We start from the raw sequence: 49,210 nt of genomic DNA on the forward strand, positions 1-49,210 counted from the left end.
CCTGTTTCCGCTCGCCGCCGTGGCGGTCATCGCAGTCGGCCGGCGCGGTTCGCGCGTGGTGGTTCCGGCGGAATAAGCCCGCCTGCGGCCGTCTCACTCCAGGCCCGACGACGAGAACCAGACGTCGTCGAAGATCGCGACGGCGCTGTCGTCGGGCAGGCCGTCCCGATTGAGCCGAAGCGAGCGGATTGCGCGCGCGGTCTCGCGCGTCGGCAAAAGCGCGGCGCCGCCGGCATCGGCGGCGCCGGCGCAAGGGATGAACCAAGAGCGCATGAAGGCTTCGCAGGCGAAGCCGGCCCCGGTGCGGGTGACCAGCACGGCGAGGCCGACGGCATCGGTGGGCCGCCAGGGAAAGACCAGCCGCCCGCCGGGTTTCAGCGCGTCGAGCCAGGAGAGCGGTGGCGCGGCCACCCCGGCATTGACGTAGACGACGTCGGAGGCGGGCAGGTCGAGCAGCGTCGCATCGCCGTGCACGACCTTGACATTGGCATAGGGCGCGAGGTTGCGGGCCGCACGCACGGCGAGGCTCGGCTCGATCTCGCAGGCCGTCACCGCACCGCCGGGCGATACGAGAAGCGACAGCAGCGCGCTGTAGTAGCCGGTCCCGGCGCCGATGTGGCAGACGGCCTCGCCGGGCCGCGGCGCGACCCTCGCCATCCACATGGCATGGAGCAGGGGCTCGCCGTTGTTTATGCCTTTTTCGGGGTCGAGGGCCACCAGCATGTTGCGGTAGAGGTAGGCCGGGTCCGCGCTCGGGGTCATCACTGTGGCGCTGCCGGCGATGATCGGCCAGGGACCTCGTCCCAGGAATGTTTCGCGCGGGACGGTGGCAAAGGCCGTCTCTATGCGCGGATCCTGGGCGCCGGCCTGCCTGGCAAGCAGAGCGGCGTAGAAACGGCGGGCTTCGGCAACATCGGTCATCTCTTCAACATAAGGTATCCGACAGGATTTTGCCGGCCTCGAACCAGCGCGCGGCGGGATTTTTTGCCGGTCAGATGCCTGCGAAGGTATCGTAGAGCAGCTTGACGTTGAGAACGACGATGAGCGCCGCGACCACCCAGGTAATCACGCCAACGCCTCGCGGAATGGCCAGCGTGCCCATCTTCCTGCGGTCGGACACGAACTGCACCAGCGGGATGACCGCGAAGGGCAGTTGCATGGACAGGATCACCTGCGACAGGATCAGAAGCTCGGCCGTGCCCTTCTCTCCGTATAGCCAGGTGACGGCCACCACCGGCACGATCGCGATGCCGCGGGTGATGAGGCGGCGCGCCCATTGCGGGATGCGCAGGTGGAGAAAACCCTCCATGACGATCTGGCCGGCCAGCGTGGCGGTGACCGTCGAATTGAGGCCCGACGCCAGCAGCGCCACCGCGAACAGCACCGAGGCGATGCTCAGGCCGAGCAGCGGCGACAGCAGCTTGTAGGCCTGATCGATCTCGGCGACGTCCTGATGGCCGGTGCCGTGGAAGGCGACGGCCGCGACGATGAGGATGGCGGCGTTGACGAACAGCGCCAGCATCAGCGCGATGGTGGAGTCCGCCGTCGCCCATTTGATGGCGTCGCGGCGGCCTTCTTCGGTGCGTTCATAGGCGCGGGTCTGCACGATGGAGGAGTGGAGGTAGAGGTTGTGCGGCATCACCGTCGCGCCGATGATGCCCATGGCGATATAGAGCATCGCCGGATTGGTCACGATCTCGGGCGAGGGGATCAGCAGGCCGCCGAAGATCGCGCTGACCGAAGGCTGGGCGGCGACGATCTGGACGGCGAAGCAGCCGAAGATGACGATCAGCAGCGCGCCGACGAAGGCTTCGAGGAAGCGGAAGCCCTTGTTCATCAGATAGAGCAGCAGGAAGGCGTCGAGCGCGGTGATGATGGCGCCGGCGATGAGCGGGATGCCGAAGAGCAGGTTCAGCGCGATGGCGGTGCCGATGACCTCCGCCAGGTCACAGGCGATGATGGCGAATTCGCAGGCGATCCACAGAAGGAAGGCGACCGGGCGCGGATAATAGGCGCGGCAGGCCTGTGCGAGGTCACGGCCTGTGGCGATGCCGAGGCGGGCCGACAGCGCCTGCAGGAGGATCGCCATCAGGTTGGACAGCATGATGACGAAAAGCAGCGTGTAGCCGAACTGCGCGCCGCCGGCGAGGTCGGTCGCCCAGTTGCCGGGGTCCATGTAGCCGACCGACACCATGTAGCCCGGCCCGACGAAAGCGAAGAAGCGGCGCAGCCAGGTGGCGCCCGCCGGCACCGTCACCGACGCGTGGACCTCCGGCAGGCTCGGCCTGTCGTCGCCGGTGCGCTCGAGGAAGTGCCAGTCGGCCCTTCCCGGCAAGGTCGCTTCGGCGTCGGAGGGAGGAGGAGTCATACGGAGTCTCTTTCGATCATCTGACCTTATTTACGCTCGGGCTTATAATTATGCAATATGCTATAATCTATTGCGCGTGCTTTTTTCACCGCCGTATTCCGGCGGCTCGCCATGTCGACGGTTCCGCAGACACCGACAGGGTCAGATAAACGGTCGAAAGAATCGAAGCCTGTGCTATGAAGGCCCGGCAGGGCGACTACCGGGAAGGGAAGGCATTGGCGGCGAAGAAGGCGATCCCGCGCGACGAGCGGCTTCCCGACGCGGACGTACACTCGCAAGGCTTCCGCCTGACGCGCGAGGCGCGCCGGTCCGCGCTGGCGGAGGATTATGTCGAGCTGATCGCCGACCTGATCGAGGACGGCAACGAAGCCCGTCAGGTCGACATCGCCGCGCGTCTCGGTGTCGCCCAGCCGACAGTCGCCAAGATGCTGGCAAGGCTGACAGCGGAAGGGCTTGTGTCGCGAAAGCCCTATCGCGGCGTGTTCCTGACGCCGGCCGGACTGAAGATGGCGCAGGAAAGCCGCGAGCGTCACCAGACGGTGGAGGCGTTCCTGCGCTCGCTCGGCATCTCGGCCGAGACCGCGCGCATCGACGCCGAGGGTATCGAGCACCATGTCAGCGCCGAAACGCTCGCCGCCTTCCGGCGCGCGATGGCGCAGGGCGGCTGACAATCTGATTCCGCAGGCTGATTCCGCAGGCATTGATCCTGGACGGAACGGCGCGCGCGTCGGCGCGTTGATGGTGGTCCGCGCATCGGCTCGGACGGCCATCGATGGAGGACGACATGGGCGTTGAAAAGGCACCGACCGCGAAGGGCAAGCAGGCAGCGAGCGGATTGCGCAAGGCGGCCGCGAACGACGAGAAGAAGACCGAGCGCGAGATGGGCCACGATCTGGCGAAGGGCGCCAAGCGCTTCGAGGAGCGCGCCAGAAGTTCGGACGGAAAGAGCGCCGGCGCCAAGCAGAAATGAAGATCCGGAAGGGCTGATCGCTCCGGCGCGGCATCAATTGCGTGGACTCGCGCCTACGGCCGCGTTGCGCGTGATGCCCCGATCGCGCCGTGCGCGGAAAAATCCCTGTGACTCGACCGAACCCTTGCGGTAATTATCGGTTGAAGGGCACCGTTCGCGACGAGGAACCGACATGCTTTGGAGAGGCCGCAGGCAAAGTGACAATATTGACGACGAGCGCGGCAATTCCGGAGGCGGCTTCGGCATGCCCGGCGGCGGACTCGGCGGGCCGGGAGGAGGATTTCGCATCCCGATCGGCGGTCGTGCCGGCGGCGGCGGGCTTTCCACCATCGTCATCCTGGTGGTGCTGTTCTTCGCGCTCAAGGCATGCGGCATCGATCCGCTGCAGGTGTTGAGCCAGCTCGATGGCGGCGATGTCATCGGCCAGGGCAGCGGCCAGATGACCGACGACAGCGGGCAGGGAACAGGCGCGCCCGCCAATGACGAGATGAAGCAGTTCGTGGCCACCGTGCTCGCCGAGACCGAGGACGTGTGGTCCGGCATCTTCCAGGCGAACGGCATGACCTACAAGGAGCCGACCCTTCTCCTGTTCTCCGGTGGCGTCCGTTCGGCCTGCGGCTTCACCAGCTCGGCGGCGGGGCCGTTCTATTGCCCCAACGACCAGAAGGTCTATCTCGACACCGATTTCTTCAAGCAGCTTTCACAGCAGTTCGGCGCTTCGGGCGATTTCGCCGAGGCCTATGTGATCGCGCACGAGGTCGGCCATCACGTCCAGAACCTCACGGGCATCCTGCCGAAATTCAACCAGATGCGGCAGTCGATGGGCGAGGCCGACGCCAACCACATGTCGATGCAGGTCGAGTTGCAAGCGGACTGCTTCGCCGGGGTGTGGGGCCACTACACCGCGCAGAAGGGCATTCTCGAACAGGGCGACCTGGAGGAAGCGCTCAACGCCGCCCAGCAGATCGGCGACGACACGCTGCAGAAGAAGATGCAGGGCTATGTGGTGCCGGAGAGCTTCAACCACGGCACCTCGGCCCAGCGCGTCAAATGGTTCAAGCGGGGCTTCGATTCGGGCAAGCTTTCCGACTGCGATACCTTCAACAACCCGATCTGACCCACCCCAGACAGCGCCGGCGAAGGTTAACGCCGGCGCTAAAATTGCGCGGTGCGCATTCAGCGATCCGGCAAGGAACTGGTGTTAACGTGCCGCTGCAATCAGGGGTGGCACATGCACGACTGGCTTCATCGCTTCGCCGGCGACCGCGGCGGTAACTTCGCGCTCATGTCGGCCGTGCTCGCCACGCCGCTGCTGCTCGGCGTCGGCATGGCGCTGGACTATTCCACCATCACGCGAACCCGGTCCGACCTGCAGAACAGCCTCGACGCCGCGGTGCTGTCCATCGCGCGGGAAGGCAAGAACATCTCCGACGAGCGGGCCAACGAGATAGCGCGGCGCTTCCTGCGGGAAAACAGCGGCTTCGACGTGACCAACGTGAAAGTCGCCCACGACGGCACGGCCTTCAGCGTCGGTGGAACGACGAACGCGCCGATCGCCTTCGGCGGGCTGTTCGGCTATGCCGGCTGGCCGGTCGCGGCGGTATCTTCGGCCGACATCGCCTATGCCTCTTATGAAGTCGGGCTGGTGCTCGATACCACAGGCTCCATGGCCGGCGGCAAGCTGGCGGCGATGAAGGACGCCGTGAACGGACTGATCGACGACATGTCGAGCCAGGTCGACAATCCCGACAAGCTGAAGTTCGCGCTGGTTCCGTTCTCTTCCTTCGTCAATGTCGGACCCGGCTATGGCCCGTCCTTCGACGGCAACGGCAAGCAGATCGACGGCACCGGCGCGGCGTGGCTCGATCTCAAGGGCGCGAGCCCGCTCAAGCAATCCGAACTCAGTACCGGTGCAAGCCGTTTCCAGCTCAATGCCAATCTGGGGCAGACCTGGTCCGGTTGCGTGGAAACGCGCGAGCAGGCCGGCAGGGACTACGACATCAGCGATGCGCCGGCCGATCCGGCAAAACCGGAAACGCTGTTCGTGCCCGCCTTCGCGGTCGACGAGCCGGACAGCGGCGGGTTCCTCAACAGCTACATCAGATCCGAAGCTACGCCGAACGACCCGTCGACCGCGCAGAAGATCAAGCGCTGGAACAAATACGGCGTGCGGACCGATCCGGCTGGCAATCCGCTCAATGGAGGCCTGCTGGATGTCGTATGGGCGCTGCTGAACGGATTGCTGTTCGGCGGTCAGACGACCATCCCGATTTCCACCCATGCGATCAACGGATATGGCCAGACAGGTCCCGGCTTCGGCTGCGTTTCGCAGCCGCTGACGACGCTTTCCAACGATTATCCGGCGCTGAAGGCCAAGGTGAACGGTCTGAGGGCCGCAGGCAACACCAACATCATGGAGGGCGTCGCCTGGGGAATGCGGGTGCTTTCGCCCGGCGAGCCGTTCAGCCAGGGCGGCGACCCCAGGACCACGCCCAACCTGGAGAAGATCCTGATCGTGCTGACCGACGGCTCCAACGTGCTTGGCAATACCGGCAATTCGCTCGGCTCGACCTATTCCAGCCTTGGGTATCTCGTCGACGGCCGTCTCGGCATCACCGCAGGCGGCTCCAGTTCGACGGGATCGCGGATGAACGAGCGGACGCTGGCGGCCTGCACGGCGGCGAAGGAGCAGGGGATGGAAGTCTATACCATCCGGCTCGAGGAGCCCAATGTGGCGACAGGCAGCCTGCTGAAGGATTGCGCCAGCACGCCTGAGAATTACTTCGACGTGCCGTCCCGCAGCCAGCTCAGCGCCGCTTTCGGCAAGATCAGGGAGCAGATCGCTCGCGTGCGTATCTCCTCGTAGCGGCAGGCCGCTCCGGCCGGCCCGCACGCTGTACCGGTCCGCAGCGATACGGCTGGAACGATACGCTGGCCGCTGATGTCAGGAGGGCGGCAGCAGCGCGTTGTTGAAGCGCCTGCGCCGGCCTATAACCGTCGCCCGCCGCGCCGGACGGACCGGCGCGGATTCGCGAATGGTGACTGCAATGATTGACGAGGCAAAGGCCCGGCGCGGATTGGCGCTGGTCTTCACGACGCTGCTGCTCGACGTCATCGGCTTCGGCATCATCATGCCGGTGTTGCCGGCCTATCTGCACCAACTGACCGGCGTCAGCATCTCCGAGGCGGCGATCGAGGGCGGCTGGCTGTTCTTCGTCTATGCCGCCATGCAGTTCTTCTTCGCGCCGCTGATCGGCAATCTGTCGGACCGTTTCGGGCGGCGGCCGATCCTGCTCGCCTCGGTGCTGACCTTCGCCATCGACAATCTGATCTGCGCCGTCGCATGGTCCTATCCGATGCTGTTCATCGGGCGGGTGCTGGCGGGCATTTCGGGCGCCAGCTATTCGACGTCGTCCGCCTTCATCGCCGACGTCTCGACCGACGAGAACCGCGCGAGGAATTTCGGCCTGCTCGGCATCGCCTTCGGCATCGGCTTCGTCATCGGGCCGGTGCTGGGCGGCCTGCTCGGCACGTTCGGGCCGCGCGTGCCGTTCTTCTTCGCGGCGGGCCTGGCCTTTGTGAACTTCCTGGTCGGGCTGTTCCTGCTGCCCGAAACGCTGGAGCCCCGGCACCGGCGAAAGTTCGAACTGAAACGCGCCAATCCGCTCGGCGCCCTCAAGCAGATGCGCAACTACCCCGGCATCGGCTGGATCGGGCTCGTATTTTTCCTGATGACGCTTGGCCATATGATGTATCCGGCGGTGTGGTCGTTCGTCTCCACCTATCGCTACGGGTGGAGCGAGACGCAGATCGGCCTGTCGCTGGGCGCCTTCGGCCTGTGCGGCGCCGTCATCATGGCGACCGTGCTGCCGCGCGTCATCCCGAGGCTCGGCGAATGGCGCACGGCGACGATCGGGCTTTCCTTCACCGCCGTCAGCGCCTTCGGCTACGCCTTCGCCTGGCAGGGCTGGATGGTCTATGCGGTGATCGTCGCGGGCTGTCTCGAAGCCCTGGCCGACCCGCCGCTGCGGAGCCTGGCTGCGGCCAAGGTGCCGCCCTCGGCGCAGGGCGAACTGCAGGGCGCCATGACGTCGATCTTCTCCATCACGACGATCATCACGCCGATCCTCTACACGGCGATCTTTTCGTGGTTCACCGGCCCGTCGGCCCCGGTGGCGTTCGCCGGCGCGCCCTATGTGGTGGGCGGCGTCTTCCTGGCGCTGGCGCTGCTGGTGTTCGTGACGAAGGTCGCCAGGCCGACGCCGAAGGAGGTGGAGAGGATGCACGCGGCGGAAGGCGCGGGCGCAGGCCACTGAGAAGGGCTGCCGGGGCGCCGCCACATTCCGGCCACGGATTGGTCACGAAATAACCCGGATGGCGGCAGGTTCAGGACTCATTGCGCCTGTCTGGTGCCACGGTGGGTCGGGGGCCAACCGGAAAGGGACCACCCATGCGCACCGTACTCCTACTGGCGGCGAGCCTGAGCCTCATCGGCACGCTTGCGGCCAATGCGCAGACCTCATCCACGCAGCCGGCGCAGGCCCCGGCCGCGACGCCTGAAACCGCGCCCGCCGCGCCGGAGACCGCTCCCAAGATCCAGCGCTTCAACGTCGTCGACGTCAGCGAGCTGCCGCAGGACACGCAAAAGCAGGTCGAGCAGGTGATGGCGCAGTCCAACGACGATTCGCTCAAGCAGTTGCGCAGCACGATCGACGCCACCCCCGAAGCGAAGGCGGCGCTCGACGCCAAGGGCGCGACGTCCGAGCAGGTGGTGGCGACGGCGATGGGCACCGACGGCACGCTGACGCTGATCACCAAGAAAAAGAGCTGAGGCGCGCCGGGGACCTGCCCGGCGCTCCCCGCCGCGCGAGCGTTACCGTTCGGCCAGCGCGGGCTCGCCCTTCCTTTCCCGGATCAGGTTGACGAAACGCCGGAAGAGATAGTGCGAATCCTGCGGGCCGGGCGAGGCTTCGGGGTGGTGCTGCACCGAGAACACCGGCCTGCCGGTCAACGCGATGCCGCAATTGGAGCCGTCGAACAGCGAAACGTGAGTCTCTTCAACGCCTTCCGGCAAAGAGTCGGAGTCGACCGCGAAGCCGTGGTTCATCGACACGATCTCGACCTTGCCGGTGGTGTGGTCCTTGACCGGATGATTGGCGCCGTGGTGGCCTTGGTGCATCTTCCGGGTCTTGCCGCCGACGGCCAGCGCCAGCATCTGGTGGCCGAGGCAGATGCCGAAGACGGGGATGTCCGTCTTCAGAAGCTCCTGGATGACGGGCACGGCGTATTCGCCGGTGGCGGCGGGGTCGCCCGGGCCGTTCGAGAGGAAGATGCCGTCCGGCTTCATGGCGAGGATTTCGTCAGCGCCGGTCTTGGCCGGCACGACCGTGACCTTGGCGCCGAGTCCTGACAGCAGGCGCAGGATGTTGCGCTTCACGCCATAGTCGACGGCGACGACGTGCAGGGAGGGCGCATCCTGTATGCCGTAACCTTCGTTCCAGGCCCAGGGCGTCTCGGCCCACACCGAGGACTGGCCCGAGGTGACCTCTTTGGCGAGGTCCAGCCCGACCAGGCCCGACCAGGCTCTTGCCTGCCGTTTCAGGTCCTCGACGTCGAACCTGCCGTCCGGCGCATGGGCGATCACGGCGTTCGGCATGCCCTTTTCGCGGATCAGGGCGGTCAGCGCCCGCGTGTCGATGCCGCACAGCGCGACGATGCCGCGCCGTTTCAGCCACTGGTCGAGATGATCGCTGGCGCGGTAGTTGGAGGGGTCGGTGACATCGGCCTTGAAAACCGCGCCGACGGCGCCGGCGCGGGCTGCCGGGGTCAGGTCCTCGACGTCCTCGCCATTGGCGCCGACATTGCCGATATGCGGAAAGGTGAAGGTGACGATCTGGCCGGCGTAGGAGGGGTCGGTGAGGATTTCCTCGTAGCCGGTGAGCGCGGTGTTGAAACACACCTCGGCGACTGCCGAGCCGGTGGCGCCAAGTCCGCGTCCCTCGATCACCGTGCCGTCGGCGAGAACGAGCAGGGCAGTGGGCTTTTCGGTGGTCCAGGGCGTGGTGGCTGCCATCGGGGCTCTCCATCGGGGCGCGGCCCGGCAGCCGCGCGCAGCAAAGGACGCGGCGGCCGTCGCCGCGCGTCGTCGGTGTAACCAGTGTGGTTGCAGGGCCTGCACATAGGGGAAGGCGGGCGAGGGGTCAATTGCCGCGGGGGATTGTCTCCATATGCGTGGAGCGTTCCGTGGTCGGTGGGCGACGTTTCGGATTCGACCGGACCGCTTCGGCGGCATCCACTCTCGCCTATGCGCAATTCAGTGATTATCGATAGATTGGATCCGCAAACGGAGAGGGACGAATGCCGGCAACGATCGAACGCAGCGCTCTGGCGGTCATGGCAATATCGGCGGCACTGGTGGGGCTCGCCGCGGCGCTGCATTTTCTCGGTGCGGGGCCGATCCCCAATTTTGCCGCCTGCGCGCTGGCGCTGGCGGCCATCGCGCATCTGATCGGCGAGGCGACGGACGAATTGGGAAACTATCTCGGTCCCGCAGCGACGGGCATCGTCCAGTCGGCCGTAGGCAACCTGCCTGAACTGTTCATCGCCATCTTCGCGCTTCAGTCGGGCCTGGTGGCGGTGGTCCAGGCTTCGCTGATCGGCTCGATCCTCGGCAATGCGCTTCTCGTGCTCGGCCTCGCCTTCGTCATGGGAGGGGCGAAGCACGGCGTCCTGAAATTCGAGGGCCAGGCGCCGCGGATGATGGCGGTGCTGCTCCTGCTGGCGGTCTGCGCCCTGGTGCTGCCGACGCTGGCTCAGGAGATGCATCTTCCGGCCGGCGCGCATGAGCAGGCGCTGGCGGTGGTGTGCGCGATCGTGCTCCTGATCGTTTTTGCTGCGCAGACTCGCGCCATGCTCGCCCAAGGCCAAAGAACGGTGCCGGCCGAGGCGCGCAAGCGTGCGCATGCATGGCCGCTTGGCTTGGCCGCCGGCGTGCTGGCCATCTGCGGGGTCGCGGCGGCGCTGGTGTCGGACTGGTTCGTCGAAACCCTCGAGCCGGCGATCGAGGTGCTCGGCATCAGCCAGGTTTTCGCGGGTCTCGTCGTGGTCGCCATCGCCGGCAATGCGGTCGAGAACGTCGTCGGCATCCGGCTGGCGATCGAGGGCAAGGCCGATTTCGCGGTCAGCGTCGTGCTCAATGGCGCGCTTCAGGTCGCCGTGGCCCTGATTCCCATCCTGATCCTCGTCAGCTTCGTGCTCGGCGGCACGCCTTTCACGCTGGCGATCCCGCCGATCCTCGCCGTTTCGCTGTTCCTGTCGGTGCTCGTGGTCACTGTCGTGACGGTCGACGGGCGCGCCGACATCGTCGATGGGGCGGCGCTCATCGGGCTCTATGTCATCATCGCCACCATTTTCTGGTGGGGCTGACGGATGGTGTCCGGCCGACCCCCCAGGAGAGGATGTCGGCCGGGTTCGCCCTACTGCCTGATGTCCGGCTCGACCAGCTTGGCAAGGTTGCGCAGCGATTCCTGCCAGCCGAGATAACAGGCCTCGACGGGGATCAGGTCGGGGATGCCGGCCTGCTCGATGTTGATTTCGGTGCCGACGGAGACTTTCTTCAGCGTCACCGTCACCTGCATCTCGCCGGGCAGGTTGGCGTCGTCGAACGTGTCGGTGTAGCGCACCCGTTCGCCGGGAACGAGGTCGAGATATTCGCCGCCGAAGGAGTGGCTGTCTCCGGTGGTGAAGTTGCGGAAGGACATCTTGAACGTTCCGCCTACCTTGGCCTCGAACGAGTGCACCGTGCAGGTAAAGCCGTTCGGCGGCAGCCATTTGGCAAGGGCGTCGGCCTCGACGAAGGCGCGATAGAGCTTGTCGGGCGTGGTGGTCAGGACGCGGTGAAGGCGGACGGTTCCGGGCATGTCGTTCTCCTTATGGGTCAGTCTATGCACTGAGGACGGACGATGTCGCGGCGATCCTACAATCTCTCTTGAGATTGATGAAGAAATCCCATTTATCAGGGCCTGACCAGGAGAATGGCGATGCGCGACAGGCTGATGGAAGACGTGAAGGCGGCGATGAAGGCCGGCGACAGACCGCGCCTGTCGACGCTGCGCCTGATCCAGGCGGCGATCAAGGACCGCGACATCGCCAACCGCGGCGCCGGCAAGGACGCCGCCTCGGACGACGAGATCCTGCAACTGCTGGCCAAGATGGTGAAGCAGCGCGAGGAATCGGCGAAGGCCTTCGAGGACGGCGGGCGGGCCGAACTCGCGGCCACCGAGCGCGCCGAGATCGCGGTGATCCGCGACTTCATGCCGAAGCAGATGGATCAGGCCGAGACGGAAGCCGCCATCAGGGCGGTCGTGGCCGAGACAGGGGCCGCCGGCATCAAGGACATGGGCAAGGTGATGGCCGCGCTGCGCGAGCACTATGCAGGGCAGATGGATTTCGGCAAGGCGAGCGGCACCGTTAAGGCGCTGCTGTCCTAGAGATTTCCGGCGCACTTGCGGACGCAAGACCGCTACGCACTTTCGGGCAACACGCTTCAGACGTTTTCCGGAGCCTGTTCGCCGGGCTCTGGGCGGGGCGAGGCCTGCTGCTCGCGCCGGCCATAGGGGATTTTCAGCCAGGCCCGCTCATGCAGGTAATAGAGCACGGACTTGGTGACGATCTCGGTCGTTCCGATGGCGGCGGCCAGCTTGAAGCTGCCGGTGATGATCAGGGAAATGATCATCGTGTCGATCGAACCCGTCGCCCGCCAGGACAGCGCCTTGAGGAAACTGCGCGAGTGGGTGTCCAAATCCGTCGCTCCATGCTCAACCCTTTTCTGTTATCGCAGGCGGGCTGGCCGGCAAAGGAAGATTTTTTCCGCGGCACGGAACCGGCGGAATGGTTTTCTCCTGGTGAGGCGGATCTTTGAATGTCGGGAGGACGAGCTCTGGCTATCCTGTCTAATTGTAGTTACGCCGCCGCCGACGGCAGCGGCGGCCGTGATCCGCTGCGCCGTTCGGCGGTCTTCGACAGCACAGCGGCCACGACCGCCACCGCCATGGCAGCCACGCCGACCAGCGGCAGGGTGCGGTAGGGCAGGCCGGCGTTCAGCATGGTCGCGCCGACGAAGGCGGCGATGGCGATGCCGACGTTGAAACCGGACGGGATCAGCGAGGAGGCGAGGTTCGGGGCGTCGGCCGTCCAGCGCAGGATGCGGGTCTGGACGGCGGTGCCGATCGAGAAGTTGAGGGCGCCCCACACCATGACGACGAGCAGCATCGGCACAGGGTAGGGCGCCACGACATACATGGCCGCCATGACGACGGCCTGCATGGCGAGCATGGCGATCAGCGCCGTCATCAGCCGGTGGCCGGCGACCTTGCCGCCGATGAAGACGCCGAGCGTCGCGCCGACGCCGCTCGCCAGCAGGACCCAGGGCACGGTTTCGGCGGACAGGCCGGTGACGGTTTGCAGCAGCGGTGTGATGTAGGTGTAGGGCACGAACTGCGCGAGCATCAGCATCAGCATGACGATGAGCGAGGTCCACACCTGCTGGCGGCCGAGCACGCCGATCTCGCGCCCGAGGCTGGCCGGCCTGGCGGCGGCGACCTTCGTCGCGGGAATGAGGAGCGCAATGGCGAACGCCGCGACGACGCCGAGCGCCGTCATCGCCCAGAAGGTGGCGCGCCAGCCCCAGAGATTGCCGATCGCCGTGCCGGCCGGCACGCCGACGATGCCGGAGACGGTCAGGCCCGCCAGCACCAGCGCCACCGCCATGCCGCGCCGTTCGTCGCTTACCAGCCCCGTCGCCACCACCATGGCGACGCCGAAATAGGTGCCGTGCGCGACCGCCACCGCGATGCGCAGCGCCAGCATCGACGTGAAGCCGGGGGCCAGCGCGCAGGCCACCTGGCCGAGCGTGAAGACGGCGACCAAGCCGAGCAGCAGGGTGCGGCGCGGGACGCGCGGCGTGGCAAGCGTCAGCAACGGCCCGCCGATGGCGATGCCCAGCGCATAGCCGGAGACGAGCGTGCCGGCGCTCGGGATGGAGACGCCGAGACCCTTGGCAACCTCCGGCAGTACGCCCGCGATGACGAATTCCGTCGTGCCGAAGGCGAAGGCGGCCAGGAAGAGGGCGATCAGCGGCAACGGCATGGGATTGGTCCCCGATGTGAGGAGCGCTGAAAGACCATGGATGCGCGATAACCGCAATCGAGAAAATCTGCGTCGTGGTTCAAGCCTGGTGACATTGCCAGCCGGGCTGTGCCGGACGAATGATCTGCAAAGAAAGCTACGTCTGGGTGAGGGTCTTGTAACTTCATTTGTTATGTAATAAACGAAGTTACATGAAGCGAGACAGCCGCCTTTCTTCCGTCCTGCATGCGCTGCTGCACATGGCCGCGCACGGCAGACCGATGACGTCAGATGCGCTTGCCCAGTGCATGCGCACCAATCCGGTGGTGGTGCGGCGGACCATGGCGGGCCTGCGCGACGCCGGGTTCGTGAGGTCGGAAAAGGGCCATAGCGGCGGCTGGTCGATCGCCTGCGATCTCGACGCCGTCACGCTGCGCGACATCCACATGGCGCTCGGCGAGCCGGCGGTGTTCGCCATCGGCAACCGCAACGAGACGCCGCAATGTCTTGTCGAGCAGTCGGTCAACGCCGTGCTCGACGGCGCGTTCGCCGAAGCCGAGGACCTCCTGATGCGCCGCTTCGGTGCTGTCTCGCTGGCCGTGCTGGCCGCGGACTTCAAACGGCGCTTCGCAGGGCATGGCGACCACGAACAGTGAGGAACACAACCAATGGATTTCGATGCCATCGTCATCGGCGGCAGCTATGCCGGCATGTCTGCCGCCCTGCAACTCGTCCGCGCGCGGCGGCGGGTCATGGTCATCGACGCCGGCCGGCGGCGTAACCGCTTCGCCGAACATTCGCACGGCTTCCTGACGCAGGACGGCGCCGACCCGGCCGCCATCGCGGGCACGGCGCGCGCCCAGCTTCAAGCCTATCCCACTCTGTCATGGCATGACGGAGAGGCGCGACGTGCCGAGGTGCGGGACGCCGGCTTTCGCGTCATGACAGCGGACGGCGGACGGCATGAAGCGAAAAGGCTGGTGCTGGCGCACGGCGTCACCGATACGCTGCCGGAGGTGGAAGGCTTGCGGGAGCGTTGGGGGAGGAGCGTGTTCCACTGTCCCTACTGCCACGGCTACGAACTGGGCGGCGGGCCGATCGGCGTGGTCGCGGTGGGCGAGATCTCGCTCCATCATGGCCTCATGCTGCCCGACTGGGGACCGACCATTTTCTTCGTCAACGGCAGTTTCGATCCGACCGCCGAACAGCTCGCGCAACTGGCGGCGCGCGGGACGGCCGTCGAGCGCACGCCCATCGCCCGGATCGGCGGCAAGGCCGATGTCGAGCTCGCCGACGGGCGCGTGGTGCCGCTCGCCGGCATCTTCACGGCCAGCCGGACCTGCCCCGCCGGCGGGCTGGCGGATGATCTCGGCTGCGCGATGGAGGAGGGGCCGGTCGGCGTCTTCATCAGCACCAACGCGATGAAGGAAACGACGGTGCCCGGTGTCTTCGCCTGTGGCGACGCCGCGCGCGCGGCCGGCTCGGTCGCTCTTTCGGTCGGCGACGGAGCGATGGCGGGCGCGGCGACGCATGCCTCCTTGATGTTTCGCAGTTAAGCGCAAAGGAACGGACGCGTCCCTGCCCGCCGCCGCTGATTGCAGCCGGTCAGCTTGCCTGCAGGCGGGTGCCGCGCAGCAGGCCGCGCTCTTCGAGAACCGGATAGGCCATCGAGGTCAGCAGCGAATTGATCTGCTTGAGGTCGCGGATGGTGTCGAGGTGGATCGAGCTCGTCTCGATCGATTGCGGCGTGCCGTCGCGCAGGCGCAGGAAGTGGCTCTGGCTGGTCTCGCGCTCGCGCTCGCGCAGACGGTCCTTTTCCAGCACGAGCTGGCGCGCCGTCTCGGCGTCGCGCGAGATCAGCACGTTGAAGGCCATGCGCGCATTGGCCATGACCGTGTCGTGGAAGGCGGTCAGCTCGCGCCAGCCCTCGGGCGTGAATTCCAGGCCGAGATCGAACTTCTTGCGCACATGCGCCAGCATGTTGCGCACGATGATGTCGCCGACCTGCTCGAGCTTGACGCAGGCGCCCAGCAGTTCCTGGCAGCGCAGCGCCTCGCTCTCGCTCAACTGGTTGCGGGTGAGCTTGGCGAGATAGATCTTGATCGCGGCGTGCTTGGCGTCGACGCGGTCGTCAAGCGAGGCGAGTGCGCGGATCTTGTCGGCGTCGGCGTCCTGGTAGAGCTCGATGATGCGCTTGAGCATGATCTCGACCGTCTCGCACACGCGCACCACTTCGCGCGTGGCGTTGGCGAGCGCCTGCGAAGGCGTATCGAGGGCGGCGTCGTTGAGCGCCGACAATTCCACCACCTGCAGGTCGTCCCCGGCTTCCGGCTTGGCGCCGAGCGCCACGATCTTTTCGGACGCGCGATAGACGAGCCCGGCCAGCGGCAGGCCAGCAATCAGGATGATGACGTTGAACAGGATGTGGGCGTTGACGATCTGGTCGGAGGCGGTGGCGCCCAGGAAGGCGACCTGCGGCTTCATCGTCATGAACAGGAGAAGCATGACCAGCGAGCCGAGGCCGCGCATCAGGAGGTTGCCGACCGGCACGATGCGCACGCCGGGCTCGGCGCCGCGCGTCAGCATCGGTGCGATGACGGAGGAGCCGAGGTTGACGCCCAGCACCAGAACCACGCCGAGCTCCGGCGTGATCAGGCCGCGCCCGGCCAGCGTCGCCATCAGGAGCACTGCGGCGATGGAGGACTGGAACAGCCAGGTGATCAGCGCGGCGAGCAGGAAGGCGGTGAGCGGGTCGCCCGAGAAATAATTGATGATGACCGGCATCAACTGGCTGTCGCGCAGCGGCTCGGAAGCCTGGCCGATCATCTCCAGCGACAGGATCAGGAGGCCGATGCCGACCAGGATGCGGCCGATCTGGCGCCAGTCGCGGCGCTCGGTCGCCATGAACATGAAGGTGCCGGCGATCAGGCAGAGCGGCACCAGCAGGGTCAGGTCGAAGGTGAGCAGCTTGGTGACGATGGCCGAGCCGATCTCGGCGCCGCGCACGGCGAGCTGCCCTGCCGCGCCCGAAACGATGCCGGCGCCGGCGAAGGAGCCGACCAGAAGGGTCACGGCCGTCGAGCTTTGCAGGGCGATCGCCAGGCCTGTGCCGGCCAGCACCGCCATGATCGGGTTGCGCATGGTGGCGCGCAGCCTGTGGCGCAGCACATCGCCATAGGCGCGCTCGACGCCCGTCTTGACCATGCGCGTGGCGAACAGCATCAGCGCGACCGCGCCGGCGAGGTGGAGAAGGACGACCGAGCCGCTCATGCCGACAGCCGCGCGCGGACGTCGCCAAGGCGCGTCGGCGCGTTCCCGAGTGTCGGTGAAGGGGTGCGAATCACATCCAGTCCTTTGATTTCATCTTAGCCGGTTAATTTTTCCGGCCAAGTCAAACGCAGGGCAATAGTCCTTTTCGTTTCGCTTGGCAAGTACGTCAGGCCATGGATAAGCTGCGGTAATAATTGCATAATTTCGACAATCGAAACGGAATCGCATTTTATGCGCCCAGCCTTTTCACCATCGCCAGAAAAAACGCATTTGCGATCAGTTCGTTGCACGGCGGGCGACAGGAGGCTCCCGTCCAGGCCGATGACGCGGTCGCAATGCCATTTCTCAGGGCGCAGGCCTAAATGGCAGAATTCATTACAAAAACGTAATGCGGTCGTTCAGTTTCGGTTCATTCTCCCGGCGCTACTTCTCATGCCATCGACAACAAGGAGTACCGCACATGAAACGTCTCGTTCTTTCGGCTGTCGCCGCTTCCATGCTGGCCGCGTCGGCCCTGTCCGGCCAGGCCGCGCCGATCAACGCTCCGGTCGCGCCGCAGTCGTCCGTGGTTCACGTCGACTGGAAGAAACCGACCCATCGCGACGTCAAGAAGCGGGTCATCGTCAAGAAGAAGGTCGTCAGGCGTTCGCACTGGAGAAACGGCCAGAGGTACGGCGACTGGCGCAAGCATCAGCGTGTCGACTGGCGCCGTCACCACCTGCGCCGCCCCGGCTCGGGCCAGGAGTGGATCCGCGTCGGCAACGATTACCTGCTGGTCTCGATGATGTCGGGTGTCATCGCCGGCATCATCGCCTCGCAGTAAGCTCCAAGTCACCGATCATAGGGAAGGCGGCCTGCGGGCCGCCTTTTCGCATGATCAGCCGGTTTTCTTGTTCTTCAAGGTCTCCTGCATGAAATGGCGCAGCACCGCGTTGATGCGGGTCTGATAGCCTTTGCCTGTTGCCTTGAAGAAGTCCAGCACGTCCGCATCGAGGCGGATCGAGACGGGATTCTTGGGGACGGGACAAACAATGGTCGCCTTCGACCAGTCTATGTCCATGAAATCGGCCCAGTCGGGATCGTCGCGCATCTGCGCTTCGATTTCCGCGTCGGTCATGGCATCGACGCGCGCCCAGTCCGACTTGCTTTCGCCGGACGCAACCATTCGGCGAATTTCGTCAGCCGAATACCTGACTATATTCTTTTCGCTCATACCTTCGTGCCGGCCTTGCGGAAATGATTCGGCAGACGCCACCACGAGCCGTGTAGATAACCGCAATCACTCGTAGCGTGGCGCTACAGATCGCAAGAGTCCGGACTTCTCCATTTCTATCGGAACGCTCTTCCAGATGCGGTCTCAGCAAAGCCTCGGCAGCACTACGAAAGTCGATTCCGCGTTCGTTCAAAGTGCGAAGGCGCTTTGCCTCATCCCATTCAAATTCATCGAACTCGATTCTTTCCACGGGTTGCATGATGCATTCCTAGTTTGCCGACGTTTGATAGGGCAAGCCATTGTCGAACTCCGTGGTAGAGATGGAATTTGCAGCCTGTATATACATCTGTATTTTGCGGGTTGCAACCCCGTGAAAATCGAGCGCTCGCTGTAATAGGAGTCGTCTCGGCAGAGCGTCGCGACTATATCTGGCTCAAACGAGCCTTCCTCCATGCGCTTTTCGCCCACCTTCCTCGACGAGATCCGCGACCGGGTGCCGATTTCCTCGGTGATCGGCCAGCGCGTGTCGTGGGACCGCAGGAAGACCAATGCCTCCAAGGGCGACTACTGGGCGTGCTGCCCGTTTCATGGCGAGAAGAGCCCGTCGTTCCATTGCGAGGATCGCAAGGGTCGCTACCATTGCTTCGGCTGCGGCGTGTCGGGCGATCATTTCCGCTTCCTCACCGAACTCGACGGGTTGAGCTTTCCCGAGGCCGTCGAGCGCATCGCCGACATGGCGGGCGTCGCCATGCCGGCGCGGGACGAGCAGGCGGAGGCCAGGGAGAAGCAGCGCGCCAGCCTGACCGACGTGATGGAGATGGCAGCGAGCTTCTTCCAGGAGCGGCTGCAGGGCGCCGACGGGGCGAAGGCGCGCGCCTATCTGCGCGACCGCGGGCTGACGCCGGCCACGCAGCAGTCGTTCCGGCTGGGCTATGCGCCCGACAGCCGCAATGCGCTGAAGGAATATCTGGCCTCAAAGGGCGTCGCGAAAGAGCAGATGGAAGCCTGCGGGCTGACCGTGTTCGAGGACGTGCCGGTCTCCTACGACCGCTTCCGCGACCGCATCATGTTCCCGATCCCGGATTCGCGGGGGCGCATCATCGCCTTCGGCGGGCGGGCGATGTCGCCGGACGTGGCGGCGAAGTACCTCAATTCGCCCGAGACCGAGCTCTTCCACAAGGGCAACGTGCTCTACAATTTCGCCCGCGCCCGCAAGGCCGTGGGGAAGGAGGGCGCCGTCATTGCCGTCGAAGGCTATATGGACGTCATCGCGCTGGCGCAGGCCGGTTTCGAGAACGCCGTGGCGCCGCTCGGCACCGCGCTGACCGAGAACCAGATGGAACTGCTGTGGCGCATGGCGGGCGAGCCGGTGCTGTGCTTCGACGGCGACCAGGCCGGCCTGAAAGCGGCCTGGCGTGCGGCCGATCTGGTGCTGCCGGCGATCCAGCCCGGCCGCACGGCGCGTTTCGCGCTGCTGCCGGAAGGCAAGGACCCGGACGACCTGGTGCGCGCCGATGGTCCCGATGCGTTCCGCGCGGTGCTCGCCGAGGCGCGACCGCTGGCGGAACTCCTGTGGATGCGCGAGACCGCCGGCGGCGTCTACGACACACCCGAGCGGCGCGCCGAGCTGGAGCGGCGGCTGCGCGAGATCACCAGCCGCATCCGTGACGAGAGCGTGCGCTTCCACTACCAGCAGGACATGCGCGAGCGGGCGCAATCCTTCTTCGGCGCGCAGCGCGGCGGCGGACGGGAGCGCGGCGGATCGGGGCAGGGCGGCGCGGGGCGGCAGGGCGGACAATGGTCGCGTGCGGGCGCTGCACACCGCAGCGCCATCACCGAAAGCCTCGGGCGCTCGGCGCTGGTCAAGCGCGCGGGAGAGGTCATGTCGGTGAAAGAGGCCACGATCATCGTGGCGCTCGTCAACCATCCCGCCTTGATCGACGACTACTTCGAGCATGTCGAATTCCTCGATCTCGCCAACAGCGATCTCAGGAAAGTGCACGGCGCCCTGCTCGACGTGCTTGCCCATGATCCTACCGTCGACCGCAACGCGATCGTCGAGACGATCGATCGCAACGGCTGCCACGACGTCTGGGAACGGGCCGTGGCGCTGGTCAGGCGGGCGCGCCAATGGCCGGCGCTGGAAGGGGCGGCGATCGAGGACGTGCGCGACGCTTTCCAGCAGACGCTGCACTTGCACCGCACCCAGCGCATCTTACATAGGGAGCTGAAACAGGCCGAGGCCGCTCTCGCCACGGACCCGACGGACGAAAACCTCCGCCATCTCGTCGAAATTCAGGCGCAATTCCGCGACGCGCAGGCGACCGAGGCGCTGATCGAGGGGTTCGGCATATCTTCCGGGCGAGCGGGACGAAGCTGAGATGAAGCCGCGCAGGACCGATTCGGCTAATTGATTCGCTTTTTTGGCGCGAATCAGGTCTTAGGCGCTTGACCTTATGGGTGAATGACGGAATCAGGACGATTCGAGAAGCATTATACCCGCATCGGATACAGGCCCGGGCGCCGATATCCGGCGCAAGCACTGGACGGGAAGGGGCCCCCGCCACAGATATCAGGGTTAATCTGGACTTAACGCAGATGCGGATACTGGCTTTTTAGGAACGCGCTTGAAGCGAACGAACCTGATTTGCCGGCGGTGAAAGCAAAGCGGCCCTTCGATGCGGCCGCGTGGAGACGATAAAGAATGGCGACAAAGGAAAAGGAAGAGGCCGAGACGGAGCGCGAAGGCACGACCGACGGCCCGCTGCTGGACCTTTCCGACGATGCTGTCAAGAAGATGATCAAGGCCGCCAAGAAGCGCGGCTACGTGACCATGGACGAGCTCAACTCAGTGCTGCCTTCGGAGGAGGTGACCTCCGAGCAGATCGAGGACACGATGGCGATGCTGTCCGACATGGGCATCAACGTCGTCGAGGACGACGAGCAGGGCGAGGACGGCGAGAAGGAAGAGAGCGGCGACAACGAGGAAGACGCCAACGAGATCGCCGAGCAGACCGGCACCGCCGTCGCCACCGTCGCCAAGAAGGAACCGACCGACCGCACCGACGACCCGGTGCGCATGTATCTGCGCGAGATGGGCTCGGTCGAACTGCTGTCGCGCGAGGGCGAGATCGCCATCGCCAAGCGCATCGAGGCCGGCCGCGAGACGATGATCGCGGGCCTGTGCGAGAGCCCGCTGACCTTCCAGGCCATCATCATCTGGCGCGACGAGCTCAACGAAGCCAAGATCCTGCTGCGCGAGATCATCGATCTCGAGGCGACCTATGCCGGCCCCGAGGCCAAGCAGGCGCCGGTCGTCGAGCGCACCGAGGAAGCCGAGAAGCCGAAGGAGGAGCCGCGCCAGGGGCGCCGCGCCCGTTCCGACGACGAGGACGACATCACCAATGTCGGCGGTGAAAGCCGCACCGAGGAAGACGACGACGACGAGGACGAGGCCAACCTGTCGCTGGCGGCGATGGAGGCCGAGCTCCGCCCGCAGGTGATGGAGACGCTGGACGTCATCGCCGACACCTACAAGAAGCTGAGGAAGCTGCAGGACCAGCAGGTCGAGAACCGGCTGGCCGCTGCCGGCACGCTGTCGCCCAGCCAGGACCGGCGTCTCAAGGAACTGAAGGACCAGCTGATCACGGCGGTGAAGTCGCTGTCGCTCAACCAGGCGCGCATCGAGGCGCTGGTCGAGCAGCTCTACGACATCAACAAGCGCCTGGTGCAGAACGAGGGCAAGCTGCTCAGGCTCGCCGAAAGCTACGGCGTGCGCCGCGAGGAGTTCCTAAAGGAATATCAGGGCACCGAGCTCGACCCGAACTGGATGAAATCGATCGCGAACCTCACCAGCCGCGGCTGGAAGGAATTCTACCAGAACGAGAAGGACACGATCCGCGAGCTGCGCGGCGAGATCCAGAACCTCGCCACCGAGACGGCGATCTCGATCCTGGAGTTCCGCAAGATCGTCATCCAGGTGCAGAAGGGCGAGCGCGAGGCTGCGATCGCCAAGAAGGAGATGGTGGAGGCGAACCTGCGGCTCGTCATCTCGATCGCCAAGAAGTACACCAACCGCGGCCTGCAGTTCCTCGACCTGATCCAGGAAGGCAATATCGGCCTGATGAAGGCGGTGGACAAATTCGAGTACCGGCGCGGCTACAAGTTCTCGACCTACGCGACGTGGTGGATCCGGCAGGCGATCACCCGTTCGATCGCCGACCAGGCGCGCACCATCCGCATTCCGGTGCACATGATCGAGACGATCAACAAGATCGTCAGGACCTCGCGCCAGATGCTGCACGAGATCGGCCGCGAGCCGACGCCGGAGGAACTGGCCGAAAAGCTCGCCATGCCGCTGGAAAAGGTGCGCAAGGTGCTCAAGATCGCCAAGGAGCCGATCTCGCTCGAAACGCCGGTCGGCGACGAGGAGGATTCGCATCTCGGCGATTTCATCGAGGACAAGAACGCGCTGCTGCCGATCGACGCCGCCATCCAGGCGAATCTGCGCGAGACGACGACCCGCGTGCTCGCTTCGCTGACGCCGCGCGAGGAGCGCGTGCTGCGCATGCGCTTCGGCATCGGCATGAACACCGACCACACGCTGGAGGAAGTCGGCCAGCAGTTCTCGGTGACGCGCGAACGCATCCGCCAGATCGAGGCCAAGGCGCTGCGCAAGCTCAAGCATCCGAGCCGCAGCCGCAAGCTCAGGAGCTTCCTGGACAGCTAGCGATCAGGAGCATCCGCTTGCCAGCGTGAATCGAAAAGCCCGGCCAACCCATTGGCCGGGCTTTTGTTTTCGGCCTTGTCTCGGCGTCTTATTTCGCGCCAGCGGGGAAGGCGGGAAGCTTGGCGATGTCGTCAGCGTCGTGCTGGACCACCAGCGTGGCCTTCAGCGTCTTGGCGATTCTTTCCAGCCGGTCCATCGACGCCAGCGATTCGGCGCGATCGGTATTGAAGGGCGGGACGCCGTGGTTCTCGAACTGCCGTTCGAAGTGAACCGTGTCGCCGCTCAGCAGGACCGGCCCCGTCGCGGCAAGCCGGACGAGCAGGGAGTGGCTATCGGCGGTGTGTCCCGGCGTCGCCAGCATCACCACGGAACCGTCGCCGAAGACATCCTTGTCGCCGCTTACGGGTTCGAGGGCGCCGCCGCCGGTCAGCCACGGCGCGACCAGCGCGCTCTCCACGCCGAAGGGCGGCGGATCGGCCCTGAGACCGTCGAGGTCGCCCTTTCCGATCAGCATGCGCGCCTGCGAAAAATCCGCCGCCTGGCCGAGATGGTCGAAATGGTTGTGGCTGATTCCCACGATGGAAATATCGGCCGGTTTGACGCCGATCTCGCCGAGCTGGTCGACGACCGTTCTTGCCAGCGTCGGCGCCATTGCCGCGTCGGTGTCCTGTGGGGCGCCGAGCAGGGAGGCGGGCAGCCCCGTGTCCCAGAGCATATAGGCCTTGTCATGGCGGATCAGGTAGCAACTGTCGGTCAGCATCCGGGACATGCCGGCGTAGTCGAACGTGTCCGAGAAGGTGCTCAGGTCCTTGACCTTGATCGAGCCGCAGTCGAGCCGCCACAGTTCCATGTCAGCGGCATGGGTGATCGTGGTGGTCGTCGTCAGCGCCGCCGCGATCGCGAATATCCTGAAATTCATCATTGGTCTCCGTTGGCTGGCGTCTGTGCGACGCTCCGCGGCAGGATGATCGGCAAAGCGGAGAGGATGCGCCGGAAAGGGCATATGGATGTGCCCGAAACGCTCGATCCGGTGTTTGCCCGCGGGCAATCAGGCGTTAAATTCTGGATATGCTGACCGATGGACACGCCACCAATCGCGGCCTTGCAAGGCTGCTGCTCGAGCGCCTGAGGCCGCTGGCGAGCCGCATGGACGCCCTGGAGCCCTCGCAGGTGCGGATGCGCGGGCCGCGACTGTTCGGCTATTGCTGCGTCATGCGTGAGCGGTTGACGCGCATCTCGACGCAAAAGCCGCGTATCGGCATCGTGCTGAGCGGAGAGAAGGAGTTCTGGCTGGGAGATGCCGGTCAGCATTTCTCGGCAGGCGACGTCTTTGCCCTGCCTGCCGGCGTCGAATTCGACGTCGTCAACATTCCTTCGGATACGAACGGCCTCTACGAATCCGTCCTGGTCGAAATCGATCACATCCCGGCCGCCCTTCGGGAGCATGCGGTTCGCGTCCGCCAGCCGCGCGGTTTCGACCTGCGCATTCCGCTCACCGCCGAACTGGTGGATGCATTGAGCCATGCCGCGATCCTGCTCGGCGCGTCGGACCATGCGACGGCGCTTGCCGAGCATCGGCTGACGGAAGTGCTGATGCTGCTTGCCAGAGTGCCGGCCGCAGCCTACCTGTTCTCGCGACCGCTGGGTGAGCGCATCGCCTGGCTGGTGATGGCGGACCCGATGAAGCGGTGGACCGCCGAAAGTCTCGGGCGCGAATTGGGGCTGGCGGGATCGACGCTGCGCAGGAAGCTCACCGAGCAGGGGATATCGCTGCGCGATACGCTGGCGGCGGCGCGCATGGCGGTCGCGCACCGCCTGCTGCAGGAGGGGACCGGCAGCATCACCGAGGCCGCGGCGGCGGCCGGATACGCGTCGCGTTCGCATTTCGCGCGTCGCTTCAGGCAGGTTTACGGCACGCCGCCCGCCGCCGTGCGCCCGCTGAACAGCGCTTCCACCTGACTGTTTCGGGTTCGGTAGGCCCAATCGTTCTATTTTAATTGCGACATTGATTGAATAAAAGCGACATTCCGGGTTGTGCCTGCCGGCCCTGTCGCTATGCTTCCGCTCGTTCACAATCAAATCCGTCAGCCACTCTCCGCGCCGCTGTTGCGCGGGGCTGACCATTTCATCGGAGAGGAGAAACCGAACCAGATGGACCATAGAACCGACGCGTTGAACTACGACCAGACCGGCAAGATCAGTCTCGACCATGTCTATAACGAACCGGATCCCAAGGCCTATTTCTCCACCTTGAGAAAACTCGGCTACCGGGTGCCGGAGGAAGCGAAGCCGGTGTTCCAGCGGTTGCTGAGCGCCAAACGGGAAGCGACGGGCGAGGACAAGGCGAAGCTGGTGGATGTCGGCTGCTCCTACGGTGTCAACGCCGCGCTTCTCAAGCATGGCATGTCGCTTGAGGACCTCTACCGTCTTTACGGCAGCGACGCTCCCGATGACCATGGCATGATGCTGACGCGAGACCAGGGTCTGTTCACCGGCGCCGTCGATGACGCGCTTTCGGTTGTCGGCGTGGACGCCGCCGAGCGCGCCATCGCCTATGCGGTCGATGCCGGCGTGCTGGACGCGGGCGTGGCGACCAACCTGGAAAAGCGCCAGCCGACTTCCACCGACGTCGAGGCGGTGGAGAATGCCGACATGATCATCTCAACGGGATGTGTCGGCTATGTCACCCGGACCTCGCTGGAGCGGCTGGTGGAGACCAGCCTGGAGAACAATGTCTGGATGGCGAATTTCGTGCTGCGCATGTTCGACTATGAACCTGTCGAACAGATGATGGCGGAGCGTGGCTACGTGACCGAGAAACTCGCCGGCGCCGTCTTCCCGCAACGCCGCTTCGCCTCCGAACAGGAGCGCCAGAGGGTGCTGGACAATGTCAGCGATCGCGGGCTTTCGCCGGACGGCCTGGAATCCACGGGCTGGTATTTCGCCGAACTGCACGTCTCGCGCCCGGCGAACGACGGCACGCGGCTTCCGCTCGAAACGCTGTTGGCGGCCTGATCGGCGGAAGGTGCGGTCGCAGATCTGCGCCGAATGCTGCTGCATTGAATCGATAAGTCCGGCTAAAGGATTGGCCGGGCTTTATTTTGGATGGTTGGACGTCAAGCGGCGCGTTCGTGCTCCCGGACATGTTCGCGACCTTCAGTCCGGTTCGTTCTCGGCGTTCGTGACCTCGGCGCGGGGGTCGCGGGAATCGGCCTTGCCGGTGCGCTGCGCTTCGGCTTCCGTGTCGTCGCGGCGGGCGCGCTCGGCGGCCACCAGTGCCACCGGGACGGTGATATTGGCGACGACGCCGGCCGCGGTGTCGCCGAGCAGCAATTCCTTGCCCGATCGCTGCGCCACCCCCATGACGACGAGCGCCGCGCCCCTGGCGGCCTCCCGGCATATGCTGTCGGCGGCGCCGCGACGCGTGCGCATGTCGGTGCGCACCGGCACGCCGTAGCGTTCGCCAAGGTCGGAGATGTCCTTCAGCGTCGCCTCCTCGTGCCGGTGGGAGAGTGAGGCGTTGCCGGCCTTGCCGGCAAGCGACACGTAGAGCGCGCGCACCGAGGCGCCGTTGGCGCGGGCGATGGCGAAGGCGACGTCGGCTGCGCGGCGCGACACCTCGGTGCCGTTGACCGGGACGAGGATGGTCGAGCGATCGTCGATCGAGGGGATGTTTCTGCCCTTGCCGCGCGGCTTGAAGACGAGGCAGAGCGGGCCGTCGAAGCCGCTGGTCAGCTCGTTGAGCTTCTGTGAATAGGCACCTTTGGGTGTCAGGGCATGGTCGATGCCCACCAGCATCAGATCATAACCCTTGCGCGCTTCATCGGCGATGGTTTCCGGCGTCGCTTCCTTCTCCTTCGGGGCGCTCAGCTGCATCTTGTCGACCGAGAGCTTCTCGCGCTCGCGCGTGGCGGCGGCGCTGATCCCGGCGCCTTCCTTGACGGCGTCGAGGGCTTCCCTGGCGACCGTCTCGATGTCGTTGCGAGCGGTGGTCAGCGGCAGAACTGTCGTCGGCATGCCCTTCGCGCCGCCGAGCAGGCCCGTGAGATAGGCCGTGTAGCGGCCGATGGGGCTTTTGTCCGCCACCAGCAGCAGGCGCTGCAGCTTGGCCACGAAGCCGCGCTCGTCGAGTGCCTCGCGTTCGAGCCTCTCCTTTTCCTTCTCTCCGAGCGGAATGCGGCCGAGCGCCCAGCGCAGCATCGGCGGCATGATCAGCGTCGTCACCACCGCCATTGTCACGATCATGGTGAAGAGGTTCGGGGACAGGATGTTCATCGACAGGCCGATGGTGGCGACGATGACCTCGGTGGAGCCGCGCGCGTTCATGGCGCTGCCGACCGCCATGGCTTCTTTCCAGGAAAGGCGCGCCATGCGGCTGCCAGCGAAGGCGCCGGAGAACTTGCCGACGCTGGCGACGATGACGAGAGCGACGGTCAGCAACGCCAGTTGCGGGCTGGCGAGCACCGTCAGGTCGGCCTCAAGGCCGGCGATGCCGAAGAAGATCGGCATGAAAAGGGCGGTAATCACGCCGCGCAACTGGCTTTCGATACGATCCGACAGGATCGGGGATTCGCCCACCAATATGCCGGCGACGAAGGCGCCGAGCACCGTATGCACGCCCAGCATGTCGGTGATCAGCGCCATGACGCACATGACGACCAGGATGACGGTGATGACGGCGTATTCGCTCAGCAGCGTGTCGTTGGCCCAGCGGATCAGGAAAAAGACGATGCGCCGGCCCAGCGTCAGGCTGAACGCCATGAACAGCAGCACGCCGCCTATGGTTCCGATCAGCGACAGCGGCTCCAGCCGCCCCTTGGTGGCAATGCCGAAGGTCATGGCGATGATGACCCAGCCGATCGTGTCCTCGATGATCGCGGAGGCGACGATCACCTGGCCGAGGTCGCGGCGCATGAAGTTCATCTCGCGCACGATGATGGCGACGATCTTGACCGACGAGATCGACAGCGCCGTTCCGAGGAACAGCCCCACCACCAGGCGCTGGTCGGGCTCCGGCAGCAGCGATTGCGGCAGGACCTGCGCCAGGGCGAAACCGCAGGCGAACGGCACCAGGATGCCCGTCGTGGAGATCGAGACGCAGGCGGCGCCCACCCGGCGCACCAGCCTCAAGTCGGTTTCCATGCCCGTCAGCAGCAGCAGCATGAGGATGCCCACCTGGCCGACCGCCTTGATCATGCTCATCTGGGTTGGATCGCTTGGAAAGATGAGGTGCTGGGCGGACGGCCACAGCCAGCCGAAGAAGGAGGGGCCGAGCAGGATGCCGCCGATGAGCTGACCCATCACGGCGGGTTGGCCAAACCGTTCGAGGATCTCGCCGAAGCCGCGCCCGACGACCAGCAGGAGCAGGATCTGGGCGACGAACATGGCTTCGCTGGCGCCTGAGCCGATCTTGGCGCCTTCCGCGCCCCAGGCGCTCGCCGATGCGAGCGCCAGCGCTGTGCCGAGAAGAACGATAAGCCCACGGACGGGCAGCGTGCCATGATTGTTCGTCTGCATGACCCCTCAATACGCCGAACGGCTTGCCGCATAAACGCATGAAGGGTCGGGAATGTTGCCTCCATGCACAAGTGAAAATTATTCGGCGGAGGCGCGTGTGCCGACAATCGGACGCGCGGTCTTTACGCCGACGAGCCGGCGGGTATGCTGGCGGGCATGGCGGCTGGAGGATTGGCATTGTCGATCGAATTCCTCATCACCACTCTGGTCATCGTCGCATCGCCCGGAACCGGCGCCCTGTTCACCATCGGGGCAGGGCTGTCGCGCGGCGGCCGCGCCAGCCTCGTGGCCGCCTTCGCCTGCACGCTCGGCATCGTGCCGCATCTTCTGGCCGCGCTGACGGGCCTCGCGGCGCTGCTGCACGCCAGCGCGCTGGCCTTCGAGATCGTGAAATACGCCGGCGTCGCCTATCTGCTCTATATGGCGTGGGGGACGCTGCGCGAGCACGGCGCGCTGAAGGTCGAGACGAAGCCGGACGCCCGCAGCGTGCTTCAGGTGGTGCGCGACGGCGTTCTGGTGAACCTTCTCAATCCGAAGCTTTCCATCTTCTTCGTGGCCTTCCTGCCGCAGTTCATCGCGCGCGACGAACCGCATGTCGTGGCGCGCATGCTGGAACTGTCGGGCGTGTTCATGCTGGCCACCTTCGTCATCTTCTCCGTCTATGGCCTGTGTGCTGCGCTGATGCGCGACCGGGTGATCGGCAGCCGGCGCGTCATGACATGGATGCGCCGTTCCTTCGCCGCCTGCTTCGTGGCGCTCGGCGCGCGTTTGGCGCTGCAACAACAATAGGATCGGACCGCTGGCCGGCTTTCAGACACGGTTTTTCATTTCGACCACCGGGGCGCGGCTCTACGAGTTCACGGACGAGGCGCGGCGGTTCGTGCGCGAGGCCGGCGTCGAGACCGGATTGCTGACGGCGTTCGTGCGCCACACGTCCTGCTCCCTGCTCATCCAGGAGAACGCCGACCCGGACGTGCGGCGCGATCTCGACGCCTTTTTCGAGCGGCTGGTGCCGCCCGCCGACGATCCGGCGATGGCCTATCTGGTGCATCGCGACGAGGGGCCGGACGACATGCCGGCGCATATCAAGGCTGCGTTGACGGCGGTTTGCCTGTCGGTGCCGGTCGGCGGAGGAAGTTTGCTGCTCGGAACCTGGCAGGGCCTTTATCTGTTCGAGCATCGCAGCCGGCCGCACCGGCGCGAGATCGTGCTTCACCTGAACTGAGACCCGGCGGACCGGGACCGCTGCGGCAGCCTTCGTTATCTCGCTCGATACATCGTAAGATATATCTTGACATGGTGACGGGTCGATCGTAATTAAGATATATCGTAAGACATATCTAAGGAGTTTCGAATGTTTGGACACAGGCACAAATTCAGGGGCGAGCACCCCTTCATGCACATGGCCGGCCGCTTCGGCGGGCGGGGCGGTTTCGGTCCGTTCGGCGGACACGGCATGCGCGGCGGCGGCGGCCGCGGCGGACCGGGCGACATGCTGCGGGCCGGCCGGATGCTGGGCGACGGCGACCTCAAGCTGATCACGCTCGCGCTGCTTTCGCAGACGCCGCGCCACGGCTACGACATCATCAAGGCGCTCGAGGACATTTCGAGCGGCTTTTACGTGCCGAGCCCGGGCGTCGTCTATCCGACGCTGACCTTCCTGGAGGAGGCCGGCTATGCGGTTTCGGAAATGGACGGCACCAAGAAGGTGTTCTCCATCACCGATGCCGGGCGCGCGCATCTGGAGGAGAACCAGCCGCTGGTCGACCGCGTTCTGGAGCATCTCGAGCGCTTCGGCGCCAAGATGGCCAAGGCGCGGGAATGGTTCGGCTGGGACGATGACGAGGACAGGCGCGGCGCCGGGCGCCGTGGCCACAGTCCGCAGTTCCGCGCCGTGCGCAAGCGGCTGAAGGCCGCGCTCGCCGACATCGCCGAAGGCTCGGACGAGAAGCAGGCCGAAGCCGTCAGTATACTCGACGGTGCGGCGGAAGCCCTGGAGGCGCTGGCGCGGCGCTGATCCCGTCGACAAGGGAATAGGAGAGTAGGGCAGTACGGCAATAGGGGGATGGTGGACAGCAGCCGGACGATCGGCGATTGTTTCCTACTGCCCTACTGCCCTACTGCCCTACTGCCCTACTGCCCTACTCCCCTGTTGTCGCCTTCCCGGTTGCGCAAAGCGTGCCCAAAGGCCATCCTGTTCGCGAGGAGAAGAACCGATGTCCTTTTTGAAACGTCTTTTCGGCGGCGGCGGCTCCGAAGAAGGTACGGCCGAGGCGCAAACCGCCAAACAGGTCGAGCACAACGGCTTCACGATCAGCGCGACGCCCTTCAAGGCCGAAGGCCAGTACCAGACCTGCGGCGTCGTCTCCAAGGAGGTCGGCGGCGTGGTGAAGGAACACAAATTCATCCGCGCCGACCGCTTCGCCGGACTGGACGACGCGGTCGACATCTCGATCCGGAAGGGCATCCAACTGGTCGAGGAACAGGGCGAGAAGCTGTTCGGCTGAGACGTATTGGGCGGCGGGACATTCACGCGATCCCGGAATGACGTCATAGCGTTGTTCGCGTGCTCGGCTCAGCCTCTCGCGACCGGCGTCAGCGTCATCCGGACGACGCCGGAGCGGCGCACGATGGTCAGTTCCGTTTCCGTGTCGATGCGTCCGGCGTCCAAAGCCCTCACGAGGTCGTCCACGCCGGCGATGGCGCGGCCGTCAACCGCAGCGACGATGTCGCCCTGCTTCAGGCCCGCTTTCGCTGCAGGCCCGTTTTCCTCGACCGAGCGCAAACGCACCGCCGTGGTGCTGGCAAGCTGCGCCATCAGCGCCGCGCGGCGAGGCAGGGCCACCGTGTCGGCCGAGACGCCGATATAGGCGCGGCGCACGCGGCCGAAGCGGATGATCTCGGAAATGACGAAATTGGCGGTGTTGGAGGCGACGGCGAAGGCGATGCCCTGCGCGCCGCGGATGACGGCCGTGTTCACGCCCACCGCCTCGCCCGCCGTCGAGACCAGCGGGCCGCCGGAATTGCCGGGGTTGAGGGCGGCATCGGTCTGGATCACGTCGTCGATCAGGCGGCCTGTCGAGGCGCGCATGGAACGGCCGAGCGCCGAGACGACGCCCGCCGTCACCGTCCATTCGAAGCCGAGCGGATTGCCGATGGCGATGGCGATCTGGCCGCGCCGAAGCCGTCCGGAATCGCCGAGCGGGGCGATGTCGGCGAAATGCCCGTCGGCGCGCACCAGAGCGATGTCGGTATCGGGATCGCTGCCGAGGACGCGGCCTTCTGCGACCGCTCCGTCCGGCGTGGTGACGCGCACCCTGCGCGCATCGCCGACGACGTGGAAATTGGTCACGATCAGCCCGTCCGGCGCAATGACGAAGCCGGAACCGTGGCCGCCCGTCTCGCGCCTGTCCGGCACGGCCGCGCGCTCGATGCGGCAGACGGCTGGGCCGATGCGATCGACCGCGTCGGCGACGCTCGCGGAATAGGCGTCGAGCAGGGCGGAATCGTCCGGGTGAGGCAAGGGGGCCGGCAGGGCCATGACGGGATCCGTGCGAAAGTGAATTGCGATGCCTATATGTGCGCAACGCCTCTTCCGGTCGCGACCTCGCCAGATGGTCAGTGCCCAGCTAGCCTTCAGGCGAGTAGGATCGACGGGACGATGCGGCAATATCGGGGGCAGTGGGCCTGACGGCTCAAAACCCCGATGCGGGCAGCGATGCCCAGGAGAACCAGGATGAACGACTTCAATCCCGCCGCCTTTTCCAACGCCGTCGCCGACGTCGCCGAACAGGTCGCGGCGGTCACCGCCAGTTTCGCCACCCATCACGGCCGCACGGCAAGCGCCTTCCACTGGCGCGACGGCCTGTTCGTCGCCGCCGAGGAAACCGTCGAGCCTGACGAACAGGTCGAACTGACGCTCGGCTCGGGCGAAACCGTGCAGGTCGAGCTTGCCGGCCGCGATCCGTCCACCGGGATCGCGCTGTTCAGGCCGGCTACCACGCCGCATCTTCCGTTGCTGCAGAAAGCGGGCGCGGTGCGGCCCGGCAATCTTGTGGTCGCGGCGGGGCGGGACGGCGACAACGAACTGGCGGTGCTCGGCACCGTCGGCGAGGTCGGTCCCGCATGGCGGTCGCTGCGCGGCGGCGCGATCGACCGGCGCATCAACCTTGCCGTGGCGGCCGGCGGCCGGTTCGAGGGCGGGCCGGTGACCGATCTCGGCGGCGCGCTGGTCGGCATGCTCGTGTTCGGGCCGCGCGGGCGCGCGCTGGTCATTCCCTTCGAGACGATCGAGCGCACGGTGGCTGTCCTTCTTGAAAAGGGCCATGTGTCGCGCGGCTATCTCGGCGCCGGCCTGCATCCCGTGCGCGACGGCGAGGTGCGCGGCGCGATGGTGATGAGCCTGGACGATGCCGGGCCTGCAAAATCGGCGGGCCTGGCGCTCGGCGACATCGTCACCGCCTGGAACGGCGAGGCCGTGCGCGGCCCGCGCGAGCTGATCCGCAGGCTGGGGCCAGACAGCGCCGGCACGACCGTCACGCTCTCCGTCGTCCGCGGCGGCGAGGCGCGCGACGTCACCATCACCATCGGCGAAAAACCATTGAGCTGAGAGGACCCATGCTGGCGAGAAACGAACTCGGACACAGGCTGGCGATCCTGATCGTCCTGGAGGATGCGCGGCGGGCGGACCGGCTTGCGGTGTCGCTGTCGGGATCGGAAGACCTCATTCCCATGCTCGCGGGTGAATTGCACACGGACGACGCGGTGGACGTCGCCATCGTCGATGAGGCGGCGGTCGGGCATGTTTCGCTGGAAGGCACGCCGCGGGTGCTGCTTTCCAGCGGGCCAGTGGAGCAGCGGGAGCGCTTTGCCGCCATCCTGCCTGCCGGCGCGGAGCCCGCGCTCATCGCGGCAGCCGCCCGGCTCGCGGCGGCCGGCTATCATATCGTCGCGGGCGCTGCGGCGCGCCGCCAGGACATATCGGTGCCGGCCGATGGCGAGCGCGAACAGGATGGAGCCTATTCCGGCCAGCCGCCCCTTCATCTGTCGCCGCGGGAGGCGGAGGTGCTGGCGCTGCTCGCCGAAGGCGCGCCGAACAAGGTGATCGCCCGGCGTCTCGACATCTCGGTGCACACGGCGAAGTTCCACGTCGCCGCGATCCTCACCAAGCTGGGCGCCGCCAACCGCACCGACGCCATCGCCACGGCCATGCGGCAGGGGCTGGTGCTCGTCTAGCTCGAGCGCGCGGCGACGCAGCGTCAAGCGGCCAGGCCGCGCTTGCGCCTTGCATGGCCCGTTCATGGCGGGCAAGGATGCCTCATCGCAAACGGAGGCTCCGCATGTCGCTCAAGGGAAAGACGCTCTTCATCTCCGGCGGGTCGCGCGGCATCGGGCTGGCGATCGCGCTGCGCGCGGCGCGTGACGGGGCCAATGTGACGATCGCTGCCAAGACCGCCGAGCCGCATCCGAAATTGCCGGGCACCATCTACACGGCCGCCGAGGAAATCGAGGCGGCGGGCGGCAAGGCCCTGCCGCTGGTGTGCGACATCCGCGACGAGGCGCAGGTGGCCGAAGCGGTGGCCAGGACCGCCTCGGCCTTCGGCGGCATCGACATCTGCGTCAACAATGCGTCCGCCATCCAGCTCACCGGCACGCTGGAAACGGACATGAAGCGCTATGACCTGATGAACCAGGTCAATGCGCGCGGCACCTTCCTCGTCTCGAAATTATGCATTGAGCATCTGAAGTTGGCGCAAAACCCTCACATCCTGAATCTGGCGCCGCCGCTCGACATGAAGGCCAAGTGGTTCAAGAATCACGTCGCCTACACGATGGCCAAGTTCGGCATGTCGCTGTGCACGCTTGGCATGAGCGCCGAATTCGAGAAGGACGGCATCGCCGTCAATTCGCTGTGGCCGCTGACGACGATCGACACGGCGGCCGTCCGCAACCTACTCGGCGGCGCGACGGTGGCTGCGATGAGCCGCTCGCCCGAGATCATGGCGGATGCGGCCTACGCGATCTTCAATCGCCCGTCGCGCGAGGCAACCGGCAATTTCTATATCGACGAGGAGGTGCTGCGCGCCGAGGGCGTGTCCGACTTCTCCAGATACGCATCGGATGCGGGAGGACCGCTGGCCGGCGATTTCTTCGTTCCCGATGATGCGTTCGAGCGCACGGATACAAAGGTGACGCGAGCGTTCTAGGCTGCATCGTCGGGGTCCTCAAAGAACAAGGCTCCCCGGCGTAAGCCGGAGAGCCTTGCGTCCCGCTGGAGTCGGGACGGGGCAGGGAACCCCGCCCACGAATCTGGGGAGGAAGACGCCGCGATTCAATAAGCTCGCGGCGTCTCGCCGCTATTGCGCGCTGGCCACCGGCGCCACCAGGGGCGTGATGCGCCTTACCGCCACACGCCGGTTCTCGCGGTTGGCGTCTTCGGTATCGATCTTCAGATACTCCTCGCCGTAACCTTGCGTGGTCAGGTTCTCGGCGGGGATGTTGAAAACGCTGGTCAGGGCCTCCGCAACCGACTGGGCGCGCTCGTCGGACAGGACGAGGTTGGACTCGTCCGACCCGACGGCATCGGTATGGCCTTCGATCAGGAAAGTCTCGGCCGGGTTGTCCTTGAGGATCCTGTTGATGGCGTCGCCAAGGGCTTCCAACTTGTCGACCTGGTTCTCGCCGATCTCCGCCGAGCCGGTGTCGAAGGTGATCGTGTCGAGATCGACACGGCGCACCTTGTCGCGGATGCGGGCCGAATGGACCACCTCGTCGACCGAGTAGATACGTTCGACCGGCTCGACCGGCGGCGCGTCGAGGTAGGTGTAATAGTCGTCCGGTTCGGCCGACTGGGCATCCAGGATGTACTGGTTGGCCGGAATGTCGAGCACCAGCGGCGGAAGGTCCGCGCCGGCATCGACATAGCCGCGCCGGATGTTGCCGTAGTCGTCCTCGGGTACGTAGTAGAGAACGATCTCGCGGTTGTCCGGCATGATGCGCGAGCGCCGCACGATGTCGCCGTCCGCGTTGCGGATGGTGACGACGCGGGCACCGTCATCCTTGACGATGGTGTAGCGGGAGAAGCCGTCCGGCAATTCCTCGACGTAGGAATCGCGGGCATGGCGTTCCAGCCGCCGGTTGGTGCCGCGGTTGTCGACATAGATGTTGTCGCCGTATTTGACGATGACCCTGTTGTCGATCTCCTTGACGACGGTGCCGTCGTCGCGGTCGTGGCGATCCTCGCGGCGCTTGCGCCATTCGTCGCGCCAGCGGTCGCGGTCGATCCGCTTGCCCTGAACGGCTTCCACCGACTCGATGCGGTCATGGCGCCGAATCCTGTCCTGCGCGGCGGAATCCGACTGCGGCAGCGGTCCTGGCTTGCCCTCGGGAGGCTGGTTGCGGGGGCGCTCGCCCCGCTCGTTCTTGCCGCCGCGCTCATGCCTGTTGCCGGCGCGCTTGCCGCTGTCGGTCAAGGGAGCCGCGTTGTCAGGCAGAGGCTGGGCGTTGGGCGTGCCCTTGGGCAGAACCTGAGGCCTGGTGTCTGCCGGCAGTTCGGGTTTGGCGGGCTTGCCGTTGGCCTGATTTCCGGCGGCCGGCTTTTCTCCGGCGGCCTTGCCCTGACCAGGCTGAGGCGGCTGCGGCCTGGCGCCGTCGTCGGGTTGCGCCTGTCCTCCGGGTTGCTCCTGTTGGCCGGGCTGCGCCTGTTGGCCGGGCTGGCCTTCCTGCCGCTGTCCTTTTTCGGGCCGTTCGCCGCGCTTCTTCTTGTCCAGATAATCGCGCAGCTTCTCCTGCTTCGATTCCGGCTGCGAGGCCTGGCTGTTGTCCGGCTGTTGGGCAGGCTCGCCCTTCTGCCCGGGTTTCGGCTTCGGCTGGGGGGTTGCCTCTCCGGTCGAGTCGCCACTCCCGGCCGGCTTGCCGTTTTCAGGCTGCTGCGGCTTCGGTTGCGCCTGCTTTTGCGCGGGCTGCTCGCCGTTCTTCTTCTTGTTCAGATAGTCGCGCAGCTTTTCCTGGCGGGTGGCCGGCTTGGCGCCGTTGTTCTGTTCGCCGGTTGGTGCCGGCTGGGCCTGGGGCGCCGGTTCGGCCTGCTTCTGGCGCTGCTTGCGCGGCTTTGGCTGCTCAGCCTGCGGCTCCGCCTGTTTTTCACGCGCGGGCTGCTCTTTCGCGGCGGGCTGCTGCTGCTGCGCGGGCGCCGGTTCGGCTTGCTTCTGCCGCTGCTTGCGCGGCTTTGGCTGCTCGTCTTGACGGGGCTGCTCGGCTTGCGGAGCGGGCGCCTGCTGCTCGACGGGAGCGGCCTCGCGCTGCTGCTTCTTGCGCTGACCGCGCTCGTTCTGACGTGGCGCGGCGCCTTCATTGTTGTCGTTGTCGCGATGCTGCCGCTTCTTTCCGTGTTGTCCCTGTGCGCAATCCTCGGCGCCCTCCGGGCAATCTGCTTGGATGCGGATGATCGGGCGTGCATCGGACCGCAAGGGGGCTATATCGCCCTGAAGCGGGTATGCGCCAAGCGGCGCGGACGCCATCAAAAGGCCGAGCGCGCTGCCGGCCAATATCCAGGGGTGGCGTTTCATTGAGCGTCTCCTTGTAGCAGTCCCTATCCGGGTCCCAAACCGATTCCCGCCAGTTTGGTTCCTTCCCGGCAGCGGCTAGCGCGGGGACGCGGCAGGTTGCCGGCGCTTTGATGGCGACATCGTGTCGGGCGGCCACGATTGGCGACGCGCTGTCGCAATGGCGTGAGGCGGCGGGCGCATTCGACCCCCGCACTTGACCGGATGGCGACGACGGGCCACATGCGGCCGATGGAGTTGCCGTTCTGGAAAACCAAGACGCTCGAGGAGATGAGTGCGCGCGAGTGGGAATCGCTCTGCGACGGCTGCGGCAAGTGCTGCCTTTCCAAGCTCGAGGACGAGGACACAAGCGAAATCTACTGGACGAGCGTCGCCTGCCGCCTGTTCGACGCGAAGACCTGCCGATGCGCGGACTACGAGAACCGGCTGGCGCGCGTTTCCGACTGCGTGGGGCTGACGCCGGCGAATGTGCGTTCGATTACCTGGCTGCCGCGGACATGCGCCTACAGGCTGGTCGCCGAGGGGCAGGATCTCTACTGGTGGCATCCGCTGGTGTCCGGCAGCCGCGAGACGGTGCACGAGGCCGGCGTCTCGATGCGCGGTCGGGTCCGCGCCAGCGAAACCGATCTCGCCGAGCCGGAGGACTATTTCGACTATGTGCTCGATGAGGAACCCTGAGCGGGGCCGGCCGACCGGCATCGGGGCGTGCCGCATGGCCGCAAAGCGGACACCGGGTTTGACGTTCAAGCCTCCAGGCGATGATGTCGTGGCCTGAACGGCCGATGAACGGGCGGTTCGCGAAGCGTTCAGGCGAGGGGCTGCAGAGTGCGACCATCAACCGGGCGGTCCGCCCGCAACCCGTGGAGAAAACAACATGTTGAGCACCATCCGCACCGTTGCCCTGTCGGCTCTCGTCGGATTAGGCGCGATAGCGTCGGTTCCCGCCATCGCCCATGCGGACGGCATCTACCTCAATCTCGACAATCGCGGCGACCAGCGCTTCGGCGTCTATACGGGCGAGACCGTTCGCGACCGGCATCACCACCGCGACTGGCGCCGTGATCGCGACTGGCGTCGCTCCTGCTCGGCGCGCGACGCGCTGAACAAGGCGCGCCGCATGGGTCTGCACCGCGCCCGCGTCGTCGATGAGGGCCGCCGCACCATCAAGGTGTCCGGACGCAAATTCAACGAGCGCGTCGTGGTGGTGTTCGGCCGCAGGGAAGGTTGCCCCGTCGTCTATCGATGAGTGCCTGCCATCGTTCATCGTTCCTATTCTCAAAGAAAAAACCCCGGAGTGCGATCTCCGGGGTTTTCTTTGTGGCCGCTGGTGAAGGCGGTTATTTGATTTCGAAGGTCACGGTGAGCTGGACCTTGTAGGAGTTTTCGCCAGCCTGGACCGGAACGGCGCCGCCGGCGGCGTCGAACGCCTTGGCGCGCATCGGCATCGGCACCGGCTGGACGTTCTGGTCGGAGATTTCGAGGACTTTGCCGAGGCTGACGCCGGCGGCTTCGGCCAGGGTCTTCGCCTTGGCCACAGCGTCCGCCACCGCCTTCTTGCGGGCCTCCGTCAGGGTCGCGGCCGGGTCCTCGTTGGTGAAGGAGATGTCGCCGCCCTGGTTGACGCCGAGCGACACCGCCTTGTCCAGAATCTCGCCGGTCTTGTCGATGTCGCGGACCCTGACGGAAAGCGTGTTCGTCACCTGGTAGCCGACGAGGTCCGCCTGCTGGGAACCGTCCGGCTTGTTGGAGTAGTTGTAGCGCGGGCTGATCTGGATGCCGGCCGTCTGCAGGTCGCGCTCGGCGACGCCCGCGGATTTCATCGCCGCGATGACGGAGGCCATGGCATCGTTGTCGGCGTCGAGCGCCTCGCGCGCGCTCTTGGCCTCGCGCATCACCGTCAGCGACAGGATCGCCATGTCCGGCGCCACGGTCGATTCGCCTTCGCCGGACACGACGATGCGCGGCGGCAGGGGCTCGGCGGCACGGGCGGCGGCCGGTGCCGCCATCGCCGCGGCGAGTGCGAAAGGCATGGCGGCCAGCGCGAGAGGCAAAAAGGGTTTGGTCATCAAGGTCTCCATGGGATGCGGTCGACGCTTCCGCAACTAGGCGGCGAATATGGCTGAATTGGGCGTGAGGGAGATCATACGCGAAAGCCTTGTACGAACCGACGAAAAACATTATCCAGCCGGCGTGGGGCCTGTAGCTCAATGGTTAGAGCCGGCGGCTCATAACCGCTTGGTTGGGGGTTCGAGTCCCTCCGGGCCCACCATTGTCAACGAATACTGTAGAAACAAATTTCGAGCGGTTCAAAACCAAACCCGAGCGGTTCAAAACCAAGGTTGAGCGGTTCAATCCCTTTGTGCCTTAGATGCGTAGAGTGCTGTTTCCAATATATTTTTTGTCGTGTCTGACTGTGATACGGTGATTTTTTACAAGCCATGATGGCCATCGAGCCTCAATTTTGACGCAATTTGAAGCGGCCGTCAGACAACTAAAAGCGATTCAAAACGACATTCTGTTTTTGACAGAAATCGGTAGATCGGCTCGTCTGGCGCCTTGGTCCTCGCACACGTGTCTGAGTTAGCTCCCACCTCCAGTCACGCTTCGTGCTGGTCGTGTTGAGGCGATATATCCGCTTAATATCGAGAGTGGCCAGTAACGTTCGAGCCCAGACCACTTCCGTGAGAACGGCTGGGATCCGTCGATATGGGTGTTTAGAACCTCAAATTGCCCTGCTGAATGAGATCCCTGCGCATTCGCAGTCCCGGACCGGACACGCCATCGTCCGGAACGAACGTTACGCCAGCCTTCTCGAAGGCATCCTGCAGGCGACGGCGTGATTCAAGCGTGACCGTCTCGTCGTTGCGTTCGATGCGCAGGATGGTGCGCTGACCGACGCCAGAGAGCTTGGCGAGTTCTCGCTGGCCGATGTTCAGGGCGACACGCGCTGCGCGCAGGAGTTCGTTGGGGACATCCATGGCTTCATTCCTAGCGCCCGCCCCGTCGGCACTCCAGATGGCACCGGCGGCAATCCATAGGTGAATCTTTGTGCGGCGTCGTGGACGCCTTAATCGACGTCATGGACGCCGATTGCACGACGCCGTATGTCTGTCCCGCTGATTCCAGCGAATCACAAGGATCCAAGCGCAGCGGATCCTTGGAGACAGACGGAGGATTGCCGATGCTGCTGTTCGACCAGCACGATGAACCCGATGCCGACTTCGTGCGCCAGATGGAGCGGCTCACCGCGCTGGTCGCTGACGTGGAACGCATTCACCATGGCATGCCGCCGGAAGCGATGGCAGGCGAGGATGCTCCGATTCTCGACCGATGGATCCTTGCGAAGAGAGCGGTGCCTTGCCTTGCCGGCCTGTCGACGGGCCATCCAGAGCTTGTCGGCAAGAACCGGTTGATCAATACGTCGGACCTGTGGCTGCTGTCGAAGGATCGTAGCTGGGCACGCACGCTTTCCCGTTGGTATCGGCTTGGCCGCCCTGCTGAGCATTCCGGACTGAATGGCTGAGCCGTGGCCATGGATTCCGGGGATTCGCAGGATCGTCATTTCAGCCGCCGGCTGAAGGCAGCCGTCGAGGGGTTGCACCTGCCGAGCGAGGAAGAGCTGCTGCGCGGCATGGCCTTCTTCCGGGGAGACCTCGGCGAGGATATCCGGGAATATGCCGAACGGCTGTGGCGACGGGTAAGAAAGCGCGGTGATCTTGCGTTCGCATCCCTCGCCGCTGCCCTGGAGGAACTGACCGTCGAGCAGAGCGATGACGGCGTGCGGTCCCTGGTGAAGGCCCTCGATGGCGTGGAAGAGGTAAAGGGCGTCCCCATCGAGGCATGCCGGTTGCGGTGCCGGTTCTATCTCGCCTCCTCCGGGGACTCGAATGCCGCCGCATCGATCGCAGGCGAAACGGCAAGTATCGCGCTGCGGGACATCAATAAACGGGACGATCTTCGCATGGCCGGGCGGGCGTTGGCATGGGCGGTGATGGCGTACTCACTCGCCCATACCGCCAAGGTCGGCAATCTTTATGCCTCGCGCCGATCGCTGGCGCGCATGCTGCAAGGCTACGAACGCGATTTCGAGGGGGCGATCAAGCGCGCGTCGAAAAGGAGGGAGCCAGAGGAGGAGGAACTTTCGGTTGATGACCTGGTGGAGGTCACCGACAACGATACGCTGGACGTTGCCGATAGAGACGGGTCGGTCATCGTTTTCACCTCAATCGGCAACGATGCGACGTCGGAAGGCAAGCGCGTCGTCAAGGAGTTCGAGGCATTCGTGCGGCGTCGCTTGCCACTGCCCGGCACTCCCGACCTTGCCGCCGTGCGAACGCAGATGGCAACGGAGTTTCCCTGGGCCATCTCGATTGCCGACGAGATGCTGAAAGGGCTGGTCGGCAGGGACCATGTGCGTTTGCGGCCAGCCATTCTGCTTGGAATCCCCGGATGTGGCAAAACCCGCTTCGCAAGGCGGCTGGTCGAGGAACTCAGAGTTCCCTACGAACTGGTCTCCTGTGGCGGACTGAGCGACAGTGCACTCGGCGGCACGGCGCGCCGTTGGTCGTCGGGCGAGCCGAGCCTCGCCGTCATGGCCGTGCGTCGCCATGAATGTGCCGGTCCCGCGATCATCCTCGACGAGATCGAGAAGGTGGCAACGAGCCGGCACAACGGCAATGTTCACGACGTACTGGTCGGGCTTCTGGAGAAGGAAACCTCTACCCGCTGGTTCGACCCTTATGTCGAGTCGAACTGCGACCTGTCGCATCTCTCCTGGCTGATGACGGCAAACGAAGTCGACAGCGTTCCGGCTGTCTTGCGCGATAGGTGCCGGATCCTTCGCTTCCCGGAACCCGGGCAGGAACACCTTCCGTTCCTGGCGAGCCGCATCCTCGAGAAGCTCTATCTCGAACAGGGTTACGACCCGCGCTGGGCGACGCCGCTCGAAGGATTCGAGATCGAAGCCCTGGCTCGTGCCTGGACGGGCGGCTCGATCCGCAAGCTGGAACGCCTTGTCGAAACACTCGTGGAAAGTCGTGAACGCCACCGGGAGCCGCAATGAGCGTACCGCAGACTCTCCAACGGAGAAAGGATCAGGGATGACGGCAGCAACACAATCAGCGCCAGGCATGAACGCTCGGCTCGCTCGGCACTTCGTGCGGCGGCTTCGCCGGGAGGCCGAGCGCCGTGCCATCGATGCAGCCGTCGAGGCAGGCTTTCTGCGCGAAGAATTCGTCGACAGTGGTGGCCGCGTTCTCCAGGTCTTTTACCGCGGGTCAGACCTTCCGGACACCGCGTCAGGCCGACAGGTCGTCGCCATGCTGGCGCGCCAGAGGCGCAGGCTGATTGGCGAAAGCTGTCATCCGGTCCTCGGCAATGGCGATATGTTCATTGCCGAAGACGGGTCGGAACCGTCGTCATCAGCCTCCGCCACGAGGATTGCAATCGATCATGCATCTCGGGACCGCGCTGCATCAGCAACGGAGATTGTGCGTGCCGTGCGCGACGCCGCCGAACCGCCCAGGGCATCCGAGGTGGCGTGCCTGCTGCTCGTCGCGCAAGCGGTCGCCAATGGCGAACATGCCGAACGCAAAGTGCTCGACATCCTTCGCCAGCGGCAGCCGATCATCGCCATCCACTGCGGGACGCGGCATTTCGAGACGTGCTTTCTCGATCTCCTGGGACGGGGCCTGATCCTGCCGGGGGAAGTCACCCGCTGCAACGGCTACGATATCGATCGGCGTAGAAACTTCTATTTCCAGAACATGCCTGCCGCGAAATGGCAGATCGTCTGCTTTGCCGGCAAGGACCGGGACATGGACGGCGAAGGATGGCGCGTCGGCCTGGCGGCGCAAGGACCCTACCCAATCCTTGTCGTTTCGGAACGTGACAGGGAGGTTCCGGCAAAGCTCGCAGCCGCCGCACAGCTCAAGCTGGATTGCGGCGACCTCAATGCGGAGATCGTCAGGCAGACCATCGAGGCGGTGCTGGGCAAGCCACCAACAGAAGAATTGGACGACATCGATTTCGGCAGGCTCGACCTTGCCGACCTGTCTATCGCCATCCGGCCGGGCGTGACGCCGTCCTCGGCAGCCGCGACCCTGCGCATTCTTGCCTCCGATCCCGATGACGGCCCGCCCGACGACGACGGGCCAAAAGCGTCCAGCCAATCCAAGGATTCGAACAGAGCCAGTTCGGGCTCATCTGGGCGTGGCAAGGACCATGTCTCCGGAAGTGAGATCGTCCAGCCGAAAGACATCTCGGGCGCCGACAGCAATCGCTTCATCGAGCGCATCGAGACCTTCTCCGGCTGTGACGAAGCCCGCGATTGGGCGCTCTCCCTGGCCGTGGATTTGCCGCTCTGGCAGGCCGGAGAACTTCACTGGGAGGAGATGAGCACAAAGCTCCTGCTTTCCGGTCCTCCGGGCACGGGCAAGACCATGTTCGCCCGCTCGCTCTGCAACTCGCTGCAGATTCCGATGTTCTCGACGTCGATGGCTACATGGCTCGAACCCGCCTATCTCGGCGATGTCGTCAAGCGCATCAAGCGGGCCTTTGCGGAGGCAGTTGCGCATCATCCGGCGATCCTGTTCATCGACGAGATCGACGGCATCGGTCGCCGCATCGATTTTACCCGAGACTACGCCGATTACTGGAACGCCCTGGTCAACTGCCTGCTTGAACTTCTCGACGGTGCGGCACGAACCACCGGGGTGATCGTGGTCGGCGCGACCAACCACCCAGCGATCATCGATCCGGCGCTGCTGAGATCGGGCAGGCTTTCGCCGCACATGAAGATTTCGCCTCCCGATGTCACCGCGCGCATGGGGATCCTGCGGCACCATTTGGGTGGCGATCTCGACACCATCGTCGCCTCCGCGCCGAAGCCGACAGCCCTCCAATCGGAGGAAGATCTTCGCAGCTTCCTCCATACGCTGCCCGACGCGGTCCTGCGAGACCTTGCCGCCAATGGAATCGAGAGCATTGCCTGGAAGGAGGCGCCATGATCCAGTCCGACACTGCTAGACCCAAGGCAGCCACATCCGAAGCTTCCCCGTCCGACGCGGCCATGATCGAGCGCGTGCTTCGTCCTCTTGCCCGCAAGGCGGGCGGGATGACGGGCGCCGACATCAGGGAGATCGTCCAGAACGCCAGGAGGAAAGCCCGACGCGAGAAACGGGCCATCACCTATGACGACATCGAATCCTTGCTGGCGGCGTCGAGGCCGGCGCGGTCCGCGAAACTGTGCCGGCGCATGGCTGTCCACGAGGCTGGGCATGTAATCGCCCGTCTTTATCTCAAGCTCGGCCCGATTATCGAGATCACCATAGACGCGCCGGAGGGCGGCTACACTCTGGGCTCGGTCAGCCAGGACGAGCACACCGAGGAATTCTTCACCGCACATCTGGTTGCCTACCTCGCTGGCCGGGCGGCCGAAGAGGAAATCCTCGGGTCCGCAACATCGAACTCCGGCGGCTCCGAGCAGAGCGACCTCGCCATTGCCACCAACCTCGCCCTCGACATGGAGACGGTGCTGGGCTTCAGCCGCAAATGGCCGCTGCTTTACCGCAAGCCCGGGGACGGCGCCGCAATCCTTGGCGCGGACCTGGAACTCGCCCAGCGTGTCCATGCCCGGTTGGCAACCGCCCACAAGGCCGCCCACGACATCGCCCGTAAGCAGAAGACGGCGCTTCAGTTCCTGGCGAACATCCTGCTGGCTGAAGAAACGCTGGAGGGACCGGACCTTGACGCGGTGCTCGAAAAGGTCAGGCAGAAGATGGTCGACCTTCCGGTGCGACGATGATCCAGACAAAAGGATTCAGCCTGCAAAATCGCTTGTCAACAATTGCGCGAATCCTTCGTGGGTCGCCTTGCCCCAGAATGTCCGCAAATGGATGTCCGACGAAGACAGGCTCATCCATCACCATCGTCCGCCCGATAGACCCCCAACTGGTTCTATGACTATGAAAATCTGGCTGCTCTCCGACCTGCATCTCGAATATGCCGACCTGCGGCAGTCTCTTGCCATTCCCGACGCTGATGTCTGTGTCATGGCCGGAGATCTTTGCCGTGCTCCGGCCAACGGCGTGCATTGGCTCGCCACGCACATCGCCCAAGCCATGCCCTGCGTCTATGTCGCCGGCAACCACGAATTCTACAAGGGCTCGATCAAGGAGGGTCTGGAAGACGGGAAGACAGCAGCGGCGCAATTCCCCAATGTCCATTTCCTCGAGAACGACATCGCAGTCATCGACGGCGTTCGCTTCATCGGCGCCACGCTCTGGACCGACTATCGGATCGAGGGACATCCGGAGGTGGCCATATTCCATGCGCGCGAGCGCATGAACGACTATCGCCAGATCGCCAGGCAGCGAAATCCCTGGCAGCGCTTCGTGCCGGAAACGGCACATCGGATGCACCAGCAGTCGCGCCTGTTCATCGAAACCGCCCTCAAGGCGGATCCGACCAAGACCGTCGTGGTCACGCATCATCTGCCGCATGCGCGGTCCGTCCCGTCGAGATTCCGGGGCGACCTGCTTAACGCCGCCTATGCATCCGACCTGTCCGGCGTGATCGAGAGCGGCCGCCCTGCGCTTTGGGTGCACGGTCATACCCATGACAGCTGCGACTACCGCGTTGGTGACACGCGCATTGTCTGCAATCCGCGCGGCTACGACGATGAGAACAACAAGTTCGAAGCTGGAATGGTGATCGAGGTTTGATGCTGATGTGGGGAAGATTGACCCGCCACAGCCTCTAGCAAAATGATATCGCCTACGACTGCTTTGCGCCCTCCATTAAGACGTTCAGGCAAACTTTGCCTTTAGCCGAAAGCGGATAGTCCGCCTGAGTGAGAAGGTGGCGGCTCTGCACCTCGTAGCAGCAAAGCCGCTATTTCTCACCATCCGTTTCGGATTGCCCCTTTTGAGAAATGTCTTCAGCCGGCCTCCTTTTCGGCTTGGCCAGCTTCAGGATTTTTCTCAACCCATCCAGTTCAGGGAAAGTTTCCTCCGCTTCCTCGTAACCGGCGAAGTATTCGTTAAGCTGGGAGCGCACTTCTGGGGGCACATCCCGTACACAGTTCATCCATGCCGCTCGCCGAGTGCTGACGAATTCAAGAGCTCGTTTCGGATTGCCCGAAAGGAGAGGCATAAGCACTTTGGTGACGGCTGTCTCGGGGCGATCCTCGAGCGGCAACTCGGCGAACACCTCGGGGAAAACCGACATTGCAACATTCAGACCATCGAATATGACCGGCTTGTCAGCGATGCGTTCGAACACATCTCCCGAAAGTGCCTTACGACTGCTTCGGGACAGGGCAGACCAGAATGCGGCGAGTCCATCCAGGTTTTTGGCAGGCTTTTCTTTCGACACGACGATCGCCGAGATGAAATCCGCGAGCGGAGCTCGAAGGCTATTGGGAGGTATCAGACCGTCGAGTTGCTTGCCGCGTGCGAAGAGCAGTTTGCGATTGTAATTGTCATTTTCTAGCGCCTCCTCCCAGTCGGGCGCTGAAATCGATTTGAGATGGCGATCAGCAAGAGCGAGGAGAGCGCTCCATGTCGCTTCTTTCAAATCTGTGATGTCAGCAATCAGCACTGGCGGTACACCAGCGAGATCGATCTGCTCAACTTGCCCGGCAGCCGATTCTCTTCCGACCCGCTTGACCATCGCTTCTACAGCGTCGTCCGCGAAGCGGTCCTTCAAGACCGGGTAGCACTCGATCAGCGTTCCAAGCTGAAGTGCCGGGCAATTCTCTGCGGCAAGGATTTCGGTCAGAACGTCTTTGTACAAGATATGTTTGGGGGTTTTGACGAATGCGGACACCCATTCATCAATGCTGTCATAATCAATGACGAGCTTGGCGATGGTCGCGAGGCTATCGCCAGGCAGCGCTCCGGCATAGCATTCGCTGAACCACGTATGAGCCTCACTGACATCTCCAAAGGGTTCTTTGGATGTCGATGACAGTGCCGGAATCGCGCCGGTTTTTGCGGCAAAGTGAGCAAGCCAGACAGAGTTTGCCACGCTTTGCCAATCTTTGGCCTTGTTGGCTTCGGAAGCATGCCAAGGCAGCGTACCATCGGCCAGCGCAGCCTTGACGTTTGTCCCGATGCCAGCCGCGCCATGTGCAACGGCAGCGATCAGCACTAGATTCTCGAAGTACGTCGAGCGCTCATCCTCTTCATCGAGAACGCCGGCTTGCATTTGCGCCAAGAGTTGGGCGAAGACGGTAACGTTCTCGGGCCCCTTCAGCGCATGCTGAAGCTGTTTCCACACGAAGTGGAAATGATCAGGTGTCTCTTTGCCACACGATGCCAACGCGGTCGCGATTTCGGACGATTTCTGCCGGGCAATGTTGGAGAGGCGAGAGAATGACACATCGACTTCATCGCAATCGAGCGCTACGCCCAAGTAAAACTCCGGCGAGTAAGGAACCGAGATCATGGCCGCCGCTCCTTCGGCGGCATCGTCACCATGTACTTTTTTGATCTCCTGGATGAAACCACCAATGAAGCCGATCCAGGCACGACCGAGATCCTGTGTCAGCTCCTCGGGCAAGCTCTTGCTCAGCCATTCAGCAAATCCCAGCACATGCTGTTTCAGCGAAGCTGCGGGGATGCAGGCAGCAACCTTGAAAAGCTTCTGATGTAACTCCCCGGCAGTTACGTCGATCTTCGCCAAGCTGACAATAGCCTGTACGAAATGTTTGTTGCACAGTTCCCTGATTGAAGGATCCAGCGTCAGTTCACAGTAGTTAGACAAGGCCGCTTCAAAGTCGCTTAGCGACGAAGCTGCCCACTTGGCACAGTGCTGACTGAGAATACGATCGAGCTGGTGGCGAAACCCAGGCGATAAAGCCAACTCCGAAAGACGGTCGCTTTTCGGGTTTCGCAAGGCGGCCGTGATATCCCGCTCAAGCAGCACTTCCAAGGCGACGTCAGGCTCGACATTGTAAGCAAGAGCGGCCAATTCGCTGTCAAGCTCATCCGTAACAGCAAAATGTCGGTAGCGGGCATGAATTGTCTGCGGGTTTTGGAGCGATCTCGGATCATGCTCCAGTACAGACCGATGCAGAACGAATATCGCTATCGCCTCGATGGAAATCCGGCCGTACCATTGAAGCCAGAGCATACCAACATCGTTGACAAAAGACTTGACCTGTCTGGGTGTCGGATTGGTGCCCTTCTCGGTAAGGAATTCATCGAGTATCTGAAACAGCCTATACTTTTGCCCGCCGTCAAACTGATCAGGCAATGCCGCTTCCAGACACTTTTCGAAAAACGCCTCCACATCAGAGGTCACGGGGGGCGCAACTGTTACGATTGCGCTGAACGTTTTTCGGAATACATCTTCACGCTCATAGACGGTTACCGGATCAATCTTTCCATCTTCCCGTCTGCCGCCTTCGCTAGCCTTTGAGCTGTCAAATACAGACAGGATGTGGGCTCGATCGTACGGCACTACGGCGGTCACGACGGCCTCGGCCGGTTTGGTTCGAGAACTGTCTCGGGAAAAGACGGATCTGACGTTCGACCACATGTCCTGAATGAGGTCGGCAGGTAGGCGATCGATGTTGTCGAAAACAAAGATTACACGTCTGCCCGCACGCTGCACGGGCGAGAGGATTTCAGTGAAAATCTGATGAAATTCGTACTTTGTCGGATCGCCGTCCCGGATTGTCTCCGTGACAGTATCTTTTTCCGACTTTCGAACAAACAAGGAGAAACTACGGTCCAGTGCCTTTCGCAGCGACCCTTTATTCCTCCACAACCAGCAAGTCTGGATGATAAATCCGATAACGACAATGCCGATAACGGCAACCGCGGCCCAATGGCCGTAATCAAGGAATACCTGGAAGAGCCAGGGAAGGTCTCCCTGAGGTCCCCCTGGATATACGCTTGTCCCCGCGCTGCTCCTATGTAGATTCGCGGAGAAAGGGCTTAACCAGAGTACCAGGAATGGCAGAAGGAAGAGCGCGCTAATCAATATGTACCCGAAAATCGAGTATTCGCGCTCGTTTTCGGTTTCGACGATTTTCGTCTTCCCTTGGACGCGCTTCGTCAATTTGTCATATTTTTTTGGCGGAAGATGCGGTTTCGACCAACCCAGAAATTCTTCGAGGAATGCTCGCCGGAACTCGACGCTCTGCGAAGCCCAGAGATCGAACGTGAAAAATGCAAACTTCTCGGAATACTTTGCTTCCAGTTCTTTTTCGGCGATAGTGACAACGTTCGTCTTCCCGCTACCCCATCTTCCTTCTAGGCAGAATCGACATTCATCGCATCCACAGCATTGCGGCGGCGAGTTGCAGGAAGCTTAGGAAGTAGGCCGCGCGGCGGTCGAAGCGTGTGGCGATGCGTCTGAAGTGCTTGAGCTTGTTGAAACAGCGCTCGATCGTGTTACGGACCTTGTAGGCCTCGAAGTCGTAAGGGATCGGCGTCTTTCGGGTCGG

General features: G+C 64.3%; 46 protein-coding genes, 1 tRNA gene and 1 pseudogene (1 of these 48 running past the window's edge). 32 read left to right on the forward strand and 16 right to left on the reverse strand.

The genetic code is table 11. The annotated features are described in order from the left end of the window. Window positions 1–76, forward strand: partial view of an MFS transporter gene (locus ABMA46_RS18800; protein WP_349001540.1) — the 3' end only. It extends 1,097 nt beyond the left edge of the window; the window shows 76 of its 1,173 coding nt (coding positions 1,098–1,173); its start codon lies beyond the left edge, outside the window; it ends in the stop codon at window positions 74–76. Window positions 77–93: 17 nt separating this feature from the next. On the opposite strand, the gene ABMA46_RS18805 is transcribed toward ABMA46_RS18800, so the two are convergent. Together ABMA46_RS18805 and ABMA46_RS18810 are read right to left on the reverse strand one after the other, a co-directional pair. Then, window positions 94–921: a protein-L-isoaspartate O-methyltransferase family protein gene (locus tag ABMA46_RS18805; RefSeq protein ID WP_349001541.1), complete on the reverse strand. Its 828-nt coding sequence runs from the start codon at window positions 919–921 to the stop codon at window positions 94–96. 70 nt (window positions 922–991) lie between these two features. After that, entirely contained in the window at window positions 992–2,368 is a 1,377-nt protein-coding gene (locus ABMA46_RS18810; protein WP_349001542.1) for an Nramp family divalent metal transporter, read from the reverse strand. A 176-nt stretch (window positions 2,369–2,544) separates the two neighbouring features. Between ABMA46_RS18810 and mntR the strand changes: the two genes are divergently transcribed. From mntR to ABMA46_RS18840, 6 genes are all read left to right on the forward strand, one after another. Further along, window positions 2,545–3,036: a manganese-binding transcriptional regulator MntR gene (mntR, locus tag ABMA46_RS18815; RefSeq protein WP_425475772.1), complete on the forward strand. Its 492-nt coding sequence runs from the start codon at window positions 2,545–2,547 to the stop codon at window positions 3,034–3,036. Window positions 3,037–3,152: 116 nt separating this feature from the next. Continuing rightward, window positions 3,153–3,338, forward strand: coding sequence for a hypothetical protein (locus ABMA46_RS18820; RefSeq protein ID WP_349001543.1), 186 nt, complete (start codon window positions 3,153–3,155; stop codon window positions 3,336–3,338). A 172-nt stretch (window positions 3,339–3,510) separates the two neighbouring features. Then, on the forward strand, window positions 3,511–4,455 hold the full coding sequence (ypfJ, locus tag ABMA46_RS18825; RefSeq protein WP_349001544.1) for a KPN_02809 family neutral zinc metallopeptidase: 945 nt from the start codon (window positions 3,511–3,513) through the stop codon (window positions 4,453–4,455). A 114-nt stretch (window positions 4,456–4,569) separates the two neighbouring features. Continuing rightward, complete coding sequence (locus tag ABMA46_RS18830) at window positions 4,570–6,204, forward strand: pilus assembly protein TadG-related protein (protein ID WP_349001545.1); 1,635 nt, start codon at window positions 4,570–4,572, stop codon at window positions 6,202–6,204. A 181-nt stretch (window positions 6,205–6,385) separates the two neighbouring features. After that, window positions 6,386–7,654, forward strand: a complete 1,269-nt coding sequence (locus ABMA46_RS18835; RefSeq protein WP_349001546.1) for a TCR/Tet family MFS transporter — start codon at window positions 6,386–6,388, stop codon at window positions 7,652–7,654. Between the two features lie 134 nt (window positions 7,655–7,788). Next, entirely contained in the window at window positions 7,789–8,169 is a 381-nt protein-coding gene (locus ABMA46_RS18840; protein ID WP_349001547.1) for a hypothetical protein, read from the forward strand. Between the two features lie 42 nt (window positions 8,170–8,211). Here the strand turns inward: ABMA46_RS18840 and carA are convergent, their stop codons facing one another. Further along, on the reverse strand, window positions 8,212–9,411 hold the full coding sequence (carA, locus tag ABMA46_RS18845) for a glutamine-hydrolyzing carbamoyl-phosphate synthase small subunit (RefSeq protein WP_349001548.1): 1,200 nt from the start codon (window positions 9,409–9,411) through the stop codon (window positions 8,212–8,214). Between the two features lie 284 nt (window positions 9,412–9,695). Between carA and ABMA46_RS18850 the strand changes: the two genes are divergently transcribed. Then, window positions 9,696–10,763 carry a calcium:cation antiporter gene (locus tag ABMA46_RS18850; RefSeq protein ID WP_349001549.1) on the forward strand — a complete coding sequence of 356 codons (1,068 nt, stop codon included), beginning with the start codon at window positions 9,696–9,698 and terminating at the stop codon, window positions 10,761–10,763. Between the two features lie 50 nt (window positions 10,764–10,813). Here ABMA46_RS18850 and ABMA46_RS18855 read toward each other — a convergent pair whose 3' ends face one another. After that, on the reverse strand, window positions 10,814–11,257 hold the full coding sequence (locus tag ABMA46_RS18855) for an SRPBCC family protein (RefSeq protein WP_349001550.1): 444 nt from the start codon (window positions 11,255–11,257) through the stop codon (window positions 10,814–10,816). 120 nt (window positions 11,258–11,377) lie between these two features. Here ABMA46_RS18855 and ABMA46_RS18860 point away from each other — a divergent pair, with 120 nt between their 5' ends. Continuing rightward, window positions 11,378–11,827 carry a GatB/YqeY domain-containing protein gene (locus tag ABMA46_RS18860; protein ID WP_349001551.1) on the forward strand — a complete coding sequence of 150 codons (450 nt, stop codon included), beginning with the start codon at window positions 11,378–11,380 and terminating at the stop codon, window positions 11,825–11,827. 56 nt (window positions 11,828–11,883) lie between these two features. Here the strand turns inward: ABMA46_RS18860 and ABMA46_RS18865 are convergent, their stop codons facing one another. Together ABMA46_RS18865 and ABMA46_RS18870 are read right to left on the reverse strand one after the other, a co-directional pair. Further along, window positions 11,884–12,138 (reverse strand): DUF2061 domain-containing protein, encoded by a 255-nt coding sequence (locus ABMA46_RS18865; protein WP_349001552.1) that lies wholly within the window; start codon window positions 12,136–12,138, stop codon window positions 11,884–11,886. Between the two features lie 161 nt (window positions 12,139–12,299). Continuing rightward, window positions 12,300–13,484 carry an MFS transporter gene (locus ABMA46_RS18870; RefSeq protein ID WP_349001553.1) on the reverse strand — a complete coding sequence of 395 codons (1,185 nt, stop codon included), beginning with the start codon at window positions 13,482–13,484 and terminating at the stop codon, window positions 12,300–12,302. 191 nt (window positions 13,485–13,675) lie between these two features. On the opposite strand from ABMA46_RS18870, the gene ABMA46_RS18875 reads away from it, so the two are divergent. Then, window positions 13,676–14,119: an Rrf2 family transcriptional regulator gene (locus ABMA46_RS18875; RefSeq protein WP_349001554.1), complete on the forward strand. Its 444-nt coding sequence runs from the start codon at window positions 13,676–13,678 to the stop codon at window positions 14,117–14,119. 12 nt (window positions 14,120–14,131) lie between these two features. Continuing rightward, entirely contained in the window at window positions 14,132–15,019 is an 888-nt protein-coding gene (locus ABMA46_RS18880; RefSeq protein WP_349001555.1) for an NAD(P)/FAD-dependent oxidoreductase, read from the forward strand. A 49-nt stretch (window positions 15,020–15,068) separates the two neighbouring features. Here ABMA46_RS18880 and ABMA46_RS18885 read toward each other — a convergent pair whose 3' ends face one another. Beyond that, window positions 15,069–16,733: a Na/Pi cotransporter family protein gene (locus ABMA46_RS18885; protein ID WP_349001556.1), complete on the reverse strand. Its 1,665-nt coding sequence runs from the start codon at window positions 16,731–16,733 to the stop codon at window positions 15,069–15,071. A 460-nt stretch (window positions 16,734–17,193) separates the two neighbouring features. Here ABMA46_RS18885 and ABMA46_RS18890 point away from each other — a divergent pair, with 460 nt between their 5' ends. Further along, window positions 17,194–17,556, forward strand: a complete 363-nt coding sequence (locus ABMA46_RS18890; RefSeq protein ID WP_349001557.1) for an RcnB family protein — start codon at window positions 17,194–17,196, stop codon at window positions 17,554–17,556. A 54-nt stretch (window positions 17,557–17,610) separates the two neighbouring features. On the opposite strand, the gene ABMA46_RS18895 is transcribed toward ABMA46_RS18890, so the two are convergent. Together ABMA46_RS18895 and ABMA46_RS18900 are read right to left on the reverse strand one after the other, a co-directional pair. Next, a complete protein-coding gene (locus ABMA46_RS18895) occupies window positions 17,611–17,898 on the reverse strand; it encodes a BrnA antitoxin family protein (RefSeq protein WP_425475773.1) in 288 nt (95 codons plus the stop codon). A gap of 13 nt (window positions 17,899–17,911) precedes the next feature. Then, a complete protein-coding gene (locus ABMA46_RS18900; RefSeq protein WP_349001559.1) occupies window positions 17,912–18,205 on the reverse strand; it encodes a BrnT family toxin in 294 nt (97 codons plus the stop codon). 192 nt (window positions 18,206–18,397) lie between these two features. Here ABMA46_RS18900 and dnaG point away from each other — a divergent pair, with 192 nt between their 5' ends. Next, window positions 18,398–20,326 (forward strand): DNA primase, encoded by a 1,929-nt coding sequence (dnaG, locus tag ABMA46_RS18905; protein ID WP_349001560.1) that lies wholly within the window; start codon window positions 18,398–18,400, stop codon window positions 20,324–20,326. 324 nt (window positions 20,327–20,650) lie between these two features. Continuing rightward, window positions 20,651–22,675 (forward strand): RNA polymerase sigma factor RpoD, encoded by a 2,025-nt coding sequence (rpoD, locus tag ABMA46_RS18910; protein WP_349001561.1) that lies wholly within the window; start codon window positions 20,651–20,653, stop codon window positions 22,673–22,675. Between the two features lie 88 nt (window positions 22,676–22,763). Here rpoD and ABMA46_RS18915 read toward each other — a convergent pair whose 3' ends face one another. Further along, complete coding sequence (locus ABMA46_RS18915; RefSeq protein ID WP_349001562.1) at window positions 22,764–23,594, reverse strand: N-acyl homoserine lactonase family protein; 831 nt, start codon at window positions 23,592–23,594, stop codon at window positions 22,764–22,766. Window positions 23,595–23,743: 149 nt separating this feature from the next. On the opposite strand from ABMA46_RS18915, the gene ABMA46_RS18920 reads away from it, so the two are divergent. Then, the gene (locus ABMA46_RS18920; RefSeq protein WP_349001563.1) at window positions 23,744–24,634 is read left to right on the forward strand and encodes a helix-turn-helix transcriptional regulator; all 891 of its coding nucleotides are present in this window, start codon (window positions 23,744–23,746) and stop codon (window positions 24,632–24,634) included. 192 nt (window positions 24,635–24,826) lie between these two features. After that, on the forward strand, window positions 24,827–25,690 hold the full coding sequence (locus tag ABMA46_RS18925) for a hypothetical protein (protein WP_349001564.1): 864 nt from the start codon (window positions 24,827–24,829) through the stop codon (window positions 25,688–25,690). A 141-nt stretch (window positions 25,691–25,831) separates the two neighbouring features. On the opposite strand, the gene ABMA46_RS18930 is transcribed toward ABMA46_RS18925, so the two are convergent. Next, entirely contained in the window at window positions 25,832–28,192 is a 2,361-nt protein-coding gene (locus ABMA46_RS18930; RefSeq protein WP_349001565.1) for a cation:proton antiporter domain-containing protein, read from the reverse strand. Between the two features lie 177 nt (window positions 28,193–28,369). Between ABMA46_RS18930 and ABMA46_RS18935 the strand changes: the two genes are divergently transcribed. From ABMA46_RS18935 to ABMA46_RS18950, 4 genes are all read left to right on the forward strand, one after another. Continuing rightward, a complete protein-coding gene (locus ABMA46_RS18935) occupies window positions 28,370–28,981 on the forward strand; it encodes a LysE family translocator (protein WP_349001566.1) in 612 nt (203 codons plus the stop codon). A 10-nt stretch (window positions 28,982–28,991) separates the two neighbouring features. Then, window positions 28,992–29,417, forward strand: a complete 426-nt coding sequence (locus ABMA46_RS18940; protein ID WP_349001585.1) for a secondary thiamine-phosphate synthase enzyme YjbQ — start codon at window positions 28,992–28,994, stop codon at window positions 29,415–29,417. Window positions 29,418–29,546: 129 nt separating this feature from the next. Next, window positions 29,547–30,209 (forward strand): PadR family transcriptional regulator, encoded by a 663-nt coding sequence (locus ABMA46_RS18945; protein ID WP_349001567.1) that lies wholly within the window; start codon window positions 29,547–29,549, stop codon window positions 30,207–30,209. Between the two features lie 199 nt (window positions 30,210–30,408). Next, a complete protein-coding gene (locus ABMA46_RS18950; RefSeq protein WP_349001568.1) occupies window positions 30,409–30,699 on the forward strand; it encodes an HlyU family transcriptional regulator in 291 nt (96 codons plus the stop codon). Window positions 30,700–30,767: 68 nt separating this feature from the next. Here ABMA46_RS18950 and ABMA46_RS18955 read toward each other — a convergent pair whose 3' ends face one another. Further along, window positions 30,768–31,733: a S1C family serine protease gene (locus ABMA46_RS18955; protein WP_349001569.1), complete on the reverse strand. Its 966-nt coding sequence runs from the start codon at window positions 31,731–31,733 to the stop codon at window positions 30,768–30,770. Window positions 31,734–31,928: 195 nt separating this feature from the next. On the opposite strand from ABMA46_RS18955, the gene ABMA46_RS18960 reads away from it, so the two are divergent. The 3 genes from ABMA46_RS18960 (at window position 31,929) to ABMA46_RS18970 (ending at window position 34,398) form a co-directional block, all read left to right on the forward strand. Beyond that, entirely contained in the window at window positions 31,929–32,801 is an 873-nt protein-coding gene (locus ABMA46_RS18960; RefSeq protein WP_349001570.1) for a S1C family serine protease, read from the forward strand. Window positions 32,802–32,809: 8 nt separating this feature from the next. After that, on the forward strand, window positions 32,810–33,427 hold the full coding sequence (locus ABMA46_RS18965; RefSeq protein WP_349001571.1) for a helix-turn-helix transcriptional regulator: 618 nt from the start codon (window positions 32,810–32,812) through the stop codon (window positions 33,425–33,427). Between the two features lie 104 nt (window positions 33,428–33,531). After that, window positions 33,532–34,398: an SDR family oxidoreductase gene (locus ABMA46_RS18970; RefSeq protein ID WP_349001572.1), complete on the forward strand. Its 867-nt coding sequence runs from the start codon at window positions 33,532–33,534 to the stop codon at window positions 34,396–34,398. Window positions 34,399–34,548: 150 nt separating this feature from the next. Here the strand turns inward: ABMA46_RS18970 and ABMA46_RS18975 are convergent, their stop codons facing one another. Continuing rightward, a complete protein-coding gene (locus ABMA46_RS18975; RefSeq protein ID WP_349001573.1) occupies window positions 34,549–35,664 on the reverse strand; it encodes an OmpA family protein in 1,116 nt (371 codons plus the stop codon). A 213-nt stretch (window positions 35,665–35,877) separates the two neighbouring features. Between ABMA46_RS18975 and ABMA46_RS18980 the strand changes: the two genes are divergently transcribed. The 3 genes from ABMA46_RS18980 to ABMA46_RS18990 all read left to right on the forward strand — a co-directional run bounded on the left by ABMA46_RS18980 (window position 35,878) and on the right by ABMA46_RS18990 (window position 37,999). After that, on the forward strand, window positions 35,878–36,759 hold the full coding sequence (locus ABMA46_RS18980) for a hypothetical protein (protein WP_349001574.1): 882 nt from the start codon (window positions 35,878–35,880) through the stop codon (window positions 36,757–36,759). Window positions 36,760–36,984: 225 nt separating this feature from the next. Next, window positions 36,985–37,431, forward strand: coding sequence for a YcgN family cysteine cluster protein (locus tag ABMA46_RS18985; RefSeq protein WP_349001586.1), 447 nt, complete (start codon window positions 36,985–36,987; stop codon window positions 37,429–37,431). A gap of 196 nt (window positions 37,432–37,627) precedes the next feature. After that, window positions 37,628–37,999 carry a hypothetical protein gene (locus ABMA46_RS18990; protein ID WP_349001575.1) on the forward strand — a complete coding sequence of 124 codons (372 nt, stop codon included), beginning with the start codon at window positions 37,628–37,630 and terminating at the stop codon, window positions 37,997–37,999. A gap of 91 nt (window positions 38,000–38,090) precedes the next feature. On the opposite strand, the gene ABMA46_RS18995 is transcribed toward ABMA46_RS18990, so the two are convergent. After that, complete coding sequence (locus ABMA46_RS18995; protein WP_349001576.1) at window positions 38,091–38,819, reverse strand: SIMPL domain-containing protein; 729 nt, start codon at window positions 38,817–38,819, stop codon at window positions 38,091–38,093. A gap of 127 nt (window positions 38,820–38,946) precedes the next feature. On the opposite strand from ABMA46_RS18995, the gene ABMA46_RS19000 reads away from it, so the two are divergent. Then, a tRNA-Ile gene (locus ABMA46_RS19000) sits at window positions 38,947–39,022 on the forward strand. Window positions 39,023–39,467: 445 nt separating this feature from the next. Here ABMA46_RS19000 and ABMA46_RS19005 read toward each other — a convergent pair. Beyond that, on the reverse strand, window positions 39,468–39,731 hold the full coding sequence (locus ABMA46_RS19005) for a helix-turn-helix domain-containing protein (protein WP_349001577.1): 264 nt from the start codon (window positions 39,729–39,731) through the stop codon (window positions 39,468–39,470). Between the two features lie 203 nt (window positions 39,732–39,934). Here ABMA46_RS19005 and ABMA46_RS19010 point away from each other — a divergent pair, with 203 nt between their 5' ends. From ABMA46_RS19010 to ABMA46_RS19030, 5 genes are all read left to right on the forward strand, one after another. After that, on the forward strand, window positions 39,935–40,276 hold the full coding sequence (locus ABMA46_RS19010) for a DUF6634 family protein (protein WP_349001578.1): 342 nt from the start codon (window positions 39,935–39,937) through the stop codon (window positions 40,274–40,276). A 9-nt stretch (window positions 40,277–40,285) separates the two neighbouring features. Then, window positions 40,286–41,815, forward strand: a complete 1,530-nt coding sequence (locus tag ABMA46_RS19015) for an AAA family ATPase (protein WP_349001579.1) — start codon at window positions 40,286–40,288, stop codon at window positions 41,813–41,815. Between the two features lie 436 nt (window positions 41,816–42,251). After that, window positions 42,252–43,760: an AAA family ATPase gene (locus tag ABMA46_RS19020; RefSeq protein WP_349001580.1), complete on the forward strand. Its 1,509-nt coding sequence runs from the start codon at window positions 42,252–42,254 to the stop codon at window positions 43,758–43,760. Beyond that, window positions 43,757–44,557 carry an ATP-dependent metallopeptidase FtsH/Yme1/Tma family protein gene (locus ABMA46_RS19025; RefSeq protein WP_349001581.1) on the forward strand — a complete coding sequence of 267 codons (801 nt, stop codon included), beginning with the start codon at window positions 43,757–43,759 and terminating at the stop codon, window positions 44,555–44,557. Before ABMA46_RS19020 ends, ABMA46_RS19025 begins: the two co-directional genes overlap by 4 nt. A 160-nt stretch (window positions 44,558–44,717) precedes the next feature. Then, entirely contained in the window at window positions 44,718–45,476 is a 759-nt protein-coding gene (locus ABMA46_RS19030; protein ID WP_349001582.1) for a metallophosphoesterase, read from the forward strand. Between the two features lie 169 nt (window positions 45,477–45,645). Here ABMA46_RS19030 and ABMA46_RS19035 read toward each other — a convergent pair. Next, window positions 45,646–49,017 (reverse strand): annotated as a pseudogene (locus ABMA46_RS19035) (P-loop NTPase fold protein); the annotation flags it as partial. Window positions 49,018–49,210 lie beyond the last annotated feature (193 nt).

The sequence above is a fragment of the Mesorhizobium hunchu genome (assembly GCF_040081975.1).
GTDB lineage: Bacteria > Pseudomonadota > Alphaproteobacteria > Rhizobiales > Rhizobiaceae > Mesorhizobium > Mesorhizobium hunchu.

What these genes read in the sequence shown, in the direction of transcription:
- ABMA46_RS18830 (WP_349001545.1), top strand. Translation starts at nt 4,570, where the DNA reads ATGCACGACTGGCTTCATCGCTTCGCCGGCGACCGCGGCGGTAACTTC.
- ABMA46_RS18985 (WP_349001586.1), top strand. Translation starts at nt 36,985, where the DNA reads ATGGAGTTGCCGTTCTGGAAAACCAAGACGCTCGAGGAGATGAGTGCG.
- ABMA46_RS18870 (WP_349001553.1), bottom strand. Translation starts at nt 13,484, where the DNA reads ATGCCGTTGCCGCTGATCGCCCTCTTCCTGGCCGCCTTCGCCTTCGGC.
- ABMA46_RS18990 (WP_349001575.1), top strand. Translation starts at nt 37,628, where the DNA reads ATGTTGAGCACCATCCGCACCGTTGCCCTGTCGGCTCTCGTCGGATTA.
- ABMA46_RS18915 (WP_349001562.1), bottom strand. Translation starts at nt 23,594, where the DNA reads ATGAATTTCAGGATATTCGCGATCGCGGCGGCGCTGACGACGACCACC.
- ABMA46_RS19030 (WP_349001582.1), top strand. Translation starts at nt 44,718, where the DNA reads ATGAAAATCTGGCTGCTCTCCGACCTGCATCTCGAATATGCCGACCTG.
- ABMA46_RS18950 (WP_349001568.1), top strand. Translation starts at nt 30,409, where the DNA reads ATGTCCTTTTTGAAACGTCTTTTCGGCGGCGGCGGCTCCGAAGAAGGT.
- ABMA46_RS18965 (WP_349001571.1), top strand. Translation starts at nt 32,810, where the DNA reads ATGCTGGCGAGAAACGAACTCGGACACAGGCTGGCGATCCTGATCGTC.
- ABMA46_RS19025 (WP_349001581.1), top strand. Translation starts at nt 43,757, where the DNA reads ATGATCCAGTCCGACACTGCTAGACCCAAGGCAGCCACATCCGAAGCT.
- ABMA46_RS19010 (WP_349001578.1), top strand. Translation starts at nt 39,935, where the DNA reads ATGCTGCTGTTCGACCAGCACGATGAACCCGATGCCGACTTCGTGCGC.
- carA (WP_349001548.1), bottom strand. Translation starts at nt 9,411, where the DNA reads ATGGCAGCCACCACGCCCTGGACCACCGAAAAGCCCACTGCCCTGCTC.
- ABMA46_RS18860 (WP_349001551.1), top strand. Translation starts at nt 11,378, where the DNA reads ATGCGCGACAGGCTGATGGAAGACGTGAAGGCGGCGATGAAGGCCGGC.
- ABMA46_RS18875 (WP_349001554.1), top strand. Translation starts at nt 13,676, where the DNA reads ATGAAGCGAGACAGCCGCCTTTCTTCCGTCCTGCATGCGCTGCTGCAC.
- ABMA46_RS18895 (WP_425475773.1), bottom strand. Translation starts at nt 17,898, where the DNA reads ATGGTTGCGTCCGGCGAAAGCAAGTCGGACTGGGCGCGCGTCGATGCC.
- ABMA46_RS18995 (WP_349001576.1), bottom strand. Translation starts at nt 38,819, where the DNA reads ATGACCAAACCCTTTTTGCCTCTCGCGCTGGCCGCCATGCCTTTCGCA.
- ABMA46_RS18805 (WP_349001541.1), bottom strand. Translation starts at nt 921, where the DNA reads ATGACCGATGTTGCCGAAGCCCGCCGTTTCTACGCCGCTCTGCTTGCC.
- ABMA46_RS18945 (WP_349001567.1), top strand. Translation starts at nt 29,547, where the DNA reads ATGTTTGGACACAGGCACAAATTCAGGGGCGAGCACCCCTTCATGCAC.
- ABMA46_RS19015 (WP_349001579.1), top strand. Translation starts at nt 40,286, where the DNA reads ATGGATTCCGGGGATTCGCAGGATCGTCATTTCAGCCGCCGGCTGAAG.
- ABMA46_RS18855 (WP_349001550.1), bottom strand. Translation starts at nt 11,257, where the DNA reads ATGCCCGGAACCGTCCGCCTTCACCGCGTCCTGACCACCACGCCCGAC.
- ypfJ (WP_349001544.1), top strand. Translation starts at nt 3,511, where the DNA reads ATGCTTTGGAGAGGCCGCAGGCAAAGTGACAATATTGACGACGAGCGC.
- ABMA46_RS18820 (WP_349001543.1), top strand. Translation starts at nt 3,153, where the DNA reads ATGGGCGTTGAAAAGGCACCGACCGCGAAGGGCAAGCAGGCAGCGAGC.
- ABMA46_RS18925 (WP_349001564.1), top strand. Translation starts at nt 24,827, where the DNA reads ATGGACCATAGAACCGACGCGTTGAACTACGACCAGACCGGCAAGATC.
- ABMA46_RS18810 (WP_349001542.1), bottom strand. Translation starts at nt 2,368, where the DNA reads ATGACTCCTCCTCCCTCCGACGCCGAAGCGACCTTGCCGGGAAGGGCC.
- ABMA46_RS18840 (WP_349001547.1), top strand. Translation starts at nt 7,789, where the DNA reads ATGCGCACCGTACTCCTACTGGCGGCGAGCCTGAGCCTCATCGGCACG.
- ABMA46_RS18890 (WP_349001557.1), top strand. Translation starts at nt 17,194, where the DNA reads ATGAAACGTCTCGTTCTTTCGGCTGTCGCCGCTTCCATGCTGGCCGCG.
- ABMA46_RS18930 (WP_349001565.1), bottom strand. Translation starts at nt 28,192, where the DNA reads ATGCAGACGAACAATCATGGCACGCTGCCCGTCCGTGGGCTTATCGTT.
- ABMA46_RS19005 (WP_349001577.1), bottom strand. Translation starts at nt 39,731, where the DNA reads ATGGATGTCCCCAACGAACTCCTGCGCGCAGCGCGTGTCGCCCTGAAC.
- ABMA46_RS18900 (WP_349001559.1), bottom strand. Translation starts at nt 18,205, where the DNA reads ATGCAACCCGTGGAAAGAATCGAGTTCGATGAATTTGAATGGGATGAG.
- ABMA46_RS18885 (WP_349001556.1), bottom strand. Translation starts at nt 16,733, where the DNA reads ATGAGCGGCTCGGTCGTCCTTCTCCACCTCGCCGGCGCGGTCGCGCTG.
- ABMA46_RS18960 (WP_349001570.1), top strand. Translation starts at nt 31,929, where the DNA reads ATGAACGACTTCAATCCCGCCGCCTTTTCCAACGCCGTCGCCGACGTC.
- ABMA46_RS18920 (WP_349001563.1), top strand. Translation starts at nt 23,744, where the DNA reads ATGCTGACCGATGGACACGCCACCAATCGCGGCCTTGCAAGGCTGCTG.
- ABMA46_RS18955 (WP_349001569.1), bottom strand. Translation starts at nt 31,733, where the DNA reads ATGGCCCTGCCGGCCCCCTTGCCTCACCCGGACGATTCCGCCCTGCTC.
- mntR (WP_425475772.1), top strand. Translation starts at nt 2,545, where the DNA reads ATGAAGGCCCGGCAGGGCGACTACCGGGAAGGGAAGGCATTGGCGGCG.
- ABMA46_RS18880 (WP_349001555.1), top strand. Translation starts at nt 14,132, where the DNA reads ATGGATTTCGATGCCATCGTCATCGGCGGCAGCTATGCCGGCATGTCT.
- rpoD (WP_349001561.1), top strand. Translation starts at nt 20,651, where the DNA reads ATGGCGACAAAGGAAAAGGAAGAGGCCGAGACGGAGCGCGAAGGCACG.
- ABMA46_RS18850 (WP_349001549.1), top strand. Translation starts at nt 9,696, where the DNA reads ATGCCGGCAACGATCGAACGCAGCGCTCTGGCGGTCATGGCAATATCG.
- dnaG (WP_349001560.1), top strand. Translation starts at nt 18,398, where the DNA reads ATGCGCTTTTCGCCCACCTTCCTCGACGAGATCCGCGACCGGGTGCCG.
- ABMA46_RS18970 (WP_349001572.1), top strand. Translation starts at nt 33,532, where the DNA reads ATGTCGCTCAAGGGAAAGACGCTCTTCATCTCCGGCGGGTCGCGCGGC.
- ABMA46_RS18835 (WP_349001546.1), top strand. Translation starts at nt 6,386, where the DNA reads ATGATTGACGAGGCAAAGGCCCGGCGCGGATTGGCGCTGGTCTTCACG.